General features: G+C 36.3%; 51 protein-coding genes, 2 tRNA genes and 3 rRNA genes. 1 reads left to right on the top strand and 55 read right to left on the bottom strand.

What is annotated here, in order from left to right:
* From BLV40_RS24155 to metG, 44 genes are all read right to left on the bottom strand, one after another.
* Positions 1 to 240 (bottom strand): 16S ribosomal RNA (locus BLV40_RS24155); the annotation flags it as partial.
* Positions 241 to 626: 386 nt separating this feature from the next.
* Positions 627 to 2,126, bottom strand: coding sequence for a lysine--tRNA ligase (gene lysS / locus BLV40_RS24160; RefSeq protein WP_090694602.1), 1,500 nt, complete (start codon positions 2,124 to 2,126; stop codon positions 627 to 629).
* A 161-nt stretch (positions 2,127 to 2,287) separates the two neighbouring features.
* Positions 2,288 to 3,286: a tRNA dihydrouridine synthase DusB gene (dusB, locus tag BLV40_RS24165; protein ID WP_090694606.1), complete on the bottom strand. Its 999-nt coding sequence runs from the start codon at positions 3,284 to 3,286 to the stop codon at positions 2,288 to 2,290.
* Positions 3,287 to 3,309: 23 nt separating this feature from the next.
* Positions 3,310 to 3,513: a helix-turn-helix domain-containing protein gene (locus BLV40_RS24170; RefSeq protein ID WP_026593138.1), complete on the bottom strand. Its 204-nt coding sequence runs from the start codon at positions 3,511 to 3,513 to the stop codon at positions 3,310 to 3,312.
* Positions 3,465 to 3,980: a 2-amino-4-hydroxy-6-hydroxymethyldihydropteridine diphosphokinase gene (gene folK / locus BLV40_RS24175; RefSeq protein ID WP_026593137.1), complete on the bottom strand. Its 516-nt coding sequence runs from the start codon at positions 3,978 to 3,980 to the stop codon at positions 3,465 to 3,467. The genes BLV40_RS24170 and folK overlap by 49 nt, the downstream gene beginning before the upstream one ends.
* Positions 3,977 to 4,339 carry a dihydroneopterin aldolase gene (gene folB / locus BLV40_RS24180; protein WP_090694609.1) on the bottom strand — a complete coding sequence of 121 codons (363 nt, stop codon included), beginning with the start codon at positions 4,337 to 4,339 and terminating at the stop codon, positions 3,977 to 3,979. Before folB ends, folK begins: the two co-directional genes overlap by 4 nt.
* Positions 4,340 to 5,200, bottom strand: coding sequence for a dihydropteroate synthase (folP, locus tag BLV40_RS24185; RefSeq protein ID WP_081811090.1), 861 nt, complete (start codon positions 5,198 to 5,200; stop codon positions 4,340 to 4,342).
* Positions 5,175 to 6,047 (bottom strand): aminodeoxychorismate lyase, encoded by an 873-nt coding sequence (pabC, locus tag BLV40_RS24190; protein WP_090694615.1) that lies wholly within the window; start codon positions 6,045 to 6,047, stop codon positions 5,175 to 5,177. The genes folP and pabC overlap by 26 nt, the downstream gene beginning before the upstream one ends.
* Positions 6,041 to 6,628: an aminodeoxychorismate/anthranilate synthase component II gene (pabA, locus tag BLV40_RS24195; RefSeq protein ID WP_090694618.1), complete on the bottom strand. Its 588-nt coding sequence runs from the start codon at positions 6,626 to 6,628 to the stop codon at positions 6,041 to 6,043. The genes pabC and pabA overlap by 7 nt, the downstream gene beginning before the upstream one ends.
* Before the next feature lie 5 nt (positions 6,629 to 6,633).
* Positions 6,634 to 8,031, bottom strand: a complete 1,398-nt coding sequence (gene trpE / locus BLV40_RS24200; protein ID WP_026593132.1) for an anthranilate synthase component I — start codon at positions 8,029 to 8,031, stop codon at positions 6,634 to 6,636.
* 220 nt (positions 8,032 to 8,251) lie between these two features.
* Entirely contained in the window at positions 8,252 to 9,175 is a 924-nt protein-coding gene (gene cysK, locus BLV40_RS24205; RefSeq protein ID WP_026593131.1) for a cysteine synthase A, read from the bottom strand.
* Between the two features lie 115 nt (positions 9,176 to 9,290).
* Complete coding sequence (gene hslO / locus BLV40_RS24210; protein WP_026593130.1) at positions 9,291 to 10,166, bottom strand: redox-regulated molecular chaperone HslO; 876 nt, start codon at positions 10,164 to 10,166, stop codon at positions 9,291 to 9,293.
* Between the two features lie 6 nt (positions 10,167 to 10,172).
* Positions 10,173 to 10,961, bottom strand: coding sequence for a type III pantothenate kinase (locus tag BLV40_RS24215; protein WP_026593129.1), 789 nt, complete (start codon positions 10,959 to 10,961; stop codon positions 10,173 to 10,175).
* A gap of 226 nt (positions 10,962 to 11,187) precedes the next feature.
* Complete coding sequence (gene ftsH / locus BLV40_RS24220; protein WP_026593128.1) at positions 11,188 to 13,089, bottom strand: ATP-dependent zinc metalloprotease FtsH; 1,902 nt, start codon at positions 13,087 to 13,089, stop codon at positions 11,188 to 11,190.
* An 85-nt stretch (positions 13,090 to 13,174) separates the two neighbouring features.
* The gene (gene hpt / locus BLV40_RS24225; RefSeq protein ID WP_026593127.1) at positions 13,175 to 13,717 is read right to left on the bottom strand and encodes a hypoxanthine phosphoribosyltransferase; all 543 of its coding nucleotides are present in this window, start codon (positions 13,715 to 13,717) and stop codon (positions 13,175 to 13,177) included.
* Positions 13,714 to 15,144 carry a tRNA lysidine(34) synthetase TilS gene (gene tilS, locus BLV40_RS24230; protein ID WP_090694621.1) on the bottom strand — a complete coding sequence of 477 codons (1,431 nt, stop codon included), beginning with the start codon at positions 15,142 to 15,144 and terminating at the stop codon, positions 13,714 to 13,716. The genes hpt and tilS overlap by 4 nt, the downstream gene beginning before the upstream one ends.
* A gap of 222 nt (positions 15,145 to 15,366) precedes the next feature.
* A complete protein-coding gene (spoIIE, locus tag BLV40_RS24235) occupies positions 15,367 to 17,838 on the bottom strand; it encodes a stage II sporulation protein E (RefSeq protein WP_139265609.1) in 2,472 nt (823 codons plus the stop codon).
* 263 nt (positions 17,839 to 18,101) lie between these two features.
* Positions 18,102 to 18,173 (bottom strand) — tRNA-Glu (locus tag BLV40_RS24240).
* A 13-nt stretch (positions 18,174 to 18,186) separates the two neighbouring features.
* A tRNA-Met gene (locus tag BLV40_RS24245) sits at positions 18,187 to 18,260 on the bottom strand.
* A 169-nt stretch (positions 18,261 to 18,429) separates the two neighbouring features.
* Positions 18,430 to 18,915, bottom strand: coding sequence for a S1 domain-containing RNA-binding protein (locus tag BLV40_RS24250; protein WP_026593124.1), 486 nt, complete (start codon positions 18,913 to 18,915; stop codon positions 18,430 to 18,432).
* Between the two features lie 87 nt (positions 18,916 to 19,002).
* Complete coding sequence (gene divIC / locus BLV40_RS24255) at positions 19,003 to 19,362, bottom strand: cell division protein DivIC (RefSeq protein WP_026593123.1); 360 nt, start codon at positions 19,360 to 19,362, stop codon at positions 19,003 to 19,005.
* Positions 19,359 to 20,012: a spore cortex biosynthesis protein YabQ gene (gene yabQ / locus BLV40_RS24260; RefSeq protein WP_026593122.1), complete on the bottom strand. Its 654-nt coding sequence runs from the start codon at positions 20,010 to 20,012 to the stop codon at positions 19,359 to 19,361. The genes divIC and yabQ overlap by 4 nt, the downstream gene beginning before the upstream one ends.
* Positions 20,009 to 20,317, bottom strand: a complete 309-nt coding sequence (gene yabP, locus BLV40_RS24265; RefSeq protein WP_090694624.1) for a sporulation protein YabP — start codon at positions 20,315 to 20,317, stop codon at positions 20,009 to 20,011. The genes yabQ and yabP overlap by 4 nt, the downstream gene beginning before the upstream one ends.
* Positions 20,318 to 20,376: 59 nt before the next feature.
* The gene (locus tag BLV40_RS24270; protein ID WP_026593120.1) at positions 20,377 to 20,652 is read right to left on the bottom strand and encodes an RNA-binding S4 domain-containing protein; all 276 of its coding nucleotides are present in this window, start codon (positions 20,650 to 20,652) and stop codon (positions 20,377 to 20,379) included.
* 15 nt (positions 20,653 to 20,667) lie between these two features.
* Entirely contained in the window at positions 20,668 to 22,131 is a 1,464-nt protein-coding gene (gene mazG, locus BLV40_RS24275) for a bifunctional methyltransferase/pyrophosphohydrolase YabN (protein ID WP_090694669.1), read from the bottom strand.
* A gap of 12 nt (positions 22,132 to 22,143) precedes the next feature.
* On the bottom strand, positions 22,144 to 23,745 hold the full coding sequence (locus BLV40_RS24280; RefSeq protein WP_090694628.1) for a putative polysaccharide biosynthesis protein: 1,602 nt from the start codon (positions 23,743 to 23,745) through the stop codon (positions 22,144 to 22,146).
* A 175-nt stretch (positions 23,746 to 23,920) separates the two neighbouring features.
* Positions 23,921 to 24,457, bottom strand: coding sequence for a stage V sporulation protein T (gene spoVT, locus BLV40_RS24285; RefSeq protein ID WP_026593117.1), 537 nt, complete (start codon positions 24,455 to 24,457; stop codon positions 23,921 to 23,923).
* 135 nt (positions 24,458 to 24,592) lie between these two features.
* A complete protein-coding gene (gene mfd, locus BLV40_RS24290) occupies positions 24,593 to 28,123 on the bottom strand; it encodes a transcription-repair coupling factor (protein ID WP_090694632.1) in 3,531 nt (1,176 codons plus the stop codon).
* A 107-nt stretch (positions 28,124 to 28,230) separates the two neighbouring features.
* A complete protein-coding gene (locus BLV40_RS24295) occupies positions 28,231 to 28,455 on the bottom strand; it encodes an anti-sigma-F factor Fin family protein (protein WP_026593115.1) in 225 nt (74 codons plus the stop codon).
* 70 nt (positions 28,456 to 28,525) lie between these two features.
* Positions 28,526 to 29,086, bottom strand: coding sequence for an aminoacyl-tRNA hydrolase (pth, locus tag BLV40_RS24300; RefSeq protein ID WP_090694635.1), 561 nt, complete (start codon positions 29,084 to 29,086; stop codon positions 28,526 to 28,528).
* A 72-nt stretch (positions 29,087 to 29,158) separates the two neighbouring features.
* Positions 29,159 to 30,112 (bottom strand): ribose-phosphate diphosphokinase, encoded by a 954-nt coding sequence (locus BLV40_RS24305; RefSeq protein WP_000107420.1) that lies wholly within the window; start codon positions 30,110 to 30,112, stop codon positions 29,159 to 29,161.
* Between the two features lie 18 nt (positions 30,113 to 30,130).
* A complete protein-coding gene (gene glmU, locus BLV40_RS24310) occupies positions 30,131 to 31,510 on the bottom strand; it encodes a bifunctional UDP-N-acetylglucosamine diphosphorylase/glucosamine-1-phosphate N-acetyltransferase GlmU (protein WP_026593113.1) in 1,380 nt (459 codons plus the stop codon).
* Positions 31,511 to 31,823: 313 nt separating this feature from the next.
* Positions 31,824 to 32,117, bottom strand: coding sequence for a septation regulator SpoVG (gene spoVG / locus BLV40_RS24315; RefSeq protein WP_000454042.1), 294 nt, complete (start codon positions 32,115 to 32,117; stop codon positions 31,824 to 31,826).
* Between the two features lie 152 nt (positions 32,118 to 32,269).
* Entirely contained in the window at positions 32,270 to 32,644 is a 375-nt protein-coding gene (locus tag BLV40_RS24320) for a RidA family protein (protein WP_026593112.1), read from the bottom strand.
* A 204-nt stretch (positions 32,645 to 32,848) separates the two neighbouring features.
* Complete coding sequence (purR, locus tag BLV40_RS24325) at positions 32,849 to 33,697, bottom strand: pur operon repressor (RefSeq protein ID WP_026593111.1); 849 nt, start codon at positions 33,695 to 33,697, stop codon at positions 32,849 to 32,851.
* Between the two features lie 54 nt (positions 33,698 to 33,751).
* Positions 33,752 to 34,621 (bottom strand): 4-(cytidine 5'-diphospho)-2-C-methyl-D-erythritol kinase, encoded by an 870-nt coding sequence (gene ispE, locus BLV40_RS24330; protein ID WP_139265610.1) that lies wholly within the window; start codon positions 34,619 to 34,621, stop codon positions 33,752 to 33,754.
* A 196-nt stretch (positions 34,622 to 34,817) separates the two neighbouring features.
* Positions 34,818 to 34,976, bottom strand: coding sequence for a small, acid-soluble spore protein, alpha/beta type (locus tag BLV40_RS24335; protein ID WP_003194225.1), 159 nt, complete (start codon positions 34,974 to 34,976; stop codon positions 34,818 to 34,820).
* Between the two features lie 113 nt (positions 34,977 to 35,089).
* Positions 35,090 to 35,353 (bottom strand): biofilm formation stimulator Veg, encoded by a 264-nt coding sequence (locus BLV40_RS24340; RefSeq protein WP_026593109.1) that lies wholly within the window; start codon positions 35,351 to 35,353, stop codon positions 35,090 to 35,092.
* Between the two features lie 265 nt (positions 35,354 to 35,618).
* Positions 35,619 to 36,482 carry a sporulation peptidase YabG gene (gene yabG / locus BLV40_RS24345; RefSeq protein ID WP_026593108.1) on the bottom strand — a complete coding sequence of 288 codons (864 nt, stop codon included), beginning with the start codon at positions 36,480 to 36,482 and terminating at the stop codon, positions 35,619 to 35,621.
* A gap of 111 nt (positions 36,483 to 36,593) precedes the next feature.
* Positions 36,594 to 37,469 (bottom strand): 16S rRNA (adenine(1518)-N(6)/adenine(1519)-N(6))-dimethyltransferase RsmA, encoded by an 876-nt coding sequence (gene rsmA, locus BLV40_RS24350; RefSeq protein WP_026593107.1) that lies wholly within the window; start codon positions 37,467 to 37,469, stop codon positions 36,594 to 36,596.
* A complete protein-coding gene (gene rnmV, locus BLV40_RS24355; RefSeq protein ID WP_026593106.1) occupies positions 37,466 to 38,023 on the bottom strand; it encodes a ribonuclease M5 in 558 nt (185 codons plus the stop codon). Before rnmV ends, rsmA begins: the two co-directional genes overlap by 4 nt.
* 123 nt (positions 38,024 to 38,146) lie before the next feature.
* Positions 38,147 to 39,376, bottom strand: coding sequence for a G5 and 3D domain-containing protein (locus BLV40_RS24360; RefSeq protein WP_090694639.1), 1,230 nt, complete (start codon positions 39,374 to 39,376; stop codon positions 38,147 to 38,149).
* A gap of 148 nt (positions 39,377 to 39,524) precedes the next feature.
* Complete coding sequence (locus tag BLV40_RS24365) at positions 39,525 to 40,292, bottom strand: TatD family hydrolase (RefSeq protein WP_090694643.1); 768 nt, start codon at positions 40,290 to 40,292, stop codon at positions 39,525 to 39,527.
* A gap of 179 nt (positions 40,293 to 40,471) precedes the next feature.
* Positions 40,472 to 42,481, bottom strand: coding sequence for a methionine--tRNA ligase (gene metG, locus BLV40_RS24370; RefSeq protein WP_280138961.1), 2,010 nt, complete (start codon positions 42,479 to 42,481; stop codon positions 40,472 to 40,474).
* Positions 42,482 to 42,817: 336 nt separating this feature from the next.
* On the opposite strand from metG, the gene BLV40_RS24375 reads away from it, so the two are divergent.
* Positions 42,818 to 43,102, top strand: coding sequence for an AbrB/MazE/SpoVT family DNA-binding domain-containing protein (locus BLV40_RS24375; RefSeq protein ID WP_026593102.1), 285 nt, complete (start codon positions 42,818 to 42,820; stop codon positions 43,100 to 43,102).
* Positions 43,103 to 43,122: 20 nt separating this feature from the next.
* On the opposite strand, the gene rsmI is transcribed toward BLV40_RS24375, so the two are convergent.
* The 11 genes from rsmI to BLV40_RS24430 form a co-directional block, all read right to left on the bottom strand.
* Positions 43,123 to 43,998 (bottom strand): 16S rRNA (cytidine(1402)-2'-O)-methyltransferase, encoded by an 876-nt coding sequence (rsmI, locus tag BLV40_RS24380; RefSeq protein ID WP_026593101.1) that lies wholly within the window; start codon positions 43,996 to 43,998, stop codon positions 43,123 to 43,125.
* The gene (locus BLV40_RS24385; protein WP_026593100.1) at positions 43,967 to 44,257 is read right to left on the bottom strand and encodes a GIY-YIG nuclease family protein; all 291 of its coding nucleotides are present in this window, start codon (positions 44,255 to 44,257) and stop codon (positions 43,967 to 43,969) included. The genes rsmI and BLV40_RS24385 overlap by 32 nt, the downstream gene beginning before the upstream one ends.
* A complete protein-coding gene (locus BLV40_RS24390) occupies positions 44,244 to 44,984 on the bottom strand; it encodes a tRNA1(Val) (adenine(37)-N6)-methyltransferase (RefSeq protein ID WP_090694651.1) in 741 nt (246 codons plus the stop codon). The genes BLV40_RS24385 and BLV40_RS24390 overlap by 14 nt, the downstream gene beginning before the upstream one ends.
* 130 nt (positions 44,985 to 45,114) lie before the next feature.
* Entirely contained in the window at positions 45,115 to 45,465 is a 351-nt protein-coding gene (yabA, locus tag BLV40_RS24395; protein ID WP_000412052.1) for a DNA replication initiation control protein YabA, read from the bottom strand.
* A 14-nt stretch (positions 45,466 to 45,479) separates the two neighbouring features.
* The gene (locus BLV40_RS24400) at positions 45,480 to 46,307 is read right to left on the bottom strand and encodes a PSP1 domain-containing protein (RefSeq protein ID WP_003194202.1); all 828 of its coding nucleotides are present in this window, start codon (positions 46,305 to 46,307) and stop codon (positions 45,480 to 45,482) included.
* Between the two features lie 5 nt (positions 46,308 to 46,312).
* Entirely contained in the window at positions 46,313 to 47,296 is a 984-nt protein-coding gene (gene holB, locus BLV40_RS24405; protein WP_090694655.1) for a DNA polymerase III subunit delta', read from the bottom strand.
* 35 nt (positions 47,297 to 47,331) lie between these two features.
* On the bottom strand, positions 47,332 to 47,958 hold the full coding sequence (tmk, locus tag BLV40_RS24410; RefSeq protein WP_090694659.1) for a dTMP kinase: 627 nt from the start codon (positions 47,956 to 47,958) through the stop codon (positions 47,332 to 47,334).
* A gap of 1 nt (position 47,959) precedes the next feature.
* Positions 47,960 to 49,381 (bottom strand): aminotransferase class I/II-fold pyridoxal phosphate-dependent enzyme, encoded by a 1,422-nt coding sequence (locus BLV40_RS24415; protein ID WP_090694662.1) that lies wholly within the window; start codon positions 49,379 to 49,381, stop codon positions 47,960 to 47,962.
* Positions 49,382 to 49,462: 81 nt separating this feature from the next.
* On the bottom strand, positions 49,463 to 49,642 hold the full coding sequence (locus BLV40_RS24420) for a sigma factor G inhibitor Gin (RefSeq protein WP_026593095.1): 180 nt from the start codon (positions 49,640 to 49,642) through the stop codon (positions 49,463 to 49,465).
* Positions 49,643 to 49,891: 249 nt separating this feature from the next.
* A 5S ribosomal RNA gene (rrf, locus tag BLV40_RS24425) occupies positions 49,892 to 50,007 on the bottom strand.
* Positions 50,008 to 50,057: 50 nt separating this feature from the next.
* Positions 50,058 to 50,192: ribosomal RNA gene (locus tag BLV40_RS24430) — 23S ribosomal RNA — on the bottom strand; the annotation flags it as partial.

Genomic DNA, 50,192 nt, shown 5'->3' on the forward strand with positions numbered 1-50,192 from the left:
TCCATCCATAAGTGACAGCCGAAGCCGCCTTTCAATTTCGCACCATGCGGTGCAAAATGTTATCCGGTATTAGCCCCGGTTTCCCGGAGTTATCCCAGTCTTATGGGCAGGTTACCCACGTGTTACTCACCCGTCCGCCGCTAACTTCATAAGAGCAAGCTCTTAATCCATTCGCTCGACTTGCATGTATTAGGCACGCCGCCAGCGTTCATCCTGAGCCAGGATCAAACTCTCCAATAAAGTTAGTTTGTCTAGCATCTAAAATAAAAATTGACGTTTCACGTTGTTTGTTTCGTTCAGTTTTCAAAGAACTCTCTTGCCGCCGAAGCGACTTTATCAATATAACATTTTGTTATATTTTCGTCAACAACTTTTTTATTTGAAAAGTTGTTTTTTGTTTGTTTTCTTTGTTGTCTTTCGTGACAACGAATATAAATATACCAGTTCATTTATTAAAATGCAATAGTTTTTTAATAAAATTTTTTAACGGAATAAGAAAGTATAAAACTAGCACTAAATCCCTACATAAAGACCCCTTTCTTTTATATAGGAAATAAACCATTTAAACTTCACTATACTAGAAAATAACATAAAGAAAAGCTTTGGAGAAATCTCCAAAGCTTAGATTAGTCTTGCTTGTGACGCATCGCTGGGAATAACAGCACATCACGAATAGATGGTGCATTTGTTAATAGCATAACAAGACGGTCAATACCAATTCCAAGTCCACCTGTAGGAGGCATACCGTACTCAAGTGCTTCAATATAATCATCATCCATCATATGTGCTTCATCATTACCTTGCTCACGCTCTTTTAATTGCGCTTCAAAACGCTCTTTTTGATCGATTGGATCATTTAATTCTGTAAATGCATTTGCATGCTCACGCGCAACAATAAATAACTCGAAACGATCTGTAAAGCGTGGGTCTTCATCATTCTTTTTCGCAAGAGGAGAAATTTCCACTGGATGACCATAGATAAATGTAGGTTGGATTAATTTTTCTTCTACTTTCTGTTCAAAGAATTCATTAATAATATGACCAACTTCCATTGTGTCTTTAATTTCTACACCGTGTTCTTTCGCCAGTGCACGTGCTTCTTCTACACTCATCGGGCTCCAGAAGTCCGCTCCAGAGTATTGCTTAATCGCATCTACCATATGAAGGCGTGTCCATTCTGGCTCTAAATTAATTTCATATTCCCCATATTGAATTGTTGTTGTACCTAGTACTTGTTTCGCAATATGAGCAATCATATTTTCTGTTAGTTTCATAATATCTTTATAATCAGCGTACGCTTCATATAATTCAATCATTGTAAATTCAGGATTATGACGCGTTGATACACCTTCATTACGGAATACACGGCCGATTTCGTATACTTTCTCTAAACCACCTACAATAAGACGCTTTAAGTGCAATTCAATTGCAATACGCATATATAGTTCCATATCTAATGCATTATGGTGTGTGATGAACGGACGAGCAGATGCCCCACCGGCAATCGCATGCATCATCGGTGTTTCTACTTCAAGGTAACCATTATCATCTAGATACCTTCTCATTTCACGAATGATTTTACTACGAGTAACAAATGTTTCGCGGCTCTCCATACTTGTAATTAAATCTAAGTAACGTTGGCGATAGCGTTGTTCAACATCTTTCAATCCATGGTATTTATCTGGCAATGGACGAAGTGCTTTCGTTAGTAACGTAAAGCCTGTTGCCTTTACTGAAAGTTCTCCTACGTTTGTTTTGAAAACTTTCCCTTCGATTCCTACTAAATCACCTAAGTCAGCTGTCTTAAATAATTCATATTGCTCATCTCCAACAGCATCTTTACGAACATAAATTTGAACTTGTCCGTGTAAATCTTGAAGATGTGCAAAACCTGCTTTCCCTTTACCGCGCTTCGTCATAATACGACCAGCAATAGAAACTGAGATTTCTTTCTCTTCTAATTCTTCTTTAGAGAGCTCCCCATACAAGTTTAATAATTCTTTGGTTGAATTCGTACGTTCAAAACGTTTACCAAACGGATCGATCCCTTGTTCGCGTAAATTATGTAACTTCTCACGACGAACAAGCAATTGGTCATTTAATTCTTCGTGGTTCATGTTATCCATGGTATTGATATCACTCCAGCTCTATTAAATTTTACAATATATACAGTATATCATTTTCTACTCAACTAGAAAAACTGCCAGTAGTATACTGGCAGTTCTTCTTTCTTTCACGTAATTATAGGTAGTGAGGGCAGGAATGTCAAACGTTCTCTCCCCTTTTTTTAACCAACGTGAATTGTTTCTTGTTTTGCTTCTACTTCTTCTACAAATGCCCCTAGCAAGGAAGCAAGGTCCTCACGCGTATTGCACGTATTAATTGCATTACGCACTCCTGCATTACCACGAACACCTTTTAAATACCAAGCTGCGTGCTTTCTCATTTCTCTTACTGCAATATCTTCGTTCTTTAAATCAATAAGACGATCTAAGTGGAGCATACATACATCTATCTTCTCACGCACCCTTGGTTCTGGTAATAACTCTCCTGTTTCTAAATAATTTACCGTACGATAAATCATCCAAGGATTACCAAGGGCCGCTCGACCTATCATAACACCATCGACACCAACTTCATCAAGCATGCGTTTTGCATCTTGAGGTGTTTCCACGTCACCATTTCCGATAACCGGAATATTTACAGATTGTTTTACTTGTTTAATAATATCCCAATCCGCTTTTCCTTCATACATTTGAACACGTGTACGTCCGTGAACCGCCACTGCTTGGCCACCTGCACGTTCAACAGCTCTAGCATTTTCAATTGCGAAAATATGGTCTTCGTCCCAACCAATACGCATTTTAACTGTAACCGGCTTTTCAACAGCATCTACAACTGCCGCTACCATTTCATACACCTTATTTGGATCTAATAACCATTTTGCACCAGCATCACACTTTGTAATTTTCGGAACTGGGCAACCCATATTGATATCGATAATATCCGCCGTTGTGTTTTTATCTACATATTTCGCAGCACCGACAAGCGTTTCTTTCTCACCACCAAAAATTTGTAAACTTAGTGGCTTCTCTCTCTCATCAATATATAACATATCTAATGTTCTTTGGTTATTAAATAAAATCGCTTTATCACTTACCATTTCAGCACATACTAAACCCGCACCAAATTCTTTTACAGTTAGACGGAATGCGGAGTTACATACCCCCGCCATCGGTGCTAATACAACTGGATTCTTCATCTCGATGTTTGCAATCTTTAACACTCGACTATCTCCTTCCTTTGTCCTCACTTTGGCATTAATTCATCTATTGAAATATTTAATGTCTTCGCAACTTCTACTACAAAATCTTGAGAAGGGGTTCTATTCCCTCTCTCGACTTCTCCTAAAACGGATACAGATACCCCTAATTCCCTTGCAAAACCTTCTTGCGTATAACCTTTTAATTTCCGAAAAGCACGAATGCGTCTTCCCCATTTTTCTGCTTCCATACCGTTACTCCCTCTCGCCTTTTCATTTCATCTACTTGTGAACGTGAAATATCTCGTTTTATATCTCGATTAATCTCTAACAACGGAACGATAACAAAAGCTCTTTCGAACATCCGCGGATGCGGAACAATAAGATTCTCTGCTTCAATATTTTCTTGATTATAGAGCAAAATGTCAAGGTCAATGGTTCTTGGGCCCCATCTAATTTCCCTTTTCCTTCCTAAATCAATCTCAACCTTTTGCGTTATTTTCAACAACTCTTGCGGTAGTAAATTGGTAGAAATTTTTATAACTAGATTTAAAAAACGATTTTGATCTGTATATCCAACTGGATCTGTTTCATATACAGAAGAAACATCTTTCACTTGAATATAAGGATTTTTATTTAATAACTCAATCGCTTCCAATAAATAAGCATAGCGATCACCAATATTTGATCCTAACGAAACGTATACATCATTTTTCATAATCGTTCTCTCGTAATTTCTACCGCCACAGCACGGTAATGCCCCGGGATTGGCGGGTCTGGTTTAACAACCTTTACTGTACACCGTAAAATACTTACGTATCGAGTCAATATATTCGCCGCTATATTTTCCGCTATACTTTCTACAAGTTTGTACGTTTGATCCTCAACTACTTGCCTGCAAAGTTCAAAGAGCTCCCCATAGTTTACCGAATGCTCTAAGTTATCACTTTCACCCGCTTGTTTTAAATCCAGCTCCACAGTTAAATCGACTTTAAATCTTTGTCCCAGTTTATTCTCTTCTGGAAATACACCATGATAGCCATAAAACTCCATGTCATGGATATAAATTTTATCCAATCACTTTCCCCCCTTACCAATCATCGCATCCATCATCTTCGCCATACGCGCCATTTCTTTCACATCATGAACACGAATCATTTCACAACCTTTTTCAATACCAAGACATACCGACGCCCCAGTTCCTTCTACACGTTCCTCTACCGGCAAGTCTAAAACATGACCAATAAATGATTTTCTGGAAGTCGCAAGAAGAACTGGATACCCTAATACATTTAGCTTTTCTAAATTACGCATCACTTCTAAATTTTGTTCTACCGTCTTCGCAAAACCGATACCTGGATCTAAAATAATATTTTCATCAGGTACACCCGCATCTTTTGCAATTTTAACACTCTCATATAAATCCGCAATCATATCAGCCATTAAATTACGATAGTTTGTGTTATCACGATTATGCATTAAGATAATCGGTACATTATAACGTGCTGCCACTTCCGCAATTTTCGGTTCAGCCTTCGCTCCCCATATATCATTAATAACATGGGCACCCGCTTCAATTGCTTGCTTAGCTACTTCAGCTTTATACGTATCAATAGAAATAGGCACTTTCACTTCTTTCGAAATCGCTCGAATCATCGGAATCACGCGTCTTAACTCTTCTTCCACTGAAACTTTCGCGAAGCCAGGACGAGTTGATTCCCCACCAATATCAATAATATCAGCACCGCCGGCCACCATTTCTCTCGCGTGACTTACAGCTGCGTTTACCTCATCGTAGTTTCCACCATCTGAGAATGAATCTGGTGTAACATTTAAAATCCCCATGATTAATGTCTTTTTATTTAAATTCAGCGTATATTCGCCGCAGTGTAAATCATAACTCCACTTCACACTACACATCTCCTCTCCGCAATTCATTTCGGCTCCAAAGCTTTCCTCTATGTATTTCATACACACGCATCAGTTGCTTTGTAACCTCGCCTTCTTTACCCGGGAAATCTCTCTCTTCAATATGGCGAAATGGCACGATTTCTTGAACAGAATTTGTTACAAACACCTCATCAGCGGAAAGTAACTCATCTTTCGTAAAGAAACCTTCCTTCACTTGTATATTCAACATTTCAGCAATCTGTATAATAAAAGCGCGAGTAATCCCATTTAAAATTCCTGTTTCAAGCGAAGGCGTATATAAAACACTTCCCTTCACAAAAAAGAGATTCGAAACAATCCCTTCCGCTATATGACCGGCTTCAGTTAAGAAAATCCCCTCTTTACTTACAACATTTCCAATTTCACGTTTTCCTAAAATGTTATTTAAATAATGATGAGACTTTAAACGAAACGCTCCTTCCGGTGTATTTCGTGTTTGTTCCAAAATAACGCCTTCCTTTTCCACTACTACACCTGGAGCTGCCAAAGGCTTTATAAATACAATAACAGAAGGCTCTTCATAAACCTCTGTTTGCAAACCTATTTCATCTATACCAGCCGATACATTAAAGCGAATATACGCATGATTTAGCCCATTTCTTACAAGTAATTCTTGTAAAATGCGACACACATCTTCTTTTGTCATCGTCCACTCGATTTGGAGCGTAGAAAGAGCATCCATTAAACGTTCATAGTGATCGTCTAATAAAAATGGATGCCCGTCATAAATACGAAACGTTTCAAAAACACCTAGTCCATATAAATATCCATGATCATATGGGGAGATTTTTGCTTCACTCGCTTCCACATATGTACCATTTACATAAATTAACATGATGATACACTCGGACTATAACCGCGGATAAAGTTCTGCAGTAACTCTTTCCCATGGGAAGTCATAATAGACTCCGGGTGGAATTGCACTCCTTCGATTGGCAATGTTTTATGACGAAGCCCCATAATCTCTCCCTCTTCTGTCCAAGATGTTACTTCTAAACATTCTGGCAATGTTTCCTTTTTAACAATAAGAGAATGATAACGAGTTGCCGTAAATGGATTGGGAATTTCCGAAAAAATTGTTTTCCCATCATGATACATCGGAGAGGTTTTCCCATGCATTAAACGTTCCGCACGAACAACATCTCCTCCAAATACCTGTGCAATCGATTGGTGACCAAGACACACTCCAAAAATCGGAATCCTCCCTGCAAAATGCTTAATAACATCCATACTTACACCAGCTTCATTAGGACTACAAGGCCCTGGAGAAATCATTAAAAAGTCTGGTTTCATTTGTTCAATATCTGAAATTGTAACTTCATCATTACGCTTAACTACCAGTTCCTGTCCAAGTTCTCCAAGAAACTGTACTAAATTAAATGTAAAAGAATCATAATTATCAATCATCAATATCATTTCTCTCACCTAACCGTTTCTTCGCTGCATTCTTTTGCACGCCATAGAGCGATTGCTTTTTTTAACGACTCTTTATACTCATTTTTCGGATTTGAATCAATTACAATTCCTGCCCCGGCCTGCACATACGCTTGTCCATCCTTTGCAAGAAGCGTCCGAATCACAATATTTAACTCCATATCCCCTGAATAACCAATCCAACCAATTGAACCTGTATAAATCCCACGGCGAACCGGTTCTAATTCTTCTATAATTTCCATTGTACGTATTTTAGGTGCTCCCGTAATCGTTCCACCCGGAAACACAGCTCTTACTAAATCAAAAGCATCCTTATCTTCCCGGACCTCTCCACGAACATTAGAAACTATATGCATAACATGCGAATATTTTTCAATTACCATAAATTCATCTACTTCAACAGTCCCGTACTTACAAACTCGCCCTAAATCATTTCGCTCTAAATCTACAAGCATCACGTGTTCCGCTCGTTCTTTTTCATTTTCAATTAACTCTTTCGCCAAACTCTCGTCTTCTTGCTCATCCTTCCCTCGAGAACGCGTGCCAGCAATCGGACGAGTACTCACTTCAGTCCCTTGCTTTTTAATTAATAATTCAGGTGAGCCACTAACAATTTGAAAATCTCCAAGTTCTAAATACCCCATATATGGTGATGGATTAATTTCACGAAGACTCGTATAAATTTCGAGCGGATGTGTTTGCAATGTTTTCTCTTGCCTTGTCGACAGATTTACTTGAAATACATCCCCAGCTCCAATGTACTCTTGAATACGCTGAACAGCTTCCATAAATCCTTCTTCTGTAAAAGCTACTGCTTCATTTCTATTTTCAGGACATTCAAATGGTACTTTAACTTCAGGAGCTTCCTTCAACCAAAGATTCTTCCATTCATTTAAACGATTTTCCGCTTCTTCACGTTCATCTATATAATGTGTAATAATCCATAGCACTTTTTCCTTTTGATCATACACAAACACATCATTGAATAATAAAAAGAATACGTCAGGTATATCCACATCATCCTTAGCAAGAGGTGGAAGCTTCTCAATATAACGGATACAATCATAACTAAAATATCCAATTGCACCACCTTGAAACGGAGGATACTTTGGATTATGATCCGTTTTCCATTGTTCCATATAATGTTGCATCAAATCTAATGGATTCCCTCTTTGTATTGTTTCCTTACCACTTTCACTTATATGTAACGTTTCATTCTTCCCCCGAATTACCGCTACAGGATCAAGCCCTGCAATAGTATAACGACCACCGCGACCACTTTCTAGTAAGATATGTTGGTTCTTATTCTGAGAAAGAAACTTATACTGCTTAAAAAAATCTAACTGATATGGAATAGAAAGCGCTAAAGATTTTCTTCGTTGCATATCAACACCCCGTCTTCTTTTATCCCACTCCCTTAGACGAATCATCTCAAATTACAGATAGTTAATAGGAAATAATTATCCTTGAGAGCTAGTGAAAATAATTTAACTTTACTACTACTTATTTTACATGAAGTTTTCTAGTCATTCACTCTTTTCCTATTTTCAAACGAAAAAAGAAAAAGCATCCCTGTTAAGGAATGCTTTCTTCTGACCGCACTGATTATGATTCAAATTGATAAAGTGGAGTGCTTAAATAACGCTCACCATTACTTGGAATAATTACAAGAACCTTTTTCCCTTTACCAAGTTTTTTCGCAACTTCTGTCGCAGCATAAATGACAGCACCTGAAGAAATACCAACTAAAATACCTTCTTCACGAGCTACCCTTCTTGCATATTCAAATGCCTGTTCTGTCTTCACTTGAATAATTTCATCATATACTTCTACATCCAATGTTTCAGGAACAAATCCAGCCCCAATACCTTGAATTTTATGTGGACCTGGTTTTCCGCCAGATAACACTGGAGAATCCGCAGGTTCTACTGCATAAATTTTAATGTCTTTATATGTTTCCTTTAACACTTCACCAGCACCTGTAATTGTCCCACCAGTACCGATACCAGCAATAAATGCATCTAATTGGTTGCCCATCTGCTCAACAATTTCTGGACCTGTCGTCAAACGATGAATTTCTGGATTCGCCTGATTTTGGAATTGTTGTGGTATAAAGTAACCATGATCTTTTGCCAATTCAGTCGCCTTACGAATTGCACCACCCATTCCTTCTGGACCTGGAGTTAATACTAATTCCGCTCCATAAGCACGTAATAAGTTACGACGTTCGATACTCATTGTTTCTGGCATTACTAAAATCGCCTTATAACCTTTTGCAGCTGCCACCATCGCTAAACCAATTCCTGTGTTACCGCTAGTCGGCTCAATGATTGTATCGCCTTCTTTTAATAAACCTTTTTTCTCAGCAACTTCGATCATGGATAGTGCAATACGATCTTTTACGCTACTTCCAGGATTCATAAATTCTAATTTTAAGTAAATGTCTGCACTGTCTTGTTCTACGATGCGGTTCAACTTAACGATCGGCGTTTTCCCGATTAATTCTGAAACTGATTGTGCCACTCGCATTCCTGTCACTCCTAACACCGAGTATTTTTATTGGTTTTGTCTATTTTTTAATTTTGTCAGAAAATTCCCTATTTGTCAATCCATTCGAAGGATTGATTCCCCATGAACAATTTTATTACAAGCTTTCAATTAAGTTTGTAATATCTTCTTTAGAAAATTTATATCGTTCATTACAGAAATGACAATGCACCTCTGTCTCATCCTCTTCTTCACGAACTTGTTCTAATTCTTTCTTACCCAGACTAATCAATACACTCTCAATACGCTCACGAGAACATGTACAATTAAATTGAACATCCATTGTTTCTAATACTTTCACTTTGTCTTTCCCTAATACTTCATATAATAATTCTTCTGGTGAAAGACCTTGTTCAATTAACTTTGACACAGGCGGAATTTTTTGTAGGCGTTCCTCAATAAATGAAATTGTCTCCTCTTGCGCACCTGGCATAATCTGCAAAATAAATCCGCCAGCCGCTAAGATGCTATCATCCCCATTTACAAGAACTCCAACACCAACAGAAGAAGGCGTTTGCTCAGAAACAGCGAAATAATATGTGAAGTCTTCTCCCAATTCACCTGAAACAATTGGAGATTGTCCGATAAATGGTTCACGCATACCGATATCTTTAATAACCGTTAAAGAACCCTCTGTACCCACAGCTTGATATACACGTAACTTACCTTGCTCCGTCGATTCGAAATCAACATGTGGATTCGTTACATACCCACGTACATCTCCATTTGCATGAGCATCCACTAGAATCGGACCAAGCGGACCATTCCCTTCTACTTTAATCGTCAGCTTCTGGTCACCTTTTAACATAGCTCCCATCATTGTACCAGCTGTTAACGAACGCCCAAGCGCAGCAGAAGCAGTCCGCCATGTATCATGACGTCTTTGTGCCTCACTTACTGTATTTGTTGTACGTACACCGTATGCACGAACCTCTCCATCAAACGCTAACGCTTTTACTAAATAATCTTTCATCCTTATTTATTCACCCTTCTCATGTTGTAAATTTGCATTACGTTCATATAACATATACAAGCCCTTCAATGTTAAAAACGGATCTACAATATCAATTACATTAGATTCTTCCGCAATTAATTTTGCTAATCCACCAGTTGCAATAACTTTCGGTTCTTGTTTAGCTTCTTCTTTCATACGCTTCACAATACCTTCCACTTGTCCAACATATCCATAAAGAATCCCTGATTGCATTGCACTTATCGTATTTTTCCCAACAACACTACTTGGTTTTGTAATTTCAATACGAGGAAGTTTTGCTGCCCGACTGTATAAAGCCTCTGCCGAAATCATAATGCCCGGTGTAATTACACCACCCATATAATGCTTATTCTCGTTAATATAACAATATGTAGTAGCCGTTCCAAAATCGACAATAATCAGAGGACTTCCATATAACTGGATGCCAGCTACAGCATTTACAATACGATCCGCTCCAACTTCACGTGGATTTTCATATTTAATATTTAAACCTGTTTTTATTCCTGGCCCCACTACAAGCGGTTTAATTTTGAAATACTTCTCACACATACGCTCTAAGGCGAACATAATTGGTGGTACAACCGAAGATACAATAATTCCTTTCACATCTTGGAAAGAAAGGCCCTCATGTTCAAGTAACTGTTTCACTAACATACCATATTCATCTTCCGTTTTATGACGGTCCGTCTCCATACGCCAATGTTGGCGAAGTTCCCCATCTTCAAATACACCAAGTACCGCATTTGTATTCCCTACATCCAATACAAAAATCATATTCTCACCACTTATCTTATTTAATCTATATTTGTGCAGTATGTACAAAACTTATAATGCCATCATATCATACATACCCATATAATCAGTTTTTCCATCTTCATCATTTTACAAAAAGATCGTTCATCATTTCAATTTTTAATGCAAAGAAGCTTCAAATTTATATACCATTACATAAATTCCTCAGCATAGAAAAAAGGAGTGACTATTGTCACTCCTTCATTTTTTATTTATCTTCTACGTTCTCATCATCTTTTTTCATTGTGATATTTACTTTCACATCTTCAGATGACTTCTTACGCTCAGGTAAAACTCCATAATCATATAAATGATTAATTTGCTCTGCATCTAACGTTTCCACTTCAAGTAGTGTTTTTGCAATAATATCTAGCTTATCACGTTTTTCAGTAAGAATTTGTTTTGCACGAGCGTAACATTCTTTCATAATACTTTGCATTTCCATGTCAATTTCATGTGCAATTGCATCACTGTAGTTTTGTTCTGAATGGAAATCTCTTCCTAAGAACACTTGACCACCTTGTGAGCTACCAAACTGCATCGGTCCAAGCTTATCACTCATACCAAATTCCGTTACCATACGTCTCGCAATGCCAGTCGCACGTTGGAAGTCGTTGTGAGCTCCTGTACTTACTTCACCAAATACAATCTCCTCAGCCACTCGGCCACCGAGTAAACCAGTGATTTTATCAAGTAATTCTGGCTTTGTCATGAAGTAACGATCTTCTTTCGGAAGCATTACTGCATATCCACCAGCTTGACCACGAGGGACAATTGTTACTTTATGAACGATATCCGCTTCATCAAGTACAACACCAATTACAGTGTGACCTGCTTCATGGAATGCGACAATGTTGCGTTCTTTTTCAGAAATAACACGACTTTTCTTAGCAGGACCTGCAATCACGCGATCCGTCGCCTCATCGATATCAGACATGTCAATTTTCTTTTTATCTTGACGTGCAGCTACTAACGCAGCTTCATTTAATAAGTTTTCAAGATCTGCACCAGAGAATCCTGGTGTACGAGTTGCAATCGCTCTTAGGTTAATATCCTCATCAAGCGGCTTATTACGAGCATGTACCTTCAGTACTGCTTCACGTCCATTTACATCTGGACGATCGACTGTAATTTGACGATCAAAACGTCCTGGACGTAATAATGCTGGATCAAGAATATCAGGACGGTTTGTTGCAGCGATGATAATAATACCTTCGTTTGCACCGAATCCATCCATTTCAACAAGAAGTTGGTTTAACGTTTGTTCACGCTCATCGTGACCACCGCCAAGACCCGCTCCACGTTGACGACCTACCGCATCAATTTCATCGATAAAAATGATACAAGGAGCATTTTTCTTCGCATTTTCAAATAAATCACGTACACGGGAAGCACCGACACCGACGAACATCTCTACGAAATCAGAACCACTGATAGAGAAGAAAGGAACGCCAGCCTCACCTGCAACAGCACGCGCAAGTAATGTTTTACCTGTCCCTGGAGGTCCAACTAATAGAACACCCTTAGGAATACGGGCACCAACCTCAGCAAACTTACGAGGATCTTTTAAGAATTCTACTACCTCAACAAGCTCCTGTTTCTCTTCGTCTGCTCCAGCTACATCTCTGAAGCGTACTTTTTTCTTTTCATCATTGTATAACTTCGCCTTACTCTTTCCGAAGTTCATAACACGGCTACCACCGCCCTGAGCTTGGTTTAGTAAGAAGAAGAATAAAATGAAGATAATTACAAACGGGATAATAGAAGTAAAGAATGTCACCCAAGCACTTGTTTCTTCAGCTGGTTGATACTTTACTTCAGCACCTTGTGCTTTGTCATTAATTTTCTTTTGTAATTCTTCAGTATTTGGCGCATAAGTAACAAATTGCTCTTCCTTACTAGCATTGCTAAATTGTCCTTTTACCTCAAATACACCATTCTTTGGTTGAAGTTGCACATTACGCACTTCACCCTTTTCAAGTTTAGTAATGAATTTATCGTAGCTAACTGATGTCGTTTTTTGTGTTGAACCATTAAAATAGCTCACGATTCCAATTACTACTAAAAATATCAGTAAATAAAAGATGGTATTACGGAAGATACGATTCATTCCTAACCTCCTCTCACGGCATAAACACTATAGTAAATCGTAACATAGAAAAACTTTCCTATCCAATGATAACGCCTGTAGTTAATTAATTTGAGTAAACGCTTGGTTTTAATACTCCAACATAAGGAAGATTACGATATTGCTCCTTATAATCTAAGCCATATCCTACTACAAATTCATGAGGAACAGTAAATCCAACGTAATCTGCTTTTAGGTCTACTTTGCGACCTGTTGGCTTATCTAATAGCGTAACAATCTTTACAGATTTCGCCTTACGATATTTGAATAGGTCCACTAAGTAGCTTAATGTAAGACCGCTATCAATAATATCTTCAACGATTAAAATATCGCGACCTTCTACAGAAGTATCAAGGTCCTTTAAAATTTTCACTTCACCTGTTGAAACTGTAGAATGACCGTAGCTAGAAACAGCCATAAAATCCATTTCAAGATATGTATCTGTTCTTTTTAATAAGTCTGCCATAAATGGCATTGCACCCTTTAATACACCAATTGCAAGAGGTACTGTATGTTTATAATCCTCTGCAATAATTGCACCTAGCTCGTGCACCTTTTCTTGTATTTGTTCTTCGGAAATTAATACTTTTTCGATATCTTGATTCATCATTTCATTATCCTCCTGGAAGACTCCTTGCTTTTGTAGTGAATAATCATATATTTATCCTTATCTGTTGTTCCATGTGAAATGGCAAATGCAGATCGTTTTAACAATGGAACCCAAATAATATTCCCTCTTGCATCACAAACAATCGGCCACTCTTCTCTTTTTTCTTTTGGTACTTTTGCCTCGATAAAAATAGCTTTTATCTTTTTTGTACCACTCATACCTTGTATTGACATGCGATCTCCATTTTCTCTAGAGCGGATATGAAGAGGATATGATATATCATTATACTTAGCAACAAATACCGTTTCATTCATGTTGCTTGGTAGTTCCTCATTTACTTCTGCTACAAGCTCATCCCCGTTTGCTAATGTAATGGCACCAGGTACTGATAAAACTTGTGAAAAAGGAAAAACAATTTCTTGTTTAAACCGGAAACTACATTCTTCATATGTACGAACAATTTTTAGGTCACTAGGAAAATCAAGTGAGCCTGAAGGATGCGTTCGCTTAAAAAATGCAATAACTTTGTCAATATGTATAGAAGAAAGCGAAGACGGAATCTTGTATTCATAAAGATAGTTTAATATTAGTTGAATCCCTCTTCTTTGTAAAGGCATAGGCATGGATTCAAAGGCAGGAATTGATAAGACGATGTGTTTATTACTTTTTTTTGTAATTACTTTATTCATCTTTTCAAAAGCTAATTCCTGCAAATACGCCTCATCCTCTTGCATAAGCATACTAAAATTTTGAAATTTCTCATGCACATGCGGATTTTCCTCTTTTAAATAAGGTAGAACATGCTTACGTAATCGATTCCTTGTATATACTTCCTTTTCGTTACTCGGATCCATGCGAGGTGTAATCCCTAGCCTATTACAATAAGCATTGATTTCTTCCTTTGTTACCGCTAATAATGGTCTAATTAAATACCCATTATGGAAAGGGCGTTTCACAGCAATTCCCGCATATCCCTTCGGAGTACTCCCTCGGACGAGGCGCATTAAAATCGTCTCCACTTGGTCATCTCCATGATGTCCAAGGGCTACATACAATGCACCATATTTCCTCATTATTCTTTCCAAAAATGCATATCGGCATTCTCTAGCAGCCACCTGTGCATTCATTCCATATTGCTGTTGATATTGCGACACATTAATTCTTATCGTTTCGCAAATAACCCCGACCTTCTGACAAAGTTTCTCCACAAATTGTAAGTCTTTGTAGGATTCATCTCCTCTAAACATATGATCTACATGCGCAACTACAATTTTCAATTCTTTCTCTTCCCGTTTCTCTAATAGATAATATAAAAGAGCTAAAGAATCAGGGCCTCCAGAAGCCCCTACAACAATTGTCGAATGTTCTTTTAATACATCATGCCGTTTTGCAAACTCATCTACCTTTTCAACAAATGTATCTTTCAACTTTGCAATCACCTTTCATTAAACAAAAAAACAATATCTTGCCTTGCTTATAATGGTACAACTTTTACAAACTTTGTGCAAAAAAAAGATGTACAAAATTCACATTTTTATCTTACATCCATCTCCTATCTTCACAGGACAAATGAAACTAATTCCTCCTATAAAAAAAGGCCTAGGTATTACCCTAGACCTCAGAACCAAATTTTGAAAACTTACACTCCCCTATTGCGCTTGTTTACCCACAAGTGGAATCGTAGCCCACTTTGGCATATTCTTCTTTACCTTCGCAACGACAATTGTCATATCGTCATTAATATAACCATCACCAGAACGAATAACCTCTTCCATAATAATATCAGCAATTTCTTGCGGATCATCTGTTTGCAGTTCTTTAATTTTACGTTTCATCCACAATTCATGGTTTTCCACATGCTGTGCTCCTTCAAAAATCCCATCGCTCATCATAACTAGAATATCTTCTGTTTTTAATTGTTCACCAACAACATCTACCTCAACATCCTCAATAATTCCCATTGGCAAATTGCTTGCTTCTATTTTAAAAACGGTATTTCCACGTTTTACAAAGCTTGGTGTTGAACCAATTTTTAAGAACTTAGCGCTCGCGTCACGTAAATCTACCATAGCTAAATCGAGCGTCGTAAACATTTCCTCTGTCGTTCTCAATGAAAGAATTGAATTAATAGACTTAATGGCAATTTCTTCATCAATACCGGATTGTAGTATTTTTTGTAACAATTTGACCGTTTCTTTACTTTCCATATGTGCCCTTTGTCCATTTCCCATTCCGTCACTAATAGCAAGAGCATACTTTCCAACACTTAAATCCATCATCGCATACGAATCCCCTGATACAAATCCTCCTCCTTTTGCTGCTGTAGCAAGCCCTGTATCAAGAGAAAATGTTTTTGCTGACCCAAAAGATATCATACTATGACCATTTGGATAAGCAGAAGGCTCCTCATGTTTAACCACAATATTTTCTTTTAAAATATCCGAAAGCATCGGAGCAACTAATTTTTCACATTCACCATGTTGATTAGATGCCGCAGGAATCATCATTTCAATATCAATATTTCCTCTATCTAAACAATAAATATCAACATGTTCCACCTCAACACCAAAGTCACGAAATGCTTGTAAAATCCGCTCTTCCTGCACTTGATGATTTTCCCGTTCACGCTGAATTTCTTTCGCAAAATCTTCCATTACTTTCGAGACACCTAATAATTGTTCTGCCACAATTCTACGATTCTCTTTCATTTGTTTTCGTAACTTTTGACCCTCATAGAAATGACCTAATTCCCCTGCCATTAAATCTGTTACTTTTTTTCCTCTTACACAGTGTTTTTCCCACTCACGAACCAACTTACGGTTATGTTGAAGCGTTCCTTCTTCTGTTTCATCCATAATTTGTTTCATATAATCATATGTCTTATCGAAATTCACTACCCAGCATTGATCCTTTTTAAAACACGATTGGCATGTCTTTGCTGTAATTGTACTTAAAAATAAATCAGCCTCCGTCTCCTTGTCCTCTTCTTCCACATATCCATATATTGAAAAACTATTAGATAATGCAGAGAATACATTTGCAAACTGATTAATTTTATTCGCCGTAACATCACGCATTCTTCTTAAATATTGTTGTTGATCATGAGAATGCTCTTGTGTTCCTGGCATAAATTTAGCAAACCGATCAATAATTACCTTTGGCGTTAATAGAAAGAACCCTATAGCTACTCCAGATTCTATTAAAGTTGTTATAATATTCGTTTGTTTATCGACGTATAATGTAATTAAACTTGTACCAATTAACAACCCTAAGCTAACTCCAAGACGCTTTCCTTCTTTTAATAATCCACCAAGTAACCCCGAAAAGGCTAATAAGCTAAGTTGAGACAAACTAGCTACATTTGCTAAACTCAATATCAATCCCGTAACAACCCCTACTGTTGAACCAGTAGCTGCACCTGCAACAAAAGCAAATAATAGTACTAAATATCTAGTAAAAATATGTTGAACTGAGGCGTCGTAAATAAACCAATCTGTTGTACCTGTTAATACAGATGCAAGTAATATAATTAAACAAACAATTTCTTCTGTTTCCAATGCTTGCTGTTTCCCTTTTCTTTCTGTTAGCAATGGCACACTTTGTAAAAAAATCATTGTTAAAACAAAACTAAGTCCTGCTTCAATGGTACTTACGAGTAAATCATATGTCGTGACAGTTTGCTGCGCGAAGTAAACAACAGCGAGATGTGCGGTTAATGCGGAGATAAATACTTGAAATGGTACAAGTCCAACAATTTTACGTGTAAACCGACTAAAGAAGATATTATAAATGAAGAAAGTAAAAATAGATGCAAAGGCAAAAAACAAATTATCTATTGAAACGGAAAGCGCACCACCCATAAGGGCAAGAAATGCGAGCGGCATCTTATCACGTTTCATTACATAAACAGCAGCAAAAAATGGTAGTGCAAACGGCAAAATGTTCGTTAATATATATGCTCGTCCTAAAAGAAAACCGATTACAGCAATAACAAATCCCCATCTAAAGAAAACTTGCTCTAATTTCACTTTCAACTTGCTTGTCCATGTGATTGATCTGAGTTGCCCATCATTCATAGCCAGTGTACTTGTGTTTACAGTGTTCCTTCCTGCTTTTGGCATATTTTTAACACCACCTGCATAGTTTAATTACTGTCATTATAAAAGATAATTATTGGGATTTTTGTCAAAACAACAGTTCTCACCTACATAATCGTTCGACTTTTTATTCAAAATAAACCTATATATATACAAGTTGTTAAGGCCAAACACTTATAAAGGAGTGAAAATTCAAAAAATAAAAGGTGTTTTTGTAGAAGCTTTGTACTTCTTTTACAATTTTTTAACAAAAAAAGATCATGCGTATATGCATGATCTTTTTTAGATGACCCGTACGGGATTCGAACCCGTGTTACCGCCGTGAAAGGGCGGTGTCTTAACCACTTGACCAACGGGCCGTTAAAATAAATATAGCGGCGGAGGGGATCGAACCCCCGACCTCACGGGTATGAACCGTACGCTCTAGCCAGCTGAGCTACACCGCCATGTCGTCTTATTTAACGGACAATTAGTATCTTATATCAAATACGTTTTAAAGTCAACATGTTTCAAAAAGTTTTTTATTCTTTTTTTAATATACTCATTTACATAAAAAAGCACCCCGAGTAAATTACCCTGGGCACCTCTCTATATGTGAAAAATAAAACGTTCGTTTTATCCGCGACGAGCGCCACGGCCACCACGTTTAGATTCTGTATTACGCTTTAAAGAAGTCAAACGATCTTCACTGTCTTTTAAAAAGCGTGCCATCTTTTGCTCGAATGTTTCTTTTTGATTCCCACCGTTATCACGGCCACCACGGTTATCTCTGTTAAAAGAACGATTGCGTTGCGGACGTCCAGAACGTTGTTGATCACCACCACGTTGATATTCACCGCGTGGACGATCTCCTTCTGGTCTTACACGTTCTTTCGCTTTTTTGATAGATAGACCGATTTTCCCATCTTTTTCAACATTAATAACTTTTACTTCTACTTCATCGCCTACTTTTAAGTGATCATTAATATCCTTCACATAATTATCAGCAACTTCACTAATATGAACAAGACCCGTTAAGCCTTCTGGCAGCTCCACAAAAGCCCCAAAATTTGTAATACCTGTTACTTTACCTTGTAACTTGCTGCCTACCTCGATTGACATAAAAAAAATGCTCCTCCTTAGTGATTAAAAAGTCAAATTTTACTTTATTATATATAATCCTAAAATATAGTGTCAATAAGACACACTCTACTTAGAAACAGGAAAAATTATCTCTCCTTTTCCAGAGAAAAAATAATCTCTCCTAGCAATCTTTAAAACATACTCTTCGTCATTCAACTTTTGAACATCATCTTGTAATTTTTTTTCTTTCTTTGTTAATGAACCCAATTCTTTTTTCATCTCTTCAATCTTTACTTCTTTTGCTTTAATGGAACTATTTTGTTGATAAAACGTTACGCTAATACTCGCAATAGTTGTAAAAGCAAACACAAAAAAAACTGCTAATCGGCGATATAATCGCTTTCTGTTTTCGTTCGTTTGTATTATATGTTCTTTTACAGAATTTGGATTCTGTTCTACGATCATTCTTTGCTTCAGTTCCCTCATTTCCGAGGTCCCCCTAACTTCTTTTTTATACGCTCCCAGATTTGACAGATATACTTCTTCAATTTCTTTGTATGTTCCAGTATTCCCACATATCTCTTTATAAAAAGTTTAACACGATTAGGGAGATGTTTCCATATAAGCAAAGTAAGAAATCGAACAGGCCAGAAAAAAACTTTCCATACCAAAAGTAATATCCATGCAGAACATTTCCACAACACACGCCCGATTGAAAATAGTATACGAAATAAGAATAATATAAAAGCAATAATAAGCTGCGCTATAATAATAACAGGTTTTATCATAAGTAGCTGTACAATTTGAATAAAAAATTGTATCGTTTGCACAAAAACATAAATGAGAAAATTCAATACTCGCATGTACACTGCTTTCAATAAGCTTTGATATGCAGCAAAGCCACAAAGCAAAGCTACAAAAACATATATACGTAATTCAGCTTCATTTACAATGAGCAATACGTAAAAGGCAAACAGTGCTTGGACAATCCAAAACAGTATATCATATATAAATACAAGCCAACGCTTACGCTGTGGTCGCTTTAAAAAACGTTGGTATGTATCTAACGCCGCCCCAATCCAAGCACCCATCCCAATCATAGAAAGCATTGTATACAGTTGAATCGTTAAACTCATTTAAACAACTTACTAAAGAATCCTTTAGCTTTCTCCCCTTGATTTTCATCAATGTACAATATCTCATGAATTTTCCCTTTAATGGATACAATGCCCTTTTCTACATCTAAATTTTTCATTTGTAAGTTTTGACCACGAATTGTTAAAAACCCCATTACAGTTTCTAATAAAAACTCTTCACTATCAAAACTCTCTACTTGTTTTACGCCTGTAATATCTATTACACGTCTACCACGCATAATAATATCATGCTCTACAGAAACATTCTGTTGATTAGAAGACAAAGCTGAGTAGCCCTTATTCACGTCAATCCCCCCATAGCTTTATACTATCTAGTAAATAATGTATGAGGAGATGAAATAATTTAGAACAAGCCTTCTTCTGCTTTCACTTTCTCTTCACGAACTACTGTATACATATTAGCTGCATCTTCTTTTTTCGTTGTTTCTTTTAACTCATTTACCTTTACAGTTACTACCTTTTGCCCAAAACGAATTGTTAGCTCGTCATCTACTTTTACATCAGAACTTGCCTTTGCAGCTTGCCCATTAATCATAATTCTTCCCTGGTCGGCTACTTCTTTTGCCAATGTTCTTCTTTTAATTAAACGTGACACTTTCAAAAATTTATCTAAACGCATCTCATTTCCCCCCCCTTATTGATTCTCTATCTGTTTTGCTTCTTCCCATAAAGCGTCCATTTGCTCTAAAGTTAATTCCTGCATTTCCTTATTCATTTCAGCTACTTTCGCTTCCATGTATATAAATCGGCTTATAAATTTTTCATTTGTTGTATGCAATGCTTCTTCTGGATTCAGTTTATAGTAACGAGCAATATTAACAAAAGCAAATAATAAATCTCCAAATTCACTTAACATTTTTTCCTTATCCATCTTTGCAACTTCTTGCTCGAACTCTTTCAATTCTTCAAAAACTTTCTCCATCATTGGCTGTACATCATCCCAATCAAAACCAACTGTTCCTGCTTTTTTCTGAATTTCATACGCACGCATTAATTGTGGCAAACTTTTAGGAATTCCTGTTAAAATAGATTCCCTTACATGTCCCTTTTCTTGTTTTTTAATTTCTTCCCAATTTGAAACAACTTCTTCCGCATTCTCCACATCCATATCTCCAAATACATGCGGGTGACGACGTACCATTTTCTCAGATAGCGTTCGGATAATATCATCAACGGAGAACCAACCCTCATCTTCTCCAATTTGAGCATGAAGCATAACTTGTAATAACACATCACCAAGCTCTTCAACCAAGTGATCATCATCTTCCTCATCAATTGCTTCTAGCACTTCATATGCTTCTTCAATTAAATATTTCTTTAAAGACTGATGCGTTTGTTTTTTATCCCATGGACAACCATTTGGTCCACGAAGCTCAGCAATGATTTCTCGGAGCACATCAAATTGTTGATATAAAGAAGCTCTCTCATTAACAGGCGGCACATATACGCTTGTTAAATTGTTCAATTCTGCTTCATGATCTAACATATAGAGCGGAACTTTTTTCACTTGCTCAAACGACGTCCCTGCAGCTGTTACAATGTACACGTCATACTCATCTGGCAACATCTCCATTAGTGTTAATTTCACCTCAGATGCAACAAACGCATCATATACTTGGCAAAAAATTAAATGTTGGCGTAATTCTAATTGACCTCGTTCAAATGAAGTTGCATCAATCAACTGAAACCCTTCAATTGGGTCTATCTTCAAACTAGCAAACATCGGATCCAAAAAGCTTTGTCCACCTTCAATTTGCACCTTAATCTGCTTTTCTTTCCCTTTTTGTAAAAGCAATTGAACAGTTCGCTCCGCAACAAGTGGATGACCTGGTACAGCATATACAATATCCGTACTTTGCGCTTGTTCTATTAACGTATCTGCAATTGTTTCGTACACAATCTCAAATGTATCATGCGCCTCATATACATCATCAAAAGCTGTATATTTTACACCTTCTTTTTCTAATTCTTCAATAACTGGGTGTTCCTTCGTACGAATATACATATGATCTGCTTCTTTTATCTTTCTGTACACACCCATTGTCAGCTGGTCTAACTCACCAGCACCTAATCCTAAAATCGTGATTACTCTACTCACAACCATTCACCTCTATCCACTCTTCTTCAATGAAGCTTGTACCTTTTCTTGCTTCATAACAGTTCCTAATTCTTTTTTTGTAAAAACATTAAATTTCATAATTAAAAATAGATATACCAAGCCGCCAATCACTACACCTAGTAATGCTTCTACTACAGCCAAGCCTCTATGTCCTTCATCACTTGCTAGTCCAAATCCTTCATAAATAAACATAAATAGCATTAATATAATAGCCATTCCTAATCCACTGACCGTTATACCCAATATGCTTTGTTTCTGAATGAGCGGCTCTTCTATAACTCGAATAAGCAAAGTACTATTTAATAAGGCAATAACCATAAGTGAAATTACCGTTGCTACAGCCGCTCCAGTTACACCCAATTGTGGCATTAATATATAATTGAACAATAATTTTAGACACCCACCAAATACAACAAACAACGCTGGCTTTACAGTTTGACCAAGCCCTTGCAGGATAGAAGCTGTTGTAATGGATAAGGAACTAAATAAAATAGTAACAGCTAAAATAGCTAATACACTTGATCCCTCACTATTTTCAAACAACATAATATTTGTCGGTTTAATAATACACGCTAGCCCTAATGAAGCTGCAACGCCAATTACAAAAGTTATCTTCAGTGCTAACTGCACCTTTTGTTGAATAAACAGTCTATCCCCTCGCTCTTTCGCCGCTGTAATAATCGGAATAAGCGAAAGTGAAAACGAAGTTGTCACAACTGTACCAAGCTGCATAAGAGGAATACTTCTGTCGTAAACACCCTTTAATACTTTTGCAATTTCTCCTGGTTCTCCTGCCTGAATAAGCAAAGTATAAAATGAAACTGAATCTGCCATTTGGATAAAAATTAACACTAAATTACTAACACAAATAGCTATTCCTTGCCAAAAAAGGATTCGAATTATCTCTTTCTTATTTCGTATCCTTTTCCATCCTCGCAAAAAAATTGAACGGAAATTATGTCGCATATAAAATAAAAGCACGATTATGCCGATACATCCACCTGCAATCGATCCAAACATCGCCCCTGCTCCAACTGTATATAAATCAAATTGATGTGCCATGAGAAACAGCGATAAAAACACAATAATTGAAACACGAATCGTTTGCTCCATCACTTGTGATATAGCTGTCGGCATCATATTGTTAAATCCTTGAAAGTATCCTTTTGCAACAGATAAAAAAGGCATTAACAAGAATGAAAACGAAATAACTCTTAGCAGTTTATCTAAATTTACATCACCCATAACTGAAGCAATTGTGTGAGCACCAAAAAACACTGTAAAGAAACCTATACAGCCAATCCCCAATAAAAACCAAAAAGAAACACAAATAATCTCCTCTGCCTCTTCTTGCTTCCCTTGTTCCAAACGCCCTGCTACCATCTTAGAAATGATGATGGGAAAACCATAAGTAGCTAAAATTAAACAAAATCCATAAAACGGGTAAATTTGTTGATAAATATAAAAACCCACATCACCCGCTATATTTTGATATGGAATACGGTAAAAAGCGCTTAATACTTTCGTAATAAAACTTGCAATCGTTAATATAATAGCCCCGCGCCAAAAAGCCTGATACTTCTTCGCTTCCATACGAGAAAACTCCTTTTCCTATTCTCATCCCTCGTATTATATCACAAAGAAAAAAACAGGCTTCTTTTTAGATTTATACAATAAAAAAGGTAGCAAGACGCTACCTTTTAATGAAATACAATCCTATTTTCCGAAAAAAATTCCTTTTTATAACAAACATTATAATTAAGAAAAATTACTGTTCCATTTGTTTTGCTAAAAAGCTTGCAGCGGTATTTACCGCCTTATGCTCTACTTCACTTATAATCGCTTCTTTTGAAAAAATGATAACAGCTCCAATTGGATCCCCATTTGCGACAATTGGGCCAACTGTATAAGAGCTAACCTTTTCAGTTACCCCATCAATAATCGAAATTTCACTTTCATCTGTCATAACAACAGACTTTCGATCTTCCATCGTTTTTTCGATTAAATCACCGACACTTTTATTTAAGTATTCTTTTTTTGATACCCCAGCTACAGCGATAATGGAATCGCGATCACATACGAGTACGTTATGTCCTAAGCTATCGTATAAAGCATCAGCATATTCTTTTGCAAAATCACCTAATTCACTAATCGGAGAATATTTTTTCAAAATTACTTCTCCATCGCGATCAACAAAAATTTCTAACGGGTCCCCTTCTCGGATACGAAGAGTCCTACGAATTTCTTTCGGAATTACCACCCTACCTAAATCATCAATTCGACGTACGATTCCAGTTGCTTTCATTCTAATGCTGCCTCACTTTCTACTGATGATGAAAGTGGTGAATTTACCTGTTCATGTAAAAATCACCAACTGTTAAACATAGTATTTTACACATTAGTTCTTCTATGCACGTCGAATTACATTTTTTATTTTGTTTTAGGCATTTATTACTTCTTTTTTCACATCAGGCAAGCCTTTTAATAAATTTTCGGCAATTGTTAACCATTTTGATGTATCTAATCCATTCGTTTTCATAACAATTTTCAAACGAGAACCTTCCATACCAAGGCCAATCATGCGCCCAAAGCTATTACCGAGCATGAATAATTTTCCACCATCAATATTTTGACTTGCTTGCTCTGAGAATAAAAATGTCACTTCAAATTTTGTTTGTTTAATTAGCTCAATCTGTTCTTTCGTTGCCAATACTTTAATATTTGCAATTTGCAATAGATATCCAACTTCTTGCGGATAATCTCCAAAACGATCAATCATTTCTTCTTGCAATTCCTCAATATCTTCAATTGTAGAGACACCTCTAAATTGTTTGTACATCATAATTTTTTGCTTACTATCAGAAATATAAGCATCTGGTAAATATGCATCCACTTCTAAATCAATTTCAACATCAATTACATTTTCAACCCCTTGCGTTCCTTTACGCTGCTCGATTGCATCCTTTAACATTTGGGAATATAAATCAAATCCGACGGAATCGATGAATCCATGTTGCTCAGCACCTAACAAGTTTCCAGCACCACGAATAGATAAATCTCTCATTGCGATTTTAAATCCAGATCCAAGCTCTGTAAATTCTTTTATTGCCTGCAAACGCTTCTCAGCGACCTCTGATAACACTTTATCACGCTTATAAGCAAAGTATGCATAAGCAACGCGGTTTGAACGACCAACGCGTCCACGAAGCTGATAAAGCTGTGATAATCCCATGCGATCGGCATCAAATACAATTAATGTATTTACATTAGGAATATCAACGCCTGTTTCAATAATTGTGGTACTTACAAGAACATCATGCTGTCCATCTAAAAATGATAACATGACAGATTCTAATTCACCCTCATTCATTTTCCCATGTGCATACGTCACACGTGCTTCTGGAACTAACATAGAGATTTCATCTGCTTTTCTTTCAATATCTTCAACACGATTATATAAGAAATAAATTTGGCCGCCCCTTGCAAGTTCCCGTTCTATCGCTTCTCGAATTAATCCTGGATTATACTCCACCACATATGTTTGTACCGGGAAACGGTTTTCTGGTGGCGTCTCAATAACAGATAAATCTCGTACACCTAGCATAGACATATGGAGCGTACGTGGAATTGGCGTTGCTGTTAATGTTAATACGTCAACATTTGCTTTCAATTGTTTAATCTTTTCTTTATGTGTAACACCAAATCGCTGCTCTTCATCGATAATGAGTAAACCTAAATCTTTATAGGTTACATCTTTAGATAAAATGCGATGTGTTCCAATAACAATATCAACCGTTCCATCTTTTAAACCTTTAATCGTTTCATTTTGTTGTTTTCTAGTACGGAACCTGCTTAGCAATCCAATATTAATTGGGTAATCTTGAAAACGCTCTCGAATCGTTTCATAGTGTTGTTGCGCAAGAATCGTTGTCGGTACTAAAATCGCAACTTGCTTTTCATCCATAATTGCTTTAAATGCCGCACGAATCGCAACTTCTGTTTTACCATATCCAACATCACCACATAGAAGTCGATCCATCGGACGCCCACGTTCCATATCTTTCTTAATTTCTTCAATAGAACGCAACTGATCTTCGGTCTCCTGGTATGGGAAAGATGATTCGAACTCCTGCTGTTCGGCAGTGTCTGGCGTATATGCATATCCTTTTGAAGCTTCACGCTCTGCATACAACTTAATTAAGTCATCCGCAATATCCTGAACCGATTTTTCTACCTTCGTTTTGACCTTCTTCCAATCATTTCCACCTAGTTTATAAACTTTCGGATCCTTACCTTCTGACCCTACATATTTTTGTACTTGATCAATTTGTTCAATTGGCACATATAACTTATCATTACCTTGATATTTAATATTCAAATAATCCTTATGAACACCATTAATTTCTAGGGTCTCAATTCCTAAAAATTTACCAATACCATGATTCACGTGAACAACGTAGTCGCCAACTTTTAACTCAGAATAACTTTTAATACGCTCTGCATTGGATAGTTTTTGCTTACGTTGTGATTTTTTTACTTTTTTATGGAAAAGCTCTTTTTCTGTAATAACAACAAACTTCTGCATCGGCATTTCAAAACCTGCATGCAAATCACCTACAGCGATTTGAAGACGACCAGGAAGTAATATATCTGTAGATTCTATAATATCTGCTTCAATATCATAATCACTTAAAATATATTGTAATTTTTTTGCGCGTTCTTCATCTGTTCCTAATACAACTGTCGTGAAATTTCCTTCAGTCCATCGATCAATTTCTGTTTTTAACAGCTGCATTTGCCCATGAAAGTCCTGCATTGTTTTACAAGTTACATTAACAATATTTTGCGGGTGCGTATGCGCAATGTGGCGCAAAAATAATGTTAAATATACAAAGCTTCTTTTTTTATGATGTAAAAACTCTTCAAATTGATGAGAGAACTCCAAATCCTGAATAATTGTCCCTTCACTCAGAAGCGATGTATACCATTCTGCTTCTTCTGCCTCAAGGTGTGATGCCGTTTCTTGAATGCGCGAAATTTCATCTAAAATAACAACACCATTCTCCGGTAAATAGTCTATTAGACTAGCATGTTCTTTATAAAAGATAGATAAATATTTAAACATTTGCTCTATTGTCTGTCCGTTTTTTAATATTTCTATCTCATGACTAACAGTTTCCAGTACCGCTGTCTTAATTTTATCATCAGAGAGCCTCTGCATCGTCTTCATTAAACCTTCTTCAAGACGCTCTACCCCTAATTTCAATTCATCTTTTGAAAATAAAAATTCCGTCGCAGGACCGAATCTTACGCTTTCTTTTTTGTCTTGAGAGCGTTGTTCTTCTACATCGAATAAGCGAATAGAATCTACTTCCGTATCAAAGAATTCTATACGAAACGGTAATTCTTCAGTTAACGGATAAATATCCAATATTCCCCCGCGCAAACTAAATTCTCCAGGAGCTTCTACCATTGACTTACGTTCATATCCTATATCATGCAACATATGAAGCAATTCATCTAAATCAATCTCTTGCCCTAGACTAATCTCGATTTGTTTTTGCTTCCATAATTCTTTTATTGGTAAAAATCTACGTAATCCGGCAACAGGAGCGACGATAATACCGTTCTCCCCCATAGCTAAACGGTTTAACACTTCAATGCGCTGCGCCTTAAGCTCAGGGCTTGCAACCCCAATTTCTGACGCAATTAATTCATTAACTGGATATAGCCAAACATCTTTTTCACCAAGCAGTGATACTAAATCCTCATATACTTTTTGTGCTTGATACAGATTATGTGTCACAACAAGCTGTGACTGCTTTGTTTTCTTATATAAAGCAGCCATTAATAGAGAACGAGAAGAAGTTGCCATACCTGATACAAGCTGTTCTTTCAATCCCTCTTCTAGTCCATTAATAATGGATTGTATTTCTTTATTTTTATAAAATTGCTCTAATAACCCTATCATTTTCAAAACTCCTCTCAACATAAAAGAGCAAGTTAATATATTTTTATGCAAATATTTTGGAAAAAGAAAACAGAAAAATGCTTTGGGCATGCCAAAGCGACAACATTTTATTGCAAAAATTTTTCATACTCATAATATTCCGGATAAGATGAGAGCGTTTCTTGGCACGACTCACAGATTGTTTTTATATGTATATTTCCATTTTCATGAAAATGAATCATATCCAATCGTTCTTGCTCTGTTAGTTGAAATAAAACTTTGCTGTATACCTTTTCTGCCGTAATGGAACCCACTTTACCCCCACAATGTCTACAGTAATAATGTCCTTCCATACTATCCTCCTAAGTGTACAATTACTACTAGTATGGATAAAAACATCGCAAAATATTCCAAATTAGAACATTAACCGTTAAAAGTATTCATAATTTGAAGAAATGGTTTCTTTAACCACTCTTCACATGCATCCGCAGCTTTTTCAATAGAATGATTTACCTCTGGCAGCTCTTCTGCTGTAAAACGTCCTAATACATAGTCCACTACTTTCATGCCATTTTTCGGACGATCAACCCCCATACGAATACGTTGAAACTCTTGTGTTCCTAAATGAGAAATTGTCGATTTCACACCATTATGACCGCCTGCACTACCTTTCATACGAAGACGCAATTTACCTACTGGAATATCCAAATCATCGTACATGACAACAAAATCTTCCACATCAATTTTATAGTAATCCATAAGCGGCCGGATACTTTCTCCAGATAAATTCATATACGTCAACGGCTTTAATAAAATTACTTTTTCCCCATTAACAAACCCTGAACCATACATACCTTTAAACTTTTGTTCATTTAAAGAAATACCCCAGCGCTTCGCAAGTTCATCAATTCCCATAAATCCGATATTATGCCTTGTTAATTCATATTCTCTACCTGGGTTCCCAAGTCCTACTATTAATTTCATTCTTGTATCACTACTTTCTTTTTACGATACGAAAAGACGTAACCAAATTTGGTTACGTCTCATTCTATCCAATTAATTGAATAATACACTCACAGATTCTTCTTCATAAACGCGAATGATTGCTTCTCCGATTAATGGAGCAACAGAAAGCTCGTGTACTTTGTCAATTTTCTTCTCTTCTGGTAATACGATAGAGTTTGTAACAACTAACTCTTTAATATTTGAATTTTGAATACGCTCAATTGCTGGACCAGATAAAACTGGGTGTGTACAGCAAGCATATACTTCAGAAGCACCGTTCTCAACAAGAGCGTTTGCTGCTAATGTAATTGTACCAGCTGTATCAATGATGTCATCAATTAAAATTGCTGTCTTACCTTCAATGTTACCAATGATATTCATAACTTCCGATACATTCGGACGTGGGCGGCGTTTATCAATAATAGCGATTGGCGCTTTTAGGCGGTCCGCCATTTTTCTTGCACGTGTTACACCACCGTGGTCAGGAGATACGATTACGATATCTTTAAGACCTTTTGTCTCAAAGTAATCAGAAAGAATCGGTACACCCATTAAGTGGTCGATTGGAATATCAAAGAAACCTTGAATTTGTGGAGCATGTAAATCTAGAGTGATTACACGAGTTGCACCTGCTGTTTCAAGCAAGTTTGCTACAAGTTTTGACGTAATTGGTTCACGAGAACGCGCTTTACGGTCTTGACGCGCATAACCATAGTAAGGAATAACGATATTAATTGTTTTTGCAGATGCACGTTTTAATGCATCAATCATAATAAGTAATTCCATGATATGTTCGTTTACTGGGAAGCTTGTAGATTGAATAATGAATACATCGCAACCACGAATACTTTCTTCAATGTTAATTTGAACTTCTCCATCACTAAAACGGTCAACAGAACACTTTCCTAGCCCTACTCCAATATGCTTTGCAATTTGCTCAGCAAGTTCCTTATTAGAGTTTAAAGAGAATACTTTCAAATTAGAATTTAGATATTGAGTCGACATCTAGATTAACCCTCCACATTATGATTTTTTCTTATTCAGCAATTGATCAACATAGTCTTCTTTGTTAACTTGACGTGCACGTGCAATCGATAATGCTTTTGATGGAACAGTCTCAGTAATTGTAGATCCTGCCGCAACATAAGCACCATCTTCAACTGTTACAGGAGCAACAAGGTTTGAATTACAACCAATAAATACGCCGTCTCCAATAACCGTTTTAAATTTATTCTTACCATCGTAGTTCACCGTAATTGAACCACACCCAAGATTCACGTCTTCTCCAACTTGTGCATCCCCAATATAGCTTAAGTGTGAAGCCTTACTTCTATTACCAAAAACAGTCTTTTTAATTTCCACGAAGTTTCCAACGCGAACTTCGTCCCCAATAACTGAATCTGGGCGAATATGTGCAAATGGGCCAACTGAAACTTCCGTACCAATCTTACTATCATGTACAGTAGATTGACGAATTGTTGTTTGGTTTCCAATTTCACTATCGCGTATTACTGTATGTGGACCAATTTCACAATCAGAACCAATTACAGTTTTGCCCTCAATAATCGTTCCTGGATGAAGAACTGTATCACTGCCAATTATTGCATCCGCAGAAATATATGTGTTACTTGGGTCGATAATTGTAACACCATTTACCATATTTTTTTGGTTGATACGTTTTTTCATAATCATTTCCGCTTGCGATAGAGCGACTCTGTCATTAACACCTAATGTTTCATCGAAATGCTCTGTTTGATAAGCTGATACAATATGACCTTCATTTTTCAAAATTTCAATAACATCCGGAAGGTAGTATTCACCTTGTACGTTATCATTTGAAACTTTAGAAAGTGAAGCAAATAGTGCTTTATTATCAAAACAATACGTACCTGTATTAATTTCTTTAATAGATAGCTCTACTTCATTTGCATCTTTATGCTCAACGATTTTTTCAACATGGCCATTTTCATTACGAACAATACGGCCATATCCAGCAGGTTCTTCTATGTATGCTGTTAACACCGTTGCTTTCGCCCCTGCTTCTTCATGATGCTTTAACAATGCTTCCATTGTTTCTGCCGTTATAAGCGGTGTATCGCCACAAATAACTAAAGTTGTTCCTTCTTCATTTGCAAGTACATCAGCAGCTTGATCAACAGCATGTGCTGTACCAAGTTGTTCTGCTTGTAATGCAAATTCACTTACGTTCCCTAGTTGTTCTTGTACTTTTTCAGCACCATGTCCAACTACTGTTACAAGTTTCTGCAATCCTAATTGAGATACTTGATCCACTACATGCTGTACCATTGGTTTTCCGCATACAGGATGAAGCACTTTGTATAGCTTGGACTTCATACGTGTGCCTTTACCTGCAGCTAGAATCACTGCAAATCTGTTTGACATATAGACCCTCCATCGCAACCTATTTATCCATTAAAGATATTATCCTAAATCACTATATATTTCAAGAAACACAGCATAACTATTAAATTTTACCATACTTCTTGGAAGATGTTTTACTCTTTAGTATCTTTTTTAGGAAATAAGCTATACTATTTCGAATGACTTTAAAGAAAGTAGGGGTTTACATATAACGCGGCAATAGTGAAGCTTTAATGTCAAACTAAATAATAAAAAACAAACTCCTGTAAGTGTTTACAGGAGTTTGTTACAAAATTATAGAGCTCTTTTTATTAGAGCCCTTTTTATTCGAATTTTACGAAGCTCCAGCTTCTTCAAACTCAACTTCTTCTAACTCGCCTAAACGGTGATACTCCGTTAAAACCGCATCTTGAATTTTTGAGCGTGTGTTAGAATTAATTGGATGCGCAATATCACGGAACTCTCCATCTGGAGTACGTTTACTTGGCATTGCTACAAATAATCCATTATTGCCATCAATTACACGAATATCATGAACAACAAATTCATGGTCTAGGGTAATAGAGGCAATCGCTCTCATACGGCCTTCTGTGTTTACGCGGCGTAATCTTACGTCAGTCACTTCCATCTTGTGTTCACCACCCTTTTCTAAATAAGCGATATGTTTGTATAAATTCCACAAATTTTCTATTTTCCCTTTAATTTTTTAAAAATTTTTAAGATAAAAATTTTTAATTTAGTGGAATATAAGAATTAACAGACGTTATCGCTTACAAAGCTTTATTTTACAAGGGCAATTACTTCAATTTCGACAGAAACATCTTTCGGTAATTTTGCAACCTGCACACAAGAACGAGCTGGTTTATGTGCAGAAAAATACGTTCCATATACTTCATTTACATCATTAAAATCATTCATATCTTTTAAAAATACAGTTGTTTTTACAACTGTATCAAATGATGCACCGGCTTCTTCTAATACAGCCTGTAAATTTTGAAATACTTGCTCTGTTTGTACCTTTACATCACCTGTTACAAGTTCTCCACCTGCAGTTAATGGAATTTGTCCTGAGCTATAAAACATATTATTCACGATAATTCCTTGTGAATATGGGCCGATTGCTTGTGGTGCCTGGTTTGTTTGAACTACTTTCATATTTTCTCATCCTTTTACTATTTTATTTTCTTTGAATAAAAACGCATCGGAAATTTTCTTCCCACACAAACTCAATTCATCCCATCTAAATATAGTTAGGATGACCTGTGCTAATGGGCGTTAAGACTTTCATAATCCTAAAAAGACTTAACGTCCACTAGCACTTTCATTTATGAAAAAAGATAAAGCCTATGCTTTACCTTTTTATTCAGCTTCTACAAGCCCTTCGTTAAATGGTACAAGTGAATAATTTCCTTTTTCCACCTGAATTGTTTTTTCTTTAACATCTACTTCGGATAAACGAATTAAAGAAACAAAGTTATTAATAAGTCTTTCTTCAATATCTGTTGATTCTACTAACACGCCAATCCCAACAACATTAGCATTAAACTCCTCTAGCATGCTAATCATGCCTTGAATTGTTCCTCCAGCCTTCATAAAGTCATCGACAATTAAAACATTAGCACCTTCTGGAAGACTACGTTTTGCTAAAGTCATTGTTTGAATGCGCTTAGATGAACCTGATACATAGTTAATACTAACTGTTGGTCCTTCTGTTACCTTATTATCTTTTCTTGCAATTACCACAGGTACATCTAAATAATTTGCTACCGCATATGCAAGTGGAATTCCTTTTGTTGCTACCGTCATAACAGCATCAATCGGTTGTCTCGCAAATACAGAAGCAAATAGGCGACCTGCCCCATTAATATAACGTGGATTACTTAAAAGATCTGTCATATATAAGTATCCACCTGGAAGGATACGATCTGGATTCTCAAACAAGCTACAAAGCTCATTAATAATCAGACTTGCTTCTTCCTCACTTATATATGGAATATATTTCACTCCTCCTGCTGCCCCTGGTATCGTTTGCAATGTGCCGACTCCTTGTTGCTCAAACGTTTGCTTAATAATAACTAAATCTTCACTAATGGAAGATTTAGCTGATTGATACCGTTCAGCAAAAAAAGTGAGCGAAACTAACTGACGAGGATTCTGCAATAAATAATAAGTCATATCAACTAGTCTTGTACTCCGTCTAATTTTCACACTCTCACCCCAAATCACGAATATTCTAAACAAATCATAACGTATTATACGTCTTTATTCAAGCGTTTCTCGCTCTCCTAATAGACGTACTGCGTATACTTGTTCACAGAATCCTTTTAACCCATTATAAATACGATGCATACGTGAATCATGATGTACTAATCCAAATACAGTTGGTCCACTACCACTCATTAAAACTGCATCTGCACCAAAACGTTTCATCTGTGCCTTAATACGCGCAACTTCAGGGTGCATCTTAAACGTCACGTCTTCTAGTACATTTCCAACAGCACCACAAATTCCTTTGTAGTCACCACTATTAATGCATTCAACCATCTGCTCTACATCTGGATGTGTAACACGATTTAATTGTAAATTCCCGTACACGTCAGCGGTAGATACACCAATATGAGGCTTCGCTAAAATAACCCAACAAGAAGGAGGCGTCTTTATATGCTCAATCTTTTCTCCTCTTCCTGTAGCAATCGCTGTTCCGCCATATACACAAAAGGATACATCTGATCCAATTTCTGCCCCAAGTTCCGCTAATTCATCTATTGTTAGACCTAAACTCCATAACTTATTAAGTCCTCTTAATGTAGCAGCTGCATCACTGCTTCCACCAGCTAACCCCGCTGCTACTGGAATTGTTTTTTCAATAGCAATAGATACCCCTTGCTTCACCTTAAATTTTTCTTTTAATAATTTCGCAGCTTGATAAGCTAAATTACGCTGGTCGTCTGGGACATACCGATTATGGGATACAATTTCAATCCGGTCTTCTGATAACTCCGTTAACTCTAAACGATCTGCTAAATCGATTGTTGTCATAATCATTTTTACTTCATGATAGCCGTCTTGTCTTTTCCCTAGTACATCTAACGACAGATTAATCTTTGCTGGTGCTTTCACTAGTAGTTTCAACCTATTCACCCACTCTATGTACTCAATCTTTTATCGTTTATTTTACCATAAATTTATAGTAAGACGATGACACTTCCCTAATTATAACGAAAAGCATTCAGAATGAAACTACTTATGCAAAATGATGATACCTTTTGGCGTACAAAAAGCCGAGGAATTTCTCCTCGGCTCCCGTAGCATAGAAGTTATCTTACAATTACTGGTTTTGTTTCATTAATTGCTGCTGTGCAATTTCAATCGCACGTTTCACCATATTACCAGCATCTTTCGCACGAATTCCGCCCCATCCTTCTTTCTGAACAACATCATAAAATCCAAGCTCTTTTGCAAGCTCTTCTTTAAACTGATTTGACATGACTCCTCTTCGTCTACTCAATGCAGGGTCCCTCCTTATGTTGCTACGGTATAATTAGTATGCAAAAAAACGTCCTTTTTCATTTGTGGTAATATATGTAACATAGTGGGTTGTTATCCTAAAATAACCTCGTTATGGGGATCATCATAAAACGTTAATTCTACTGTCTCTGTTAGAACATCTGCATAGCTATAGGAAACACGCTGCAGTGTATCCTCTTGTTGATCTAATTGGACAACAAAAACAGAACGATATGTTTCTGCTAGTACACCTGATTGTTCCACTGTCTTTCTTCTTCCACTATTCGCCTTTAACATAAGGCGCTTTCCAAGGTGATGATCTAGTTCACTTTTAATTTCATCTAAACGTTTTGACATATACTTCGCTACACCTCGCTGTAATTTAGAATGAATACATGATATATCTATCCTGATCATTGCCTATACGTAACGGGCAATTTCTTCGCCAAAACCTAATGCGTTCGAATAGATAGAAGAATTACTATATTGTAAAAGTATCATTGTATAGTCTGTACGTTCTTATCTGTTTTTATCCAAACACTTACAAATTCGCGTTTCAGGAATATTTTTATTAAACAAATCTATATCTCCATAAGAAAAGCAAGGTAAATATATACCTTGCTTACTCTTCATAATATTGAAAAGGTAATCCTGTTCGCAAAAGCCCCCGGGTCTCAATACCACCAAGACCTTTTTGTCCAGTAATCGTATTTCGAACAACATCCCATACATTTACGCGTTCCATAAAAGAAGTAAAACTAATTTTCCCCACTACATATACTGGATCTAATGCATGAATATTAATGCGCGATGGCGAACTAGCAAAATTAGCACCAGCTCGAATTAAAGCTTCAAAATGAGACTGACACGCTCCAGCAAAAATAACAAGCTGATCTAAAGAGGGATATTTTTTTCTTACTTCTCGAACGGCCTGTACAAAATGCCTAGAATGACGATAAGCTGCTAAATCTCCCATAACTCCTTTAGATTTTGTATATGCATCATGACCCGTAATTACCAAAATATCTGGACGGAAATGATCGATTAAATCAACTACCTTTTCATGCATTTCTGTTTCTTTACAATGTATCCCTTGCACAGGAACACCTATCTTTGTATATAAATCTAAACATTTCCGTAAATATAATGGATCTCCATCTATATGCAAAACCCTACCCGGCATTTGAAAATAATTGACTTCACTCGTATATCCACCTGTAGAATTGTGTTCATGACGTTGTTTCATCAAGACATAATCTTGTTGAAACAAACGGTATGTTTGCTCCATCGTTTCCTTTTCACGCTTTGCTCTTTTCTTATACTCCCTCTGATCAATGCTAATTAAATCTTCAAGTGGCGCATCTGCCACAAGCCTAACTTCTTCTCCAAATAATATTGCAACTTCACCTTTTATTTCTATAATGCGAAAAAGAATGTCTCGGTTATAAGATTGTCGTTCCACTAAGTCTCCAACATGCACAGCCATTATCCTACCTCCAAACTCATTAGGCCATCTCACTAACCACGTTCTGTTTTTAACGTATGAATTTAGAGTGAAAAGGGTGACAAAAAGGACAGCTCGAATCGAGCTGTCCTTTTATTGTTTATAAGAGACTAACGCATTACTCAGCGTTGCAAACTCTTCAATTGATAATGTCTCGCCTCTGCGTTTCGGATCAATGCCTACTTCCGTTAAAATACGATCTAATAACTCTTTATCCTTCGGGAAACCATTTAAATTATTTGATAAGTTATTCATCAACGTTTTACGACGTTGTGCAAAGCTTGCTCTTACTACTTCGAAGAAAAACTTCTCGTCTTTCACTTCAACAATTGGCTTTGGACGTTTTAAAAGACGAATAACTGCGGAATCTACATTTGGTTGTGGTACAAATACAGTGCGTGGAACGGTCATAACTGTTTCTACCTCTGTATAATATTGAATCGCAATAGATAGAGAACCGTAGTCTTTCGTTCCTGGTCTAGCTGCCAAACGATCTCCTACTTCTTTTTGCATCATAACAACAAATCCGCGAACTGGTAATTTTTCTTCCAATAATTTAAACAAAATTGGTGTTGTGACGTAGTATGGTAAATTTGCTACTACCATTACGTCTTGTCCTTCTTCAAACTGCTCCCCGAACACTTCATGTACATCTGCTTTTAAAACATCTTTATTAATTACAGTTACATTACCATAAGGAGCTAATGTTTCATCTAGAATGGGTAATAGTCGTTGATCGATTTCAAAAGCTACTACCTTCTTAGCACGTTTTGCTAACTGCTCTGTTAAAGCTCCAATACCAGGGCCAATTTCAATTGCTCCGCTCTCCGGATCAATTTCCGCATAATCCACAATACGATTTAATACATTTGTATCGATTAAGAAATTTTGTCCTAAACTCTTTTTGAATGAAAACCCGTACTTTTCAACAATGTCTTTCGTACGATTCGGTGTTGCGATATCCTTCATTTCTTTTCCTCCTGTAATACTTGTTTATATGCTTCCGCAAATGCTTCTTTTGAAACTTGAAACATTTGTAAACGTTTATGTAACTGCTTTGCATTTGTATAACCAATCTTTAATAGCTTGCCCATCTTTTCCCTACGACTTTTTGCCTGTTCTCCGCCCACTAGACCAGCATCTACTAAGTCACTCCAACTAATTTCGCTCATATAAGCTTCCATTTCCTCATGAATATTTTCTAAAGCACGTCGAATAGATTCATTGGAAGCATGTTCAATTCCGACTCCTTTTTTTCTTTTTGCAAGCGCCTCTTCTTTCGGTAAGAAAGCATGCTTACAACCCGGCACTTTTTCAGAAATAATTTTCCGAATACGTTCTCCCGGGTAATCAGGATCTGTCAAAATAATAACGCCTCGTTTTTGCTGTGCCAACTTTACCTGCTCAATGACATGATCACCGATTGCTGAACCGTTCGTTTCAATTGTATCTGCATCAACAGCACGCTTAATTGCAACTGTATCATCTTTACCTTCTACAACGATAATCTCTTTAATTTTCATGACTGCCTCCACACTCATTTCGTCTCTACTTAGTAAAACAAAAAAACGAATACTTTTCCATTATTATTTTCCCATTGATACAATTTAAAAAGCAGAGGAGAAAAAATCCTCTGCCTACTCTTCTTATTGTAACACTTTAATCTTTACTTGTTTTCTGCCAAACGAGTATACCTGTGCTTCAGTCGGCATTAACAAATCAATTCGATGCCCTTTTATCGCTCCACCCGTATCTCCAGCCACAGCATATCCATATCCCTCTACCCAGACTTTTGTCCCAAGTGGGATTATACTTGGATCAACGGCAATTAACTTCATATTAGGATTTGCCTTATAATTATATCCACCTGCGCTTATCCCTTGGCAACCACCGCAATTTGGAGAATATGCTGTTGCTTCTACATAGAATTCACGACCTGGAGGTTCTCCCTCAGATTTCGCTTCATTCGTTTCCGTTTTCTGCCCTTCCACTTTCTCTTGCATTACTTCTTGCTTCGTACCAACAGCAACCTTTTGATTCTGCGCCTCTTGTATAATTTCTTCTTTTTGAAGATTTCTTGAAATCTCTTTTCCATTTTCCTTTATGACTTCAAAAGTTTTCTTCTTTTTCCCTGCTATTCCTTCTTGAATCGTTTTCTCTGTCCCAATTGATAAGGAAGCATCCTCTTGTTTCACTTCAGAAAAAGGAATAGGTTCTTCCAATACATCGCTGACTTTTTCTACTCGAATCACTTTTATTGCCATATTTGCTTTTACATTTTCCTCTAAAGCTGGCTCCACCCTATCAAATTCATCCAAGGAAACTTGATGTTCTTTCAAAAAGTCAGCGACAGTAGTCGAAGTTGACCATAGTTGTTGTGATTGATCGCTGCCATGTAATGTAACTGGAAATGCCCTTTGAATCATTACTTTTTGTTTACTACCTAAAGCCTTATGTATAGCTGGATACACTTTATCATATTGCCTAAGTTCTATCTTCTTCTCTTTTAATAATTCTCCTACCGTTTTAGCAGTCGAATATACTTTTTGCTCTTTTCCATCTATAACTATACTAAATGGTTTTGCCTTTTCTATCACAACTTTCATTCCATCAGTAATCTTATTAGAAGATGCAGGATATACTTTATCTTCCTTCGTAACACTAATTTCTTCATCAGATAGTAAATCCTTTACAGTACTTGCATACGTATATACTTCTTTCTTCTTTCCATCTACTTCTACAACAATCTTGTCAATTGTAGCTGCATAAGTAGCTGTTCCAATTGACCCAGAAATAACCAACGCACTTATAACCTTTATTGCAACATTTTTACTTATCCTTAGTCCTCTTAACATCCCTTTCTTATCAAGACTCACAAGAAGATGCCCCCTTTTCCTCAACCAGATTTAAATTTCACTACCTAGCTTGTACTTCTCTCCCACTATTTCTAGTAGCTCTTTTCATTGGAAGATAACGATAGGAGAAGGTATAAAGGAAAAGAATGGGAGGTCCCATTCTTTTCTCTTATTTAACACCAAATAAGGCTTTTGCATTCTCTGTTGTTACTTGTGCAACCTCTTCATATGAAATTCCTTTTAAGTTTGCGATTTCTTCAGCTACAATTTTGACATAACTTGGTTCATTTCGTTTACCGCGAAATGGATGTGGCGTTAAGTATGGACAATCTGTTTCTATCAATAATTTTTCCATTGGGATTTCCATAGCAACTTCTTTTGGTTTCCTTGCATTTTTGAATGTTACTGGTCCTCCTAATGAGATTAAGAAGTTCATATCAATACATTGCTTCGCTACTTCTACACTACCGCCAAAACAATGCATAATACCTCCTACCTCAGCTGCATTTTCTTCTTCTAAAATATCTATAATATCCTGTGTCGCGTCACGATTATGTATAATAATCGGTAATTTTACTTTCTTAGCTAACTGAATTTGTTTACGGAATACTTCTTTCTGTATTTCTTTTGGAGACTTGTCCCAATGGTAATCTAATCCCATTTCACCAAGAGCAACAACTTTCGGATGAGCAGCTAATTCCTCTAACCAAACTAAATGATCTTCCGTCATATCAATTGCATCAACAGGATGCCAGCCAACTGCTGCATAAATAAAATCATATGTTTCTGCAAGTTCAATGGCCTTCTTTATTGTTATTTCATCAAACCCGACAACAACTGTATATGTAACTCCGGTTTCTTTCATTCTTGCAATGACTTCCTGTAAATCTTCTTCAAATTGCTCTGCATTTAAATGTGAATGTGTATCAAACAACATGACAAATAACTCCTTTTATTTGAAATAAATTCTATCATAGGGGAAAATTACTTTCCTAACAACGTAATGACGACAATATTACAATTTTAATACAAAAAAGGGAATTTCAGAAAGATTTCTAACAAGAAAAAAGATGCTCCACGAATGTTACACGTGAAACACCTCTTACATTGTCAAGATTACTTGATTTTTGTACCATTTGGTAAATTTTGATCAATTGTTGCTAATGATAATACACCGTTTTCTTCGCCTGCTAAAATCATACCTTGTGATAATTCGCCACGTAATTTCACTGGTTTTAAATTCGTTACACAAATAACTTTTTTCCCTTTTAATTCTTCTGGTGTGTAAAATTTAGCAATTCCAGAAACGACTTGTCGCTTTTCTATACCTAAATCAAGTTGAATCTTTAGCAGTTTGTCTGCTTTTTTTACAGGCTCTGCTTCTATTACTTCCGCCACACGTAATTCAACTTTAAAGAAATCATCAATTGTGATTTCCTCCGCCTTTGGTTCCTCTTCCTTTTTCTCTTCCACTTTAGGAGCAGAACCTTTCATTTGTTCTTTAATATATTCAACCTCTACTTCTACCTCTAAGCGTGGGAAAATTGGCTGTCCTTTGACTACTTTCGTACCAGCTGGAATACAACCAATCGTAGAAAGACTATTCCAAGATTGATATGCTTCATCTGTAATACCAAGTTGTGTAAAGATTTTGCTTGGCGTTGCTGTCAAGAATGGCATAAGCATAATACCCATTTGGCGGAGCATTTCTGCAAGGTGTGCCATTGCGGAAGCAAGTTTATCACGATCATTCTCATCTTTCGCTAATACCCAAGGTTGTGTTTCGTCAATATATTTATTCGTACGGCTAACCAATTGCCAAATAGAGCTTAATGCTACTGAAAACTCCATGTTTTCCATTGCTTCTTCTACTTTTTGTAATGTATCCTGTGCAAATGTTACTAACGTTTCATCAAACTCAGTTACATTTTCTTTAAAAGCAGGAATTTCTCCGTTAAAATACTTATCAATCATCGCTACTGTACGATTTAATAAGTTTCCTAAGTCGTTTGCAAGATCGAAATTAATTCGTTCAACAAAACCTTCTGGCGTAAATACACCGTCTGATCCAAATGGAACTTCACGAAGTAAATAATAACGTAATGCATCTAGTCCATAGCGATCAATTAATGTAACAGGATCAACTACATTCCCTTTTGATTTACTCATTTTTCCGTCTTTCATTAAAATCCAACCATGAGCAAATACCTTTTTCGGTAGTGGTAAATCTAGCGCCATTAAAATAATTGGCCAATAAATTGTATGGAAACGAACAATTTCTTTTCCTACTAAATGAACATCCGCTGGCCAATACTTTTTATACTTCTCTTCATTATCTGTTCCATATCCTAGTGCTGTAATATAGTTAGATAATGCATCTACCCATACGTAAATAACGTGTTTTGGGTTACCTGGTACACGAATTCCCCAATCAAAGGAAGTACGAGAAACTGCTAAATCTTCTAATCCTGGTTTAATGAAATTATTGATCATTTCATTTTTGCGTGATTCAGGTTGGATGAATTGTGGGTTTTCTTCATAGAATTGTAACAGTCGATCTACATATTTACCCATTCTAAAGAAGTAAGATTCTTCGCGAACAAGTTCTACAGCATGACCGCTATCTGGGCTTTTTCCGCCAACTACTTTGTCGCCTTCCATAATCGGATCCACAAGTTGATGCTCTGTGTAGAATGTTTCATCCTGTACAGAGTACCATCCTTCATATTCATCAAGATAAATATCACCTTGATCAACAAGTTGTTTAAAAATCTTTTCGACAACTTCTTTATGACGATCTTCGGTTGTACGAATAAAGTCATCATAAGAAATGTCCATTTTCCCCCACAGCTCTTTAATTCCTTCTACAATGTTATCAACATATGCTTGTGGTGTTACTTGTAGTTCTTCTGCTTTCTTTTGAATCTTTTGTCCATGCTCATCAGTACCTGTTAAATAATGAACATCATATCCTTGCATGCGCTTGTAGCGTGCCATTGCATCTCCTGCTACCGTTGTATAAGCATGTCCAATATGAAGCTTTCCGCTTGGATAATAAATTGGAGTAGTAATATAAAAGGTTTTATTTTCCTCTGTCATTGTTTTGAACCTCCCAAATGACCTCATATGTATTTATAAACAGTATATCAAAAACTGACGCATAAAAACGAATTAATGCTCGATTATCTTTATCATCTATTACTCATATCCCCAAAAAATATACAGTTATTTATCTGTAATATTGATAAAATTTAAAAATAAAGTAAAATACTTGTGTAATTCTTTCATTTTCTATTATATATAAGAAGTATAAAAATCTATAATTCTTTCATAAAATATAGAATTTAAGAATTGACGGAAATGTAAATGATTGGTATCATATGTTCATAGGGTATTTTGTCGAAAAATGACGAATTAAAATATAGACTCGCGAACTTACAAAATATGAGGAGGATAACGAATATGAAATCTACTGGTATCGTTCGTAAAGTTGATGAATTAGGCCGTGTTGTAATTCCGATTGAATTACGTCGTACATTAGGTATTGCAGAAAAGGATGCTCTTGAGATTTACGTTGATGACGAAAAAATCATCCTAAAAAAATACAAACCAAACATGACTTGCCAAGTAACTGGTGAAGTATCTGATGGTAACCTTTCTTTAGCTGAAGGTAAAATTATTTTAAGCAAAGAAGGCGCTGAACAAGTTTTAAACGAACTTCAACAATATATTCAAGCAGCAAAATAAGCTTCTCAATTATGAGAAGCTTATTTTTTATCGACATGATAGATTTGATATACGTCTCGTTTCGACAAATCTCGATCTTTCGCAACTTTTTTAATTGCATCCTTTGAAGGCATTCCTTGATCGTTTATGTAATGCTCGATATGATCGTATACTGATATAGCTTCCCACCATTGTTCCTCTACAGCAGCTTCCTCTTTTGACCCGGATACTAATATACAAAATTCACCACGAACTTCATTTTGTTTTGTCCACTCAATCGCTTCTTCTACCGATCCACGAATAAATTCTTCAAATTTCTTTGTTAACTCTCGGCACAATACAATCTCTCTATTTCCAAGTACTTCTTTCATAGAAATTAGCGTATCATCTAACCGATGTGGCGCTTCATAAAACATCATTGTAGTTGGAACATAGCGAAGTTTTTCTAATTCCGCTTTACGTTCTTTTTTATTTCTTTGTAAAAATCCATAAAAGTAGAAATGTCTCGTTTCTAATCCTGATGCAATTAAAGCTGTAAGGGCAGCGTTTGCCCCAGGAAGTGGAATAACATGATATTGCTCCTCTACAGCTGCCACAACAATGTCGTAACCTGGATCAGAAATACATGGCATACCTGCATCACTTACAAGAGCTACTGTTTTTCCATCTTCTAGCTTATCTAAAATTTTCTGTCCGCTTACTTCCTTATTATGCTCATGGTAACTCATAACTGGTGTTTCAATTTCAAAATAGTTACAAAGCTTTTTCGTCTGCCGCGTATCTTCAGCAGCAATGATATCAGCCTCTTTCAATATCCGAATTGAGCGAAACGTCATATCTTCTAAATTCCCAATAGGTGTTGGAACTAAATATAAAACTCCCTTTTCATTTGCTTGAAAGCTTTTTTGCTGCCACATAGCGTTCTCCTTTTTGCATATATGCTTCTTTTTCTTTTCGCATTAACTGTTTAAAATGATATTCAGCTTGCATAGCTGTCCTTTTCTCTTCATGAACCTCTACATATTTTAAAGTGACAGGAAGCCTAGCACGAGTATAACGAGCTCCCTTACCACTATTATGAGTTTGAATCCGTTTCTCTAAATTATTTGTATATCCTGCGTAATAACTTCTATCTGCACATTCCACTACATAAAAATAATGTTTATTCTTCTCCATATAAAATCGAACGAAGCTCCTTTGTATACTCATTATTTTTCTCATACACAAAAAGAGGCGGTAAAATTTTTAAATCTGCATTTCCATCTTTAATTCCTTCTATCAATAGCGTATTTGCTTCTTTTCCCGCCTTTGAATATACAAACTGCATACGTTTCGGTTCAATCTTATACTTCCTCATTAGTGTTACAATATCAAGTAATCGACCTGGGCGATGAACAAACGCTACCTTACCACCTTGCTTTACAAGCTGACTACTAGCATATACGACATCCTCTAATGTACACATAATTTCATGACGAGCTATTGCTAAATGCTCGTTAATGTTTTTCTCAGATGCCTTTGGCGTTTGAAAATATGGCGGATTACATGTTACCACATCGTATTGATGGCGCCCCAGCCGCTCTGGCATATCCTTTAAGTCTCCATGAATTAACTGAATTCTTTCTTCTAGCTTGTTATACTGGATGCTCCTTATTCCCATATCATACAAGCGTTCTTGAATTTCTACTCCTGTAATATTTCCTTTCGTTCTTGTACTTAATAAAAGCGGAATAACAGCATTTCCTGTACATAAATCAATCAAATTTCCCTTTTGAATCGGAACCCACGCAAAATTTGCAAGTAACACTGCGTCTAAAGAAAAATTAAACACAGATGGACTTTGAATAATTTTCATTTCTTCTGCTAGTAAATAATCTAAACGTTCATCTTCATATAAGTGCATATACAATTTCCTTTCTTATACTTAACCTACCCTATTTGATCCCCTATTCATGTAAAAGTAAGACCCCTTTCATCTTATCTTTACTCTCATGTATAAAAAATTACCTTTCCAATATATTGGAAAGGTAATTTCATTTTTTATTTAAAAATGACAGACAGAATAAACAATCTCCTTCTTTACGTACACTTCCATAATGTAAATTACAAATATGGAAACCTTCTTGATATAGGCGTGCTAAATTATCATAGCCTTCACCAATATCCGTTTTTGGTTTCATTTCTTTTCGTTTTTGAGTTTTTTGTTTTTCCTTATTCTGCACTTCTTCAAAACGACGTCGCAAATTTTCATTTTCCATTTTAATATGTTGGTTTTCTTCAAGTAACTCTGCAAGATGTTGCTTTAATTCTCCCAACTGTTTATATAAATGTCCAATTTGCTCTTCCATACTGGAAACCGCTGCAAAAATATCCTTTTTCTCCACAAGCACCCACCTCATCAATCTGTGGTTTGACTCGAAACGACCCCTTCATTAATTAATTCATCTAACGTATATTCTACTATCCGTTCCTTGTCTACTAGTTCCACTTGAATTAATCTTTCTAAAATATTTAATCCGATGACGCGTCCAAGACCATGCGGTGTTTGTATACGTTGATCTAAATCAGGAAGTTGCTCTTTTGCCGCTTCATACTCGTCATTCTCATATTTTAAGCAACACATTAATCGGCCACATAAGCCAGAAATTTTCGCAGGATTTAATGATAAATTTTGATCCTTTGCCATTTTAATGGATACAGGTTCAAAATCACCTAAAAATGTAGAACAACAAAGCATACGACCACATGGACCAATACCACCAAGCATTTTTGCTTCATCGCGAACACCAATTTGTCTTAGCTCAATTCTTGTCCGGAAAATTGCAGCTAAGTCTTTCACAAGCTCACGAAAGTCAATACGACCATCTGCTGTAAAATAAAAAATGATCTTATTGCGATCAAACGTATACTCTACGTCTACAAGTTTCATATCAAGCTTATGTTCCCCTACCTTTTGTTGACAAACTTGATATGCTTCTTTTGCCGCATGTTTGTTCTCTTCAACAATTGTCCGATCATTTTCATTTGCAATGCGAATAACTTTCTTTAGTGGTAGTACAACATCGTTTTCATCGACTTGTTTCTTTGTAATAACTACTTTCCCATATTCAATACCCCGTACAGTTTCCACGATCACAAATTCATTTTCTGAGATATCGAATTGATTCGGGTCAAAGTAATACACTTTTCCGGCCTTCTTAAAACGAACACCTACTACATCATACAAAACGGTCATCCCTCCTGCAACCGCAACACTAACTGTTCGAACACAAGCTGCGCATTTACATTAGCGTTGATTCTATTTTTTGCTTCTAATATATTAAAAAGAGCTGATACAATGCGCTTTTGAGCGTAGGAGAAAGAATGAAACATCTCCTTTTGATCTTGAAAGACCAAACGATCTTCCTCTCCTAGTTGAACATATAATAAATCCTTATAAATAAGGAGTAACATATCTAAACCTTGTTGTAATTGTTCCTTCTCTCCAAAGTGTTTCCCCCACTTTTCTTGTACAAAAAAAAGAGAGGCTGTATCTTTTTCGAGCGCTTCACATAATTTTATCACTAAAGCTCGTGCTTGTGCAAACCATTCATCATTGCAAAGTAATAATGCTTCCTCAAAACTATTCGTAAGCTGCGAGGCAAGAGTAGATAAAGAAATTGCAATTCCCTCCTCCTGTAATCTCTCAATTAAAGATTCCGTAGAAAGAGGCCTGAATGTAACAACTTGGCAACGCGATAAAATAGTATTTAAAATTTGGTGGCTTTGTTCAGTAAGTAAAATAGCCGTTGTATCGCTACTTGGTTCTTCTAAAAATTTCAATAAGGTATTAGCAGCATTTGCTGTCATTCGATCTGCGTGCTCAATAATATACACCTTTTTATTTGCCTCTAAACCTGTTTTTGAAAACTCTTCCTGTAAATCATGAATTTGTTGTTTTTTAATAGATAATCCATCTGGTTTTACGACATGTAAATTAGGATGGTTACCTGAATCAATCCGGCGGCAATTCGTACATGTATGACACGGCTCTATACCATCTCTTTGTATACAAAGAAAACTTTTTGCCATTTGAATTGCCGTTTCATATTTTCCGGTTCCTTTTGCACCTTCTAACAAATAAGCGTGGGATATACGCTCTTTTGCAATACTATTCATCAACATTTTTACACCAATGGGCTGTATAGCAGAAAGCTGCTCCCACGTCCTTGTCATAATGCATACCTCACTTGTTTTATACTTTCCTTCTATTATAACAACTTATCTTCTATAAGCTGAACAACTTCTTCCACAATCTTTTCCATTGGTTGATCTGCATTCACAACAACTATACGATCTGAGAAACGATCTATAACCTGTAAATAGCCTTCACGTACGCGCTTATGGAAAGTGATGCTTTCCATATCTAAACGATTTACTTCACGATTATCATCTTTTTCAATGCGTGCTAATCCCACTTCAGGCTCAATGTCTAAATAAATCGTCAAGCTAGGCATACAGTCTTCTGTTGCAAACCGATTAATTTCAAATACTTTATCAATACCTAGTCCTCTTGCATAACCTTGATAAGCAAGTGAACTGTCAATAAAACGATCACATAATACAAGATAATTTCTCTCCAAAGCTGGTATAACCTTTTCTACTAAATGCTGTCTACGTGCTGCAGCATATAATAATGCCTCTGTACGTGCTTCCATCATCGTATACTCTTGTTTGTGTAAGATTGCTCGAATCTCTTCTGAAATCGCAATACCACCAGGTTCCCTTGTTGCCATTACTTTTTGTTCTTGCTTTTCAAAGTACGGCAATAACTTTGTAATTAATGTTGATTTACCAGAACCTTCTGGCCCTTCAATTGTTACAAATAATCCCTTCATCCTAAAACCTACTTTCTATATCATACACATTCATATATTGTACATTTCCTTGAAAACGAGCACCGGTTTCTTCTAAATAAGAAATTTGTTCTATGTGTGCTGTAGTAATTTTTTCTCCATACATAAGTAATGGAATGCCTGGTGGATATGGAATAACCATATCTGCTGCAATCATCCCAGTAGCTTCTTGTAAAGGTACAACTTTTTTCTTATATTTACCTAGTTGCTTATAAGTAAATGGTAAAGACGAAAAGGCTCCCTTATAAGTATACCGAATAGATGGTATCTTGTCTGTTACCGTATAGTTACCTAATGCTAATCGTATTACTTCTATCGCTTTGATATACTGCTCATTCACTTGCAATGGTAAAATAAATAAAACATTATATGGATCAGCCATTTCTGCATATATACCTATTTTTTCAAATATAGATTGTAATTCATATCCAGATAACTCACAGCGCGTTTGAACTGTAACCTTCAGTTCATCCTGCAGAGGATACTGTAAAACAGCAATTTGTGGAATGCTCTGCAATTCCTTTCTAAATCGCCTCGCAAACTCCACAATTTTATGACAACCTTTCTCTTTCATATTTGCTAATGCAAAGCGAGCTACATCTAGTGAAGCCATAATCGGATAAGACGGACTGCTAGATTGTAACATACTTAAATAAGAGGAAACTTTTTCTTCATGAACTAAATCACTATTGATATGTAAATAAGAACCCATCGTCATAGCGGGTAATGTTTTATGCGCTGAGTGTACCACTATATCAGCACCATATTCTAATGCCGACTTCGGAAATGGCTCTCCTATACAAAAATGGGCTCCATGTGCCTCATCTACTAAAACAGGAATTTTATGTGCGTGTGCACACATAATACTTTCCTTTAAATCAACTCCCATACCATAATAATTAGGATGTGTTAAAATCAATGCCTTTGCTTCTGGATATTGTTTAACAGCCCTCTTAATAACCTCATGCTGAACTCCAACTGGTACACCATATAATTCATCAATCCAAGGCTCTAAAAATACCGGATTCACTCCAGCTAACTTTAAGCCGTTGATAATAGACTTGTGGCAATTTCTTTGCACAAGAACAATATCATTCTCCTCACAACATGATAAAATCATTGTTAAATTTCCAACTGTAGAACCATTAACTAAAAAATGACTCTTTTTTACATTATATACATCAGCCAATAACTGCTGTGCTTCATTTATACATTCAAATGGACTATGCAAATCATCTAATCCTGTTAATTCTGTTACGTCAATAGACAGTACTTCATTAAAACCTGATTGTGCCTGTTCCGGAAAATTCAAACCATTTTTATGTCCTGGAACATGTAAAGATAAAGGTTTTTTATCTTTAAAATGAATTAATGCTTCATATAATGGTATTTGATTTTGATTCATGTTCATCTCTTCCTTACTTTTCATTCACTACCTATTATACAGAGATATCTGGACAAAAAAAATAATAGGCATAGTGCCTATTTATGAATATGATATTTGAATTTTTCGCAGTTGTTGTAAATAGTATATATATTTAGGATTATTCGTTTCAGTTTCCACCATGTCCCGTTCACAATCATCACATATAAAATTCATGTGTACATGTATACCATCATTTTTCCTATTTTCACATATAATGCAAACCTCATTTTTTGTCTCCATATGTTTCTCCTTATCACTTTCTTCTAAATGAAAATGATGTAGGATATTTCCCCCTCTCTATTTTGAATTTAAATATACTTATCCCTATTCCTTGACACTTTTTCGAAAAATATACATCGTTTAGTTATATACATATGATATGAATCTAATTTGGGCAGTGTGTTTGTCACTTACATAATATAATCTTTTTATTATCATCTCACTTTAAAGTAAAAAAAAAGCACGAGTCAATTGACTCGTGCTTTAATTGCTTGGCGACGTCCTACTCTCACAGGGACAAGGTCCCAACTACCATCGGCGCTAGAGAGCTTAACTTCCGTGTTCGGTATGGGAACGGGTGTGACCTCTCTGCCATCATCACCAAACTATTGAAGGCATATTCCTTCAAAACTAGATAACATTTGCTTCATATTATATGGTTAAGTCCTCGATCTATTAGTATTCGTCAGCTCCACATGTCACCATGCTTCCACCTCGAACCTATCAACCTGATCATCTTTCAGGGATCTTACTAGCTTACGCTATGGGAAATCTCATCTTGAGGGGGGCT

The sequence above is a fragment of the Bacillus sp. 166amftsu genome (assembly GCF_900107445.1).
Taxonomy (GTDB): Bacteria; Bacillota; Bacilli; order Bacillales; family Bacillaceae_G; genus Bacillus_A; species Bacillus_A arachidis.

Excerpts from the sequence above, each read along its gene's own strand:
- lysS (WP_090694602.1), bottom strand. The coding sequence starts at position 2,126 with ATGGATAACATGAACCACGAAGAATTAAATGACCAATTGCTTGTTCGT.
- BLV40_RS24170 (WP_026593138.1), bottom strand. The coding sequence starts at position 3,513 with ATGGAAGCAGAAAAATGGGGAAGACGCATTCGTGCTTTTCGGAAATTA.
- folK (WP_026593137.1), bottom strand. The coding sequence starts at position 3,980 with ATGAAAAATGATGTATACGTTTCGTTAGGATCAAATATTGGTGATCGC.
- folP (WP_081811090.1), bottom strand. The coding sequence starts at position 5,200 with ATGAATTGCGGAGAGGAGATGTGTAGTGTGAAGTGGAGTTATGATTTA.
- pabC (WP_090694615.1), bottom strand. The coding sequence starts at position 6,047 with ATGTTAATTTATGTAAATGGTACATATGTGGAAGCGAGTGAAGCAAAA.
- pabA (WP_090694618.1), bottom strand. The coding sequence starts at position 6,628 with ATGATATTGATGATTGATAATTATGATTCTTTTACATTTAATTTAGTA.
- trpE (WP_026593132.1), bottom strand. The coding sequence starts at position 8,031 with ATGCAACGAAGAAAATCTTTAGCGCTTTCTATTCCATATCAGTTAGAT.
- cysK (WP_026593131.1), bottom strand. The coding sequence starts at position 9,175 with ATGCGAGTGGCACAATCAGTTTCAGAATTAATCGGGAAAACGCCGATC.
- hslO (WP_026593130.1), bottom strand. The coding sequence starts at position 10,166 with ATGAAAGATTATTTAGTAAAAGCGTTAGCGTTTGATGGAGAGGTTCGT.
- BLV40_RS24215 (WP_026593129.1), bottom strand. The coding sequence starts at position 10,961 with ATGATTTTTGTATTGGATGTAGGGAATACAAATGCGGTACTTGGTGTA.
- ftsH (WP_026593128.1), bottom strand. The coding sequence starts at position 13,089 with ATGAATCGTATCTTCCGTAATACCATCTTTTATTTACTGATATTTTTA.
- hpt (WP_026593127.1), bottom strand. The coding sequence starts at position 13,717 with ATGATGAATCAAGATATCGAAAAAGTATTAATTTCCGAAGAACAAATA.
- spoIIE (WP_139265609.1), bottom strand. The coding sequence starts at position 17,838 with ATGCCAAAAGCAGGAAGGAACACTGTAAACACAAGTACACTGGCTATG.
- BLV40_RS24250 (WP_026593124.1), bottom strand. The coding sequence starts at position 18,915 with ATGTCAATCGAGGTAGGCAGCAAGTTACAAGGTAAAGTAACAGGTATT.
- divIC (WP_026593123.1), bottom strand. The coding sequence starts at position 19,362 with ATGAGGGAACTGAAGCAAAGAATGATCGTAGAACAGAATCCAAATTCT.
- yabQ (WP_026593122.1), bottom strand. The coding sequence starts at position 20,012 with ATGAGTTTAACGATTCAACTGTATACAATGCTTTCTATGATTGGGATG.
- BLV40_RS24270 (WP_026593120.1), bottom strand. The coding sequence starts at position 20,652 with ATGCGTTTAGATAAATTTTTGAAAGTGTCACGTTTAATTAAAAGAAGA.
- BLV40_RS24280 (WP_090694628.1), bottom strand. The coding sequence starts at position 23,745 with ATGGAAGCGAAGAAGTATCAGGCTTTTTGGCGCGGGGCTATTATATTA.
- spoVT (WP_026593117.1), bottom strand. The coding sequence starts at position 24,457 with ATGAAAGCAACTGGAATCGTACGTCGAATTGATGATTTAGGTAGGGTG.
- mfd (WP_090694632.1), bottom strand. The coding sequence starts at position 28,123 with ATGATAGGGTTATTAGAGCAATTTTATAAAAATAAAGAAATACAATCC.
- BLV40_RS24295 (WP_026593115.1), bottom strand. The coding sequence starts at position 28,455 with ATGGAAGGACATTATTACTGTAGACATTGTGGGGGTAAAGTGGGTTCC.
- pth (WP_090694635.1), bottom strand. The coding sequence starts at position 29,086 with ATGAAATTAATAGTAGGACTTGGGAACCCAGGTAGAGAATATGAATTA.
- BLV40_RS24305 (WP_000107420.1), bottom strand. The coding sequence starts at position 30,112 with ATGTCGACTCAATATCTAAATTCTAATTTGAAAGTATTCTCTTTAAAC.
- glmU (WP_026593113.1), bottom strand. The coding sequence starts at position 31,510 with ATGTCAAACAGATTTGCAGTGATTCTAGCTGCAGGTAAAGGCACACGT.
- spoVG (WP_000454042.1), bottom strand. The coding sequence starts at position 32,117 with ATGGAAGTGACTGACGTAAGATTACGCCGCGTAAACACAGAAGGCCGT.
- BLV40_RS24320 (WP_026593112.1), bottom strand. The coding sequence starts at position 32,644 with ATGAAAGTAGTTCAAACAAACCAGGCACCACAAGCAATCGGCCCATAT.
- BLV40_RS24335 (WP_003194225.1), bottom strand. The coding sequence starts at position 34,976 with ATGTCAAATCAGTTTAAAGAAGAGCTTGCAAAAGAGCTTGGATTTTAT.
- BLV40_RS24340 (WP_026593109.1), bottom strand. The coding sequence starts at position 35,353 with ATGTCAAAACGTTTAGATGAAATTAAAAGTGAACTAGATCATCACCTT.
- yabG (WP_026593108.1), bottom strand. The coding sequence starts at position 36,482 with ATGGCTGTGCATGTTGGAGACTTAGTGGAACGACAATCTTATAACCGA.
- rsmA (WP_026593107.1), bottom strand. The coding sequence starts at position 37,469 with ATGAAGGATATCGCAACACCGAATCGTACGAAAGACATTGTTGAAAAG.
- rnmV (WP_026593106.1), bottom strand. The coding sequence starts at position 38,023 with ATGAAAATTAAAGAGATTATCGTTGTAGAAGGTAAAGATGATACAGTT.
- BLV40_RS24365 (WP_090694643.1), bottom strand. The coding sequence starts at position 40,292 with ATGTTGTTTGATACACATTCACATTTAAATGCAGAGCAATTTGAAGAA.
- metG (WP_280138961.1), bottom strand. The coding sequence starts at position 42,481 with ATGAGGTCATTTGGGAGGTTCAAAACAATGACAGAGGAAAATAAAACC.
- BLV40_RS24375 (WP_026593102.1), top strand. The coding sequence starts at position 42,818 with ATGAAATCTACTGGTATCGTTCGTAAAGTTGATGAATTAGGCCGTGTT.
- rsmI (WP_026593101.1), bottom strand. The coding sequence starts at position 43,998 with ATGTGGCAGCAAAAAAGCTTTCAAGCAAATGAAAAGGGAGTTTTATAT.
- BLV40_RS24385 (WP_026593100.1), bottom strand. The coding sequence starts at position 44,257 with ATGGAGAAGAATAAACATTATTTTTATGTAGTGGAATGTGCAGATAGA.
- BLV40_RS24390 (WP_090694651.1), bottom strand. The coding sequence starts at position 44,984 with ATGCACTTATATGAAGATGAACGTTTAGATTATTTACTAGCAGAAGAA.
- holB (WP_090694655.1), bottom strand. The coding sequence starts at position 47,296 with ATGACAAGGACGTGGGAGCAGCTTTCTGCTATACAGCCCATTGGTGTA.
- tmk (WP_090694659.1), bottom strand. The coding sequence starts at position 47,958 with ATGAAGGGATTATTTGTAACAATTGAAGGGCCAGAAGGTTCTGGTAAA.
- BLV40_RS24415 (WP_090694662.1), bottom strand. The coding sequence starts at position 49,381 with ATGAATCAAAATCAAATACCATTATATGAAGCATTAATTCATTTTAAA.
- BLV40_RS24420 (WP_026593095.1), bottom strand. The coding sequence starts at position 49,642 with ATGGAGACAAAAAATGAGGTTTGCATTATATGTGAAAATAGGAAAAAT.